The sequence below is a fragment of the Propioniciclava sinopodophylli genome, assembly GCF_004324755.1.
Classification (GTDB): Bacteria; Actinomycetota; Actinomycetes; order Propionibacteriales; family Propionibacteriaceae; genus Propioniciclava; species Propioniciclava sinopodophylli.
The window spans coordinates 1-57,671 of sequence record NZ_SDMQ01000014.1 but is presented as its reverse complement, the minus strand read 5'-3'; the positions used below and the strand labels follow the sequence as shown (position 1 = coordinate 57,671).

The following is a 57,671-nucleotide window of genomic DNA, read 5'->3' as shown; positions in this document are numbered from 1 at the left end:
CGTGTCGACCAGAGCGCTGCGGAGTTGCTCGGCCGCCTCAGGTGGCAGCGACTGGGCGACGGCGTCCCATCCGCCGGCGTTGATGATGCCGGCGATCACCATGTTGTTCACGTTCGCCGTCCCCACCAGCAGCACCGCCTCGATGCCGCCGTGGCCCAGGCCGAACGAGACGCCGTCGATCCAGCGGTGGAGGGCCTTCATCAACCACAGCATGAGCAGAAGGCGTCCGGTCTCCTCGAACAGGCCTGCCAAGTAGCTCGCCCCCGGACCCGACAGCAGAATGCCTGACCACGGCTCGGGCAACTGCGGCACGACGAGGGTCATCAGCGGCAGGCGGGTGAGCACCTGCGCGATGACGAAGGCGAGGGCGCCAGCCCAGAACGAACGCCACACGTGCGGCCAGCGCTGGGAGCCCTCGGGGGTGCGCCGGGACCAGATCCACAGCATTCCGCCCAGCGGGACGGCCAGGCAGATGAACGTGGTGAGGGCCATGAAGGCCAGGGAAGCGGGGGAGACCATGCGACCATCTTAGTATGTATCGCAAGGTAGTAGGTAGGGCCAGCAAGATGCGAGGTCGCGGCGCGGATCATCCTGCCCGATCCCCAGCGGGCGCCGTTGACGTTGCCGGGGTTGGTGTAGTGAGTGGCAAGGTCGTCGTTCCACTGGACCTGGGCGACCGGCGACTGGTGGGCGTCCACGAAGGCGCTCGATGTTGAGGAGTTCGTCACCCGGGTACGGGTTCTTCATCGCGGTTCCTTCGGGAGTGGTCGTGTGCGGCGACCGCGCTGGGCCCATCGTTCTTCCGGGGGAGGGGGTGGGTCAAGGGGTTCGTGTGACGATCCGGCGGCGTGGTCGCTTGGGGAGCCACCGGGTGGGTTGTTAGGGTCGCCCCCATGGCGACCCGCGCGTCTTCCCCCACGCGGAGCCGATCGACCGCATCCTCGCGGTCGACGACTTCGCGTGGCGGAAGCAAGTCCAAGAACACACGTCGAACTCCCGCGAAGCAGTCCGGGGGTGGCTTCGGCGACGTCCTGGCCGCCATCGGGCGCGGCATCGTCGCGCTGTGGCGCGGGCTGGCCGGCCTGCTGGGCGGGTTGGTCCGCAGCATCGGCTCCGGTGTGCGCGACCTCGATCCCGAGCTACGCCGCGACGGCACCGGCCTGTTCCTGGTGATCATCGGCATCCTGACCGCCGCTGCCTTCTGGTTCCTGTTGCCGGGCGCGGTGGGCGACTGGCTGCGCGTCGTGTTCTCCACCGTCTTCGGCGCTGCCTCGGTCGCGCTGCCGCTGGCCGCGTTCGGCATGGCGTGGCGCACCCTGCGCGACCCCGCCGCCAACGGCCCCACCGGACGCCAGCCCGTCGGCTGGCTCATGTTCGCGCTCGGTGTGCTGGGGCTGGTCCACGTCGCCAAGGGCATCCCCAGCCCGAGCCGCCCCGAGGAGATGCGCGCCGCCGGCGGCGCCCTCGGCTTCATCCCGAGCTCGTTCCTCGCGGACCTGGTCACGGTGTGGGTCGCGGTCCCCGTGCTCGTCGTCATGGCGCTGTTCGGCGCGCTGGTCATCACCGGCATCCCGCTGTATGAGGTCGGCCCGCGCTTCACGGCCTGGCGTGACCAGTACCGACGCGAGGACGCCCCAGCCGACGACCTCCGGTACGGCGTCGACGAGGCCTACGACACCCCGCTCGTGCTCGACGAGGCCCCCAGCACCAAGCGCGGTCGCGGCAAGGGGGGCGAGTTCGTCGATTTCTACGCCGACGGGGCCGAGGATGCCCCTGCGGACGACGAGATCGACCCCTTCACCGGCGAGGTGTACGAGGAGGCCCCGCGCCAGCCCGTCACCGCCGGCAAGGCGCCGGGCGCGGTGGCGGACGCCGAGGGCATCGTCGTCGACGAGCCCAAGGACCTCCAGCCCCCGACCCACTCCAACGAGCCCCTGCGCGCCGAGCAGACAGTGCTGACCGGCGACATCCAGTACGTGCTCCCCGAGCACCAGGTCCTCAAGGCCGGCTCCGCGCCGAAGAGCCGCACCGAGGCGTCCGACGCCGTGGTGGGGCGCTTGGGCGAGGTGTTCCGCGACTTCGACATCGACGCGCAGGTCACCGGCTACACGCGCGGCCCGACGGTCACGCGCTACGAGGTCGAGCTCGGCACCGGCGTCAAGGTCGAGAAGGTCACCGCGCTCGGCAAGAACATCGCCTACGCGGTGGCGTCCGCCGACGTGCGCATCCTCAGCCCGATCCCGGGCAAGTCGGCGATCGGCGTCGAGATCCCGAACGTCGACAAGGAGATCGTGTCCCTGGGCGACGTGCTGCGCTCCAACCGCGCCCGCAACGACCACCACCCGATGACCGTCGGCCTGGGCAAGGACGTCGAGGGCGGCTACGTCGTGGCCAACATGGCCAAGATGCCGCACCTGCTCGTCGCCGGTGCGACGGGCTCGGGCAAGTCGAGCTTCGTGAACTCGATGATCACCTCGATCATGATGCGCGCCACCCCCGACGAGGTCCGCATGCTGCTGGTCGACCCCAAGCGCGTGGAGCTCACGAACTACGAGGGCATCCCGCACCTGGTCACGCCCATCATCACCAACCCCAAGAAGGCCGCCGAGGCCCTGCAGTGGGTCTGCCGCGAGATGGACACCCGTTACGACGACCTGGCCGCCTTCGGGTTCCGGCACGTCGACGACTTCAACAAGGCGGTGCGCGCGGGCCAGGTGAAGCTGCCCCCCGGGTCTGAGCGCGTGCTGGCGCCGTACCCGTACCTGCTGGTGATCGTCGACGAGCTCGCGGACCTGATGATGGTCGCGCCGCGCGACGTCGAGGACTCCATCGTCCGCATCACGCAGCTCGCTCGTGCCGCCGGTATCCACCTCGTGCTGGCGACGCAGCGGCCGTCGACCGACGTGGTCACGGGCCTGATCAAGGCGAACGTGCCCTCACGGCTGGCGTTCGCGACGTCGTCGATGACCGACTCGCGCGTCATCCTGGACCAGCCGGGTGCCGAGAAGCTCGTCGGCCAGGGCGACGGGCTGTTCCTGCCGATGGGGGCGTCCAAGCCCGTGCGCGTGCAGGGTGCGTGGGTGACCGAGGGGGAGATCCGCGAGGTCGTCAAGCACGTCACCGAGCAGCTCGCCCCGCAGTACCGCGAGGACGTCGCCGTGCCCCAGGAGTCGACGAAGGTCGCCGAAGACATCGGCGACGACCTCGAGCTGGTCCTGGAGGCCGCGCAACTGGTCGTGAACCTGCAGCTCGGCTCGACGTCGATGCTGCAGCGCAAGCTGCGCGTCGGGTTCGCCAAGGCCGGACGCCTCATGGACATCCTGGAGACCCGCGGCATCGTGGGCCCCTCGGAGGGGTCGAAGCCCCGCGAGGTGCTCGTGAAGCCCGACGACCTCGACGAGGTGCTCGTCAACCTCGCGGAGGGCTGATGCGCACCGTCCTGGTCACCGGCGGCACGCGCGGCATCGGCCGCGAGGTCGTCCGCCAGCTGTGCGAGTCCTGGCGGGTCGTCGTGGGTGGGACGTCCGAGTCAGCCGTCGCCGAGGTCGTCGACGACTGCCCGGACGCCGTGGGTTTCGTCTGCGACCTGACCGACGAGGACGCCGTGGCCGCGGCCGTCGCCTCGCTCGACGACGTGGACGCCGTGGTGCACTCGGCGGGCGTGGTCGGGTACGGCTCGGTCGAGGACACGACGCGGGCCGACTGGCGCCACGTGATGGAGGTCAACGTGGTCGCGGTGGCGGACCTCACCCGGCTGTTGCTGCCCAAGCTGCGCGCCGCGCGGGGCACGGTCGTGGTCATCAACTCCGGGTCGGGCTTCAACGCAAGCCCCAACACGGCCGTGTACGCGGCGTCCAAATTCGCGGTGCGGGCCTGGGCGGACGCCCTGCGCGCCGAGGAACGCGGGATGGTGCGGGTCTCCTCCGTCCACCCGGGACGCGTCGACACCGACATGCAGCGGGAACTCCAGGCCGCCGAGGGCCGCGACTACGACCCCTCGATCGCCCTGGAGGTGACCTCGGTCGCCAAGGCCGTCGTCTTCGCCCTGGCGGCCGACCCCGACGCGGTGGTGGAGTCCATCAGCGTCCGCCCCTCCGGCCGCCGCTGAGCGCCGAGAGCCCCGCTCTTCTGCGCCGAGAGCCCCGGTGTTGCGTGCCGAGAGCCCCGCTCTTCTGTGCCGAGAGCCCCGGTGTTGCGCGCCGAGAGCCCCGCTCTTCTGTGCCGAGAGCCCCGGTCTTCTGTGCCGAGAGCCCCGGTGTCGCGCGCCGAGAGCCCCGGCTTCTTCTGCCGACAGCTCCGTTGTGGCGTCCGGCCCTGCTCCCTTAACGTGACGCGCATGCCCAAGACGACCGCTCAGTTCACGATCGACCTCACCCCCGGCGAGCCCCTCTACGAGGGCACTGGACGTTTCGACTTCATCAAGACCTGGACGGGCGGGCTGGAAGGCACTTCCACCGGGACGATGCTCTCCGCCGGTGACCAGGCTGCGGGAATGGCCGGCTACGTCGCGATCGAGGTCTTCGCGGGCACCCTCGACGGGCGCGAGGGGACCTTCGCCCTCCAGCAATTCGGGACGATGGACGCCGACGGCATGGCTCTCCAGTACGTGGTCGTCCCCGGCTCCGGGACGGGTGAGCTGGATGGCCTCCGTGGGACCGTGCAGCTCGACGTGGTCGACGGCGTCCACCACGTGGTCGTCGAGCACAACTGACGTCAGGGCAGGGGCCCTGGGCGCACAAACCCGGGGCTTTGGGCGCACAAACCCGGGACTCTCGACGCACAAACCCGGGGCTGTCGGCACACAAACCCGGGGCTCTCGGCAGACAACACCGGGGCTGTCGGCGGAGGCCTAGGCTGGTCGCATGAGCAAGCAGCGTCGGATCGGTCAGTTCTCCGTCTCCGGGATCGGGTTGGGCGGGATGCCCTTCTCCCTCGGCGGCGACCGCCTCACACACCACGAGCAGGGGATCGCGACCGTTCATGCCGCGCTGGACGCCGGCATCACCCTCATCGACACCGCCGACATCTACGCCCCCGCGTGGGACCAGATGGGCCACAACGAACGCATCGTGGCCGAGGGCATCCGCACCTGGACCGGCGACGCGAGCAACGTCGTCGTCGCCACCAAGGGCGGCATCACCCGCCATGAGGGCAACACGTGGGGCCGCGACTCGTCCCCCGACTACCTGCGCGCGGCCGCCCACCGCTCCCGCGATCGCTTGGGCGTCGAACGCATCGACCTCTACTACCTGCACCGCCCCGACCGCACGCGCCTGTACGCCGACGCCATCGAGGTGCTGGCCGGTCTCAGGGCCGACGGTGTGATCTCCGAGATCGGCATCTCGAACGCCAACGTCGAGGAGGTCCGGATCGCCCTCGACGTCCTCGGCGAGGGAGGGCTTGCGGCCGTCCAGAACGAGTTCTCGCCGAAGTTCAACCACACCTCCTACCCCGAGCTGCTCTTCTGCGGCGAGCGCGGCATCGCGTTCGTGCCCTGGTCGCCCCTGGGCGGTGTCGGCGGCGGACACGATGTGGGTGACCGCTTCCCGGTGCTGGCCGAGGTGGCGGACGCCCACGGCGTCAGTCCGCAGGTGGTCACGCTCGCCTGGGAGCTCTCGCTCGGCGACCATGTCGTCCCGATCCCCGGCGCGAGTCGGCCGGCGTCCATCACCGACTCCGCCAAAGCACTCGACCTCGAGCTCACCCCCGAGGAGTTGGAGCGCATCAGCGCCACGCTCCTGCAGCGCTGAAGTTCGAACGGGGCTCTCGGCGCGCAACACCGGGGCTCTCGGCGCGCAACACCGGGGCTCTCGGCGCACAACGCCGGGGCTCTCGGCGGATGCGGATAGCCTGAGGCGGTGACTTCCACCCGTGTGCACATCGTCTCGCTCGGCTGTGCCCGCAACGACGTCGACTCAGACGAGCTCGCCGGACGCCTCGAGGCCGGGGGGTTCTCCCTGGTCGATGAGCCGGACGATGCCGAGGCGATCGTGGTCAACACGTGCGGGTTCATCGAGTCCGCCAAGAAGGACTCCATCGACACCCTGCTCGCGGCGTCCGACCTCAAGGGCAAGGGCACGACCCAGAGGGTCGTCGCCGTGGGGTGCATGGCCGAGCGCTACGGCCGCGAGCTGGCGGACGCCCTCCCCGAGGCCGACGCGGTGCTCGGCTTCGACGACTACGCCGACATCGACTCCAAGCTGCGCCTGATCATGGCCGGTGGGCACCTCGAGGCCCACACTCCGTCCGACCGCCGCCGTCTCCTCCCCGTCGCCCCCGCCAAGCGTCAGGCGGCGGCGTCCGACATCGTCATCCCCGGCCGCGCGCCGATCCGGCGCCGCAGCAAGGGTGCCCCGAGCGCGCCGGTGAAGATCGCGTCCGGTTGTGATCGCCGCTGCGCGTTCTGCGCCATCCCGAGCTTCCGCGGCTCGTTCGTGTCGCGTCCGATCGACGACATCGTCGAGGAGGTCACCTGGCTGGCCGACCACGGCGTCCGCGAGGCGTTCCTGGTCAGCGAGAACACCTCCTCCTACGGCAAGGACCTCGGCGAACTCGGCGCGCTGGAGACCCTCCTGCGCCGCCTGGACGCCATCGAGAACCTCGACTGGATCCGCGTCAGCTACCTCCAGCCCGCCGAGATCCGGCCGGGCCTCATCGAGACCATGGCCTCGGTCGAGAAGGTCGTGCCCTACTTCGACCTGAGCTTCCAGCACGCCGCCCCCGGTGTCCTGCGCCGCATGCGCCGCTTCGGCGACCCCGACAGCTTCCTCGGCCTGCTCGACCGCGTCAGGACGCTCGAGCCGGACGCCGGCGTCCGCAGCAACGTGATCGTCGGCTTCCCCGGCGAGACGGACGCCGACGTCGAGACGCTCATCGACTTCGTCGCCGAGGCACGGCTGGACGCCCTCGGCGTGTTCGCGTACTCGGACGAGGAGGGCACCGAGGGCGCCAACCTCGACGGCCACCTCGACCAGGACGTCATCGACGAGCGCTACGAGCGCGTCAGCGAGCTGGCCACCGAACTGGTCGACCAGCGCGCCCTCGAGCGGGTGGGGCAGCGTGTCCGGGTGCTCATCGAGTCCCACGACGGCGACACCGCGGTGGGGCGCGCCGAGCATCAGGGGCCCGAGGTCGACGGCACGACCAGCTTCGCCACCGGCGCGCACCTCCGGGTCGGCGACCTCGCCTGGGGTAGGGTCGCGTCCACCGACGGGGTCGACCTGATCGCGCGCGAGGAGGGGGCCGCATGACGCAGGAGACGACGCAGGGCAAGCCGAGCAACTGGAACGTTCCCAACGTCCTGACGGCGGTCCGCATGGTGCTGGTGCCGGTCTTCGCATGGGTGCTGCTGGCACACCCGGACGACCCGACGATGCGCTGGGTCGCCACCGCGATCTTCGTCATCGCCATCGCGACGGACGCCCTCGACGGCAACATTGCCCGCAAGTACAACCTCGTCACGAACTTCGGCAAGCTGTGGGACCCGATCGCCGACAAGGCGCTCACCGGCATGGCCTTCGTCGGCCTGTCGATCCTGGGCGAGCTGGGTTGGTGGATCACGATCATCATCCTCGTCCGCGAGTGGGGCATCACGATCCTGCGCTGGGCGATCATGAAGTACGGCGTCATGGCCGCCAACCGCGGCGGCAAGCTCAAGACGGTGATGCAGTCGATCGCCCTGATCATGTTCCTGCCGGGCCTGCAGTTCATGCCGGCCCCGTGGGGCTGGGTGGCGTGGGCCGCCATGATCCTCTGCTTCGCCCTCACCGTCCTCACCGGTCTCGACTACCTGCGCGAGGCCCACAAGATGCGGACGGCCTACCTGGCCGAACACCCGGAGGAGGTCCGATGAACGAGCTCGCCGCGAAGGTCATCACCACCCTGCGGGACCGGACCCTGACGCTGGCCGTCGCCGAGTCCGTGACCGGCGGGCTCATCGGCGCCACGCTGACGACCGTGCCGGGGGCGTCCATGGTCTACCTCGGCGGCGTGGTCTCCTACGCCACGCGCCTGAAGACCGACCTGCTGGGCGTGACCCGCGAGACCATCGCCAACCACACCGTGGTCAGCGAGGAGGTCGCGATCGGGATGGCCGTCGGCCTCCAGCGCCGGACGGACGCCGACTGGGTCGTCGCCGTCACCGGCGTGGCGGGCCCCGACCCGCAGGAGGGCCACGACGCCGGCGAGGTGTGGATCTGCGTGCTGGGCCCGCGCATCCCGTCGCTCCCGCAGTTCCAGCAGGTGGAGCGGTTCGACTTCTCCGGCGACCGCGACGAGATCCGCGAACAGACCGTGGACGCGGCGTGCCGGATGCTTCTGCGCGTGGTCTCGCCCGTGTAGGTTGAGGGGAACAAATCCTCCGCGCGGCAGCGTTGGGGAGGTGCACGTTTCCAAGGGGGTGTGGCACATGGCAGTCGTGTTGATGCGCGAGATGGTGGGGGAGACCCTGCGCGAGCTCCGCGTGGGTTCGAGCAAGACGCTGCGTGAGGTGTCCGGCGCTGCCCGCGTGAGCCTGGGCTACCTCTCCGAGGTCGAGCGTGGCCACAAGGAAGCCTCTTCCGAGCTGCTCAACGCCATCTGCGGCGCGCTGGGTGTCGAGCTGTCCGAGGTGTTGCGGCTCACCAGCGCCCGCGTCGAGGCGCACGAGAACGTCACCCTGCTCCCGGTGCGGACGCCCCGGGCCGCGGTCGCCTGACCGGTGCGCGAGCAGGAACTCTGGCGGCGCATCAACGCCCACATCGGCCCCGCGCTGGCGTCGGCCTGGACCCACGACGTCGTCCTGTCCGATTTGGGCAACCGCAGCGTCCGTGAGGCCCTGGACGCCGGCGTCCCGGCCCAGCACGTCTGGCGCGCCGTGTGGTCCTACTTGGAGCTCCCTGCCTCCGAGCGCTGATCCGCCGAGAGCCCCGGTTCCGTCCGCCGAGAGCCCCGGCTTCTTCCGCCGACAGCCCCGGTTTCTTCCGCCGACAGCCCCGACGACACGCGGGGCGTGTCGCCGTGACACTTCGAACACCTGTTCGGTAAAGTTCACAGCGCCGTGAAGGTTGCGGGTCGGTTGTCCACAGGTCGCGAAAGTGCGTGACAGATTGTCGGACCCGATGCCTAACGTGATCGGTGACGGGAATCGCACCGGTTCCCACCACGTGAAACCACACGGCACCAGGCGTTCGAGAAGGAGTTCCACCATGGCGGTTGCAGATCGCGAGAAGGCGCTGGAGGCGGCGCTCGCCCAGATCGAGAAGGCCCACGGCAAGGGGTCGGTCATGCGGCTGGGCGAGGAGACGCGCCTGCCCATCGAGGTCATCCCCACCGGCTCGATCGCGCTCGACGTGGCGCTCGGCATCGGGGGCCTGCCCCGCGGCCGCGTCGTCGAGATCTACGGTCCCGAGTCCTCGGGCAAGACGACGGTCGCGCTGCACGCGATCGCCAACGCCCAAGCTGCCGGCGGCATCTGCGCGTTCATCGACGCCGAGCACGCGCTCGACCCCGACTACGCCGCCAAGCTCGGAGTGAACACCGACGCCCTGCTGGTGTCGCAGCCCGACAACGGCGAGCAGGCGCTCGAGATCGCCGACATGCTGGTCCGGTCGGGTGCACTGGCCCTCATCGTCATCGACTCCGTCGCCGCGCTCACCCCGCGAGCCGAGATCGAGGGCGAGATGGGCGACAGCCACGTCGGCCTGCAGGCACGCCTCATGAGCCAGGCGCTCCGCAAGATGACCGGCGCGCTCTCGGGCTCCGGCACCACGGCCATCTTCATCAACCAGCTGCGCGAGAAGATCGGCGTCATGTTCGGTTCGCCCGAGACCACGACGGGTGGCCGCGCGCTCAAGTTCTACTCGTCGGTCCGCCTCGACGTGCGCCGCATCGAGACGCTGAAGGACGGCACGGACGCCGTGGGCAACCGCACCCGCGTCAAGGTGGTCAAGAACAAGGTGGCCCCGCCCTTCAAGCAGGCCGAGTTCGACATCGTCTACGGCGCGGGCATCAGCCGCGAGGGCAGCCTCATCGACCTCGGCGTCGAGCACGGCATCATCCGCAAGGCGGGCGCCTGGTTCACCTACGAGGGCGACCAGCTCGGGCAGGGCAAGGAGAACGCCCGCAACTATCTCCGCAACAATCCGGAGGTCGCCAACGAGATCGAGACCCGCATCAAGAACAAGCTCGGTATCGGCGTGAAGCCGGGCGATCCCCAGCCCGGCGGTCAGGCGGGCGTGCCGGAGGAGATCGACCCGGTCACCGGTGAGGTCAAGTTCTGACCGGGTACGGATCCTCGGGGTCGCGGCGCAGGCCGCGGCCCCGACCCGGTCGTGAGGAGCCGGACGACCGCGTCGAGGAGCTCTCCCCGGCCGACCACGAGGCCGTCGCGCGCGAGATCGCGCTGCGGCTGCTTGAGTTGCGCGCCCGCTCCCGCGCAGAGCTCGCCCAGGCGATGGCGAAGAAGGCCGTCCCCGGAGCGATCATCGAGGCGGTGCTCGATCGGTTCGAGGAGGCGGGCCTCGTCGACGACGCCCAGTTCGCCGGCCTGTGGGTCGAGGGGCAGCAGCGCCGCATGAAGTCGACCCGCGCACTCAAGCAGGAGCTGCGGCTCAAGGGTGTGGACGCCGAGGTCGTCGACGAGGCGCTGGCCGAGACGGCCGACGACGCCGACTACCAGGCCGCGAGTGCGCTGGCCCGGAAGAAGGTCAGGACGATGAGCGCGCTAGAGCCCCACGTCCGGTACCGACGCCTCGCCGGCGCCCTGGCCCGCCGAGGTTTTGCCCCCGGGCTGTGCCACCGGGTGGTGTCGGAGGTCACCGAGGGCGTGGACGATGAAGGCGACCGAGAACGTCCCTGACGCCGCCGCCTGGTCGACCTCGCCAGCGATCTCGAAGCAGTCGACGGGTCGTGGCTGGAGGCGCAGCTGCGCGGTCGGTGAGGCCCCTTGCCGATTGTCGGAGCCTGCGTTTAGGCTCGGCGGACCACCCCCTGACGGGGCCACCTTCGTAGGAGCTTGCCGATGCGCACACCGTCGACCCCGATTGCAGGGCGCCTGCTGTCCCTCGTCGTCAGCCTGGCCCTCGCCCTCACCGGAGCCATCGGGCTGGGCGCCGTCGTGGCACCCACGGCTTCCGGCGCCACGACGTCGGTCACGCTGGTCGGCAGCCTGCAGTCCGAGCTGGGGTGCGCCGAGGACTGGGCGCCGGCGTGTACCGCAACGAACCTCTCCGACGCGGACGGCGACGGTGTCTGGACCGGGGACTTCACCGTCCCGGCCGGCACCTGGGAGTTCAAGGTCGCCCTCAACGGCACGTGGGACGAGGCCTACGGGGACGAGGGGGGCAACTACCCGCTGAGCCTGGCCGCGGCGACCGAGCTGACCTTCTCCTTCGACGACGCCACCGACAAGATCTCGCTCGCGGCACCCGGCCTCCCGGGCGGCTACGACGCGGCGACGGACGCCGACCTGGTCTCGGCCCCCGTCCGCGAACTGGGCGAGGGCGAGAGCTTCTACTTCGTCCTGACCGACCGGTTCGACAACGGCGACCCCGCGAACGACGACGGCGGACTGACCGGAGACCGGATGACGACCGGCTTCGACCCGACCGACAAAGGCTTCTACCACGGGGGCGACATCGCGGGCCTGAAGCGGCAGCTGGACTACATCGAGGGCCTGGGCTCCACCGCGATCTGGCTGACCCCGTCGTTCAAGAACAACCCGGTGCAGGGCACCGGCGCGGACGCGTCCGCCGGCTACCACGGCTACTGGGTGACCGACTTCACCCAGATCGACCCGCACCTGGGCACGAACGCCGAGCTGAAGGACCTCATCGCCGCCGCGCACGACCGCGGCATCAAGGTCTACTTCGACATCATCGCCAACCACACCGCCGACCTGATCGATTACGCCGAGAAGGAGTACACGTACATCGACACGGCGACCAGCCCGTACAAGGACGTGGACGGCAACATCGTCAACGTCTCCGAGCTGGCCGGGCAGGCCGACTTCCCCGACTTCCACCCCGACACCCGCTCGTTCCCGCGCACGCCCGTCCGCAGCGCCGAGAACACGGTGATGGTGCCCGAGGTGCTGAACGACGTGACCCTCTACCACAACCGCGGGGATTCAACCTGGAGCGGCGAATCGGTCACGTTCGGCGACTTCGTGGGCCTGGACGACCTGATGACCGAGGATCCGGTCGTCGTCGACACGATGATCGAGATCTACAAGACCTGGGTCGACCTGGGCATCGACGGCTACCGCATCGACACCGCCAAGCACGTCAACTTCGAGTTCTGGCAGGAGTTCACCACCGCGGTGAACGCGCACGCGGTGGCCGCCGGGAACCCGGACTTCTTCATGTTCGGAGAGGTCTACGACGCCGACGCGCGCCTGCTGTCGCCCTACGTCCGCGACACCGAAATGACCAGCGTCCTCGACTTCGCCTTCCAGTCCTCGGCGCTCACCTATGCCAAGGGCCTGCGCGCGGACGGGCTCACCAAGCTCTTCGCGGCCGACGACTACTACACGACCGACCACTCGTCGGCGTCCGCTCTGCCGACGTTCCTCGGCAACCACGACATGGGCCGCGTCGGCCGCCTGCTCCAGGGAGCGGGCTCCGAGTTGGAGCGCTCCGAGATCGCGCACTCCCTCATGTACCTCACCCGCGGCCAGCCGGTCGTCTACTACGGCGACGAGCAGGGCTTCGTGGGTGACGGCAATGACAAGGACGCCCGCGAGGACATGATGGCCTCGCAGACCGCGTCCTACCTCGACAACGTCCTCCTCGACGGTTCCGCCTACGGCGCCGGGTCGCACTTCGACACCGACGCCCCGCTGTACCGGCACATCGCCGCCCTGGCCGCCCTGCGTGACGGCAACAAGGCGCTCGACACCGGCGCCCAGGTCGAGCTGTACGCGGCCGACGGCCCGGGCGTCTATGCCTTCGCGCGCGTCGACCGCACCGAGAAGGTCGAGTACGTGGTGGCGATCAACAACACCGACGCGGCGGCCGAGGCGTCCTTCGCGACCCTCACCCCGGGGGCCACCTACGCGCCCGTGTTCGGCGGCGCGGCCTCGACCACGGCGGCCGCCGACGGCACCGTGTCCCTCACCGTGCCCGCGCTGTCCGCGGTCGTCCTGAAGGCCGACCGTCCGGTCGCGGACGCCGGCGACGCCCAGGCGATCGCGCTGGCGGCCGGCGCCATGGACGACAAGGGCCTGGTCCCGGTCACCGCCGACATCGCTGACGACCGCTGGGCCGAGACGTCCTTCGCCCACCGCGCCGTCGGCGCGGCCGACTACGTCGCGCTCGGCACCGCCGAGGACGACACCCCGCGCGTGTTCGCCGACTTCGGCGACCTCCCTCGCGGCACCGCCGTCGAGTTGCGCGCGGTCTCCGTGGACGCGGACGGCTCAGCGGTCGCCACCTCCACCCTGTACGTGGTCGGCACCGACCTCGCCGGCTTCGCGCCCGAGCCGGAGCCCGAGCCGGCCCCCACCTCCGGCCGCACCGACCTGATGGTCACCATCCCCGGCGACCTCAACAGCGAGCTGGGTTGCCCCAATGACTGGCAGCCCGACTGCACGGCCATCCAGTTGGTCCACCGCGGCAACGGCGTGTACTCGAACACCTTCACCGTCCCGGCCGGCACCTGGCAGTACAAGATTGCCATCGGCGGCAGTTGGGACGAGAACTACGGCACGGGCGGCGTCCCCGGTGGTGACAACGCCACGGTCACCCTTGAGCAGGACCAGGCGGTGACGTTCGTCTACGACGACGCCACCAAGTGGTTCACCTCCAGCGCCCAGGGCCCGCTGGTCACCCTGCCCGGCTCGTTCCAGGACGAGGTCGGCTGCCCGGGGGACTGGCAGCCCGACTGCGTGGTCACCTCCCTGCAGGACCCCGACGGGGACGGCACCTACACCTGGACGACGTCGGCGATCCCGGCCGGCTCCTACGAGGTCAAGGTCGCGCACAACCTGGGCTGGGACGAGAACTACGGCGTGGGGGGCGCGCCCGGCGGCGCGAACTACGCGTTCTCCTCGCCGGGCGGCAAGCCGATCACCTTCACCTATGACATCGCGACGCACATCCTGACCGTCGAGGTCACCGACCCGGCGTTGCCTGGCGCCGGCCAGTTCCTCGGGCACTGGATCGACGCGAACACCGTGGCGTGGCCGGCCAACCTCGCGCCCGACCCGGCCGACACCATGTGGCAGCTCTGGGGCGACGCGGACGGCGGCCTCGTCCTGGCCGACGGCAAGGTGACGGGCGGGACCAGCGAGCCGGCAACCCTGCTCGGCACCCTGGCCTACGATCCGACGGGCCTCACGGCGGCCCAGCTGGAGAATCGCAAGCACCTGTCCGGCTTCCTCGCGCTGAGGCTGAGCCTCGCCGACGGCGTGACGATCGGGGACGTGCTCACCGGCCAGGTGATGGTCCTGCAGGCCGCCAAGGCCGGAACGCCGCAGGTGTTCACCGGGCTGCAGATCCCGGGGGTCCTCGACGACCTCTACGCCGAGTCGGCCCGGCAGGCCGACCTTGGGGTGACGTTCGACGGTGACGTCCCGACCCTGCGCGTGTGGGCCCCGACGGCCCGCACCGTGGCGCTCGAGCTGTTCGACGGCCTCGACGCCTCGACCACCCCCACCACCGTCCCGATGACGCGCGCCGCCGATGGCACCTGGAGCGTCACCGGCACGGCCGGGTGGGAGAACCGCGCCTACCGCTACGCCGTCGAGGTCTACGCACCATCCACCGGGGAGGTGGTGACGAACAGCGTCACCGATCCCTACTCGGTCGGCCTGACCCTGAATTCCACGGCGTCCGTCGTGCTCGACCTGAGCGACCCGGCCTGGGCGCCGGCCCTCTGGAAGGACACCGAGTCCCCGCAGATCGACCAGTTCGTCGACCGGACGATCTACGAGCTGCACATCCGCGACTTCTCCGTTTCGGACGAGACCGTCCCGGAGAACCTGCGCGGCACGTACGCCGCCTTCGCCCTCGAGGGTACGGACGGCATCACCCGGCTGGGTGAGCTCGCCGACGCCGGCATGAACACGGTCCACCTGCTGCCGAGCTTCGACATCGCCACGATCGAGGAGGACCGGGCCGCCCAGGCGGTGCCGGCCATCCCGACCGACGCGGCGCCGGACTCCGAGTCGCAGCAGGCGGCCGTGACCGCCGTGGCGGACGCCGACGGCTTCAACTGGGGCTACGACCCGTTCCACTTCAACGCGCCGGAGGGCTCCTACGCCTCGGCCGGCAACCAGGACGGCGGGGCCCGCACGGCCGAGTTCCGTTCCATGGTGGGCGGACTGCACCGGACCGGTTACCAGGTGGTGCTGGACGAGGTCTTCAACCACACCGCCCAGTCCGGGCAGGGTGACAAGTCGGTGCTCGACCAGGTCGTGCCCGGCTACTACCACCGCCTGTCGCTGGCCGGCTCGGTCGAGACCTCGACGTGCTGCCAGAACGTGGCCACCGAACACGAGATGGCCGAGCAGCTCATGGTCGACTCCGTCGTGACGTGGGCCCGGGACTACCGCGTCGACGGCTTCCGGTTCGACCTGATGGGCCACCACTCGTTCGACAACATGGTGACCGTGCGCGCCGCCCTCGACGAGCTCACGCTGGCCGACGACGGGGTGGACGGCAAGACCATCTACCTCTACGGCGAGGGGTGGAACTTCGGCGAGGTGGCCGACAACGCCCGGTTCACCCAGGCGACGCAGGGCCAGCTGGACGGCACCCACATCGGCGCGTTCAACGACCGCCTCCGGGACGCCGTGCACGGCGGCGGGCCATTCGACGAGAACAAGTCCGAGTTCCAGGGGTTCGGCACCGGGCTGTACACCGACCCGAACGGCGTCTCGACGGCCTCGCCCGAGCAGCAGCTCGCCGACCTGCGCCACGACCAGGACCTGATCCGGCTGGGTATGGCCGGCAACCTCGCCGACTACGCCTTCGAGACGTCCGCGGGCGAGCTCCAGACGGGCGCGCAGCTTGACTACAACGGGTCCCCGGCCGGTTACGCCACCGAGCCCGACGAGTCGGTCAACTACGTGGACGCCCACGACAACGAGACGCTGTACGACCTGGGCGTGTGGAAGCTGCCGATGGACACGCCGATGGCCGACCGCGTCCGGATGAACACCGTCTCGCTCGGCACCGTCGCGCTGGGCCAGTCGCCGGCGTTCTGGCACGCGGGCACCGACCTGCTGCGCAGCAAGTCGTTGGACCGCAACTCCTACAACTCCGGTGACTGGTTCAACACCCTGGACTGGTCGATGCAGTCGAACAACTTCGGCGTGGGCCTGCCCCCCGAGCCGGACAACGGCGGCAAGTGGGCGGCCATGCGCCCGCTACTGGCGAACCCGGCCCTGAGGCCGACCCCGGCCGACATCGCCGCGTCGCACGACCAGGCGCTCGAGCTCCTGCAGTTGCGGGCGAGCAACCCGCTGCTGACGCTCGGCTCGGCCGCTCTGATCAAGGAGCGCGTGACGTTCCCCAACGCGGGCGCCGACCAGACCGCCGGCCTCATCGTGATGCACATCGCCGACCCGGCCGGAGGGGTCGACCTCGACCCGGCGTCCGACAGCGTGTTGGTCGCGCTGAATGCCTCCCCCGATGAGATCACCGAGAAGATGGACGGCCTGGCCGGCGTGGAGTACACCCTCGACCCGGTGCTGGTCGACGGCGTGCGCGACGACCCCGTCCTCGCCTCGACGAGGTGGGACGCCGTCACGGGCACCCTGACCATCCCGGCTCGGTCGGTGGTCGTGCTGGACGAGGTGGCCACGCAGCTCACGACCGTGACGCCGCAGGCGCCGACCTTCAGCGACGTCAACGGGTGGAAGCACGACCGTGTGGTCATCCCAGCCGTCGAGGGCGTGGAGTACCTGGTCGACGGCCAGGTCGTCGCCGCGGGCTCGCACCCGGTCGCGAAGGGCGCCAAGGTCACCGTCGATGCCCGGCCACTGGAGGGTTACGCACTCGCCGACGGGGCGCAGGCCTCGTGGACGTACGCGTTCGGCAACACCGCGGCGTGGAAGAAGGTGCCCCGCTAGCGGCATGACGGTCCAGGAGCCAGGTCGCGCCAGCCGAGCGAGCGTCGTCACGGTGCTCGCCACCTACGCCGCCGCGCTGGTGCTCGGCGGCCTGTTCGGGGCGATCGGGTCGGTGATCCCGTGCTCGGGCTTCCTCTGTTCGATCGGCAACGCCGTCCTCGGTGCTGGCGTGGGCGTGCTGGCGTCGGCGCTCATCGCTGCCGTAGTCGCCCGCCGTCACGGCGTTCGCTGGTGGTACACACCCATCGCCTACGGCCTCCCGGTGCTGGCTGTCGCCGGCCTGTCGTGGCTCGACGGTGTGACCGGCGATGGCCTCGGGACGGCGCTGTGGGTCCTGGGGATCGGTGCGCCGGTGCTGGCGCTGGCCGCGGCCGCGCCGATGCGGGTCTGGGTGCGGGTGCTGCTGGTGGTCCTCCTCGCCGTCGCCGTGGTGGTCGTGCCGGTGCTCAACGAGGCGGCCGACGCCCGCGATCGTGACCGACAGCGTCGCACCGTCGTCGCCACGTGGCGCAACCTCGACGTGCCGGTCTACGCGCCCGTCGGTCGGGCCGACATCACCGTGAACGCGCTGGGGTTCTCGACCCGGCTGGGCGCCGTACAGGAGGCCTGGTACGACATGGCCCAACCCGGGCTGGCCGGCGAGGCGCGGGTGTTGCTGGAGACCGGACCCGGCGCCACGTCCCGGTGCGACGGGGCCCACGCACCCCACAACCTCGGCGAGGGAGTCGTGGTGCTGGGAGACCCAGCTGACCCGACCACCATCTGCCGCTCGATGGGGGGCGCGAAGCTCACCCTGTGGCAGGACGGATCCCAGGGCGACTGGACCGGGGCGCGCCTGATCGGCCTGGCCCGCGACCTCGAGGCCACCGACACCCAGTGGCTCGAGCAGCACCTGCGGGGTCGCTGAATGGGCGACCGCACCCCGCTGACGTAGACTCAACCCTCGCCATGACTACGCACGCCGCACCACGCACCTACCAGGTCATCACCTACGGGTGCCAGATGAACGTCCACGACTCCGAGCGCATCTCCGGGTTGCTCGAGGAGGCGGGGCACGTCCGCGCCCCCGAGGGGCAGCGCGGTGACATCATCGTGTTCAACACGTGCGCGGTCCGCGAGAACGCCGACAACCGCCTCTACGGCAACCTCGGCCACCTCGCGCCGGAGAAGGCCAAGAACCCGAACATGCAGATCGCCGTCGGCGGCTGCATGGCCCAGAAGGACCGCGACACGGTCGTCAGGAAGGCCCCGTGGGTCGACGTGGTGTTCGGCACCCACAACATCGGCTCGCTGCCGGTCCTGCTCGAGCGAGCGCGCGTCGAGGAGGCGTCCCAGGTCGAGATCGAGGAGGCGCTCACCCGTTTCCCGTCCACCCTGCCGACCCGCCGCGAGTCGCCGTACGCCGCGTGGGTCTCGATCTCGGTGGGCTGCAACAACACGTGCACGTTCTGCATCGTCCCCGCCTTGCGCGGCAAGGAGCAGGACCGCCGCCCCGGCGACATCCTCGCCGAGGTGCGCGCACTGGTCGACCAGGGCGTCCAGGAGATCACCCTGCTGGGCCAGAACGTGAACAGCTACGGCGTCGAGTTCGGCGACCGGCTCGCGTTCGGCAAGCTGCTGCGCGCCTGCGGCGAGGTCGACGGGCTGGAGCGCGTCCGCTTCACCAGCCCCCACCCGGCTGCCTTCACCGACGACGTCATCGCCGCCATGGCCGAGACGCACAACGTCATGCCGAGCCTGCACATGCCGCTGCAGTCGGGGTCGGACGCCGTCCTGCGGGCCATGCGCCGCTCCTACCGGAGCGAGAAGTTCCTCGGCATCCTCGACCGCGTGCGCGCAGCCATGCCCGAGGCCGCCATCACCACCGACATCATCGTCGGCTTCCCCGGCGAGACCGAGGAGGACTTCCAGGGCACCTTGGACGTCGTCCGCGCCTCGCGCTTCAGCGCCGCCTTCACCTTCCAGTACTCCATCCGTCCGGGGACGCCGGCAGCGACCATGCCGAACCAAGTCCCCAAGTCCGTCGTGCAGGAACGGTACGAGCGCCTCGTTGACCTCGTGGGCGAGGTTGCCTGGGAGGAGAACAAGCGCTTCGTCGGCGAACAGGTCGAGGTGATGTTCGCCACCGGCGAGGGCCGCAAGGACGACGCGACCCACCGCGTGTCGGGGCGAGCCCGGGACAACCGGCTCGTGCACGTCGCCATCCCCGACGGGGTCGAGCGGCCGCGACCGGGCGATCTGGCCGACGTCGAGATCACCTACGCCGCGCCACACCACCTCAACGCCGACGCGGGCCTGAGCAACGTGCGCCCCACGCGTGGCGGCGACGCCTGGCAGCGCTGGAACGACGAGCCCGAGGCGCGACCGTCCGTGACGCTGGGGCTGCCGCTGCGGCGTCCGGAGCCGATGGCTCCTGCCGCGAGCGGTTGTTCAGCCTCCTGAGGCGCGCTCCCACGCGTGCGGGCGGGCGTCACGCCTGAGGTGCGGCGTCCTCGTTCGGCTGGTTGTCGCCGGTCCACTGCTCGCTGAACTCCTCCGCCTGAGGGTCGGCCTGCGGCTGGCCGCCGTCCTGGGAGGAACCCACCCAGTCCTTGGCGAACTCCTGCGCCCGGTCGACCTGCGCGGCGTGCGCCCCACCCGTGTGCTGCTCCACGGCGTCGCCAGCACGGTCGATGCCGGCCTCCACGGCCGCCTCGTTCGCGTCGGCGTGTCCCTTGATCTCGTCGAAGATTCCCATGTGGTTCCCTCTCGTGCGGCGTCGGCCGGGTGGGAGTCACCCGGCGCCTGCCACGCTACGTCGGCCGGGTCGGCAGCGGAAGGGGATGTCGTGGACAATGGGCAGGTGCTGCCCATCCTCGCCCTGAACGGCCCCACCGCCAGCGGCAAGTCGACGCTGGCCGTTGACGTGGCCGTGGCGCTGGCGTGGCGCGGCCAGCCGGCGGAGATCGTCAACGCCGACTCGATGCTCGTCTACCGCGGCATGGACATCGGCACGGCCAAGCCCTCGGCGGCCGAGCGCCGGGGCGTCCGGCACCACCTGCTCGACATCCTCGACGTGACGCAGACCGCGACGGTCGCCCAGTTCCAGGCGCTGGCCCGCGCCGCCATCGCCGACTGCCGCGCCCGCCGCGTCCTGCCGATCGTGGTGGGCGGTTCGGCCCTGTACATGCGGGCGATCCTCGACCACTTCGAGTTCCCCGGCACGGACGCCGACGTGCGGGCCCGCTGGGAGGCCGAGCTCCACCGCGTCGGCCCCGAGGCGCTCCACGCCGTCCTGGCCGGGCGGGCCCCCGGCACCGCCGCCGAGATCCAGCCCACCAACGGACGCCGCACGGTGCGCGCCCTCGAGGTGCTCGACCTGACCGGCGGCCACGCACCGAACCTGCCCGAGTGGACGTTCGCCCTCGACGGCGTCACCAGCATCGGCCTCGACCTCGATCGCGCCACCATGGACGCCCGCATCGTCGAGCGCGTCGACGCCATGTGGGCGGCCGGCCTGGTCGAGGAGGTGCGTCGGCTCGAGGCCCGCGGGCTGCGCGAGGGCGTCACCGCGGTGAAGGCGATCGGCTACCGGCAGGTGCTCCAGTTCGTCGACGGCGAACTCACCGAGGACGAGGCGCGCGCCGCTGTCGTGAAGGCCACCAAGCGGTTCGCGCGCCGCCAGCTGTCGTGGTTCCGCCGCGACCACCGCATCGACTGGCGGGACGCCGCCACCCCCGGCCTGGCACACGCCATCGCCGACGAGCTGGCCGGACGCGCCGCATGAGGTCACCCGCTGGGGGGTGGGTCCTCCCGGTGGTCGTCGGCGTCGTGGCCTGGTGGCTCGGCCAGCATGTTCCGGTGATCGGTGCGCCGGTGCTCGGCATCGTGTTCGGCCTGTTCATCGGGCAGTTCGCCGGCCAGCCCGCGGCGTGGGAGAGAGGCACCCAGTTCAACGCCAACCGCGTCCTGCAGGCCTCGATCGTGCTGCTCGGGGCGGGCATGTCGCTCGGTCAGATCGCCGAGATCGGTGGGGCGGGCCTGCCGGTCATGCTGGGCACCATCGTGGTCGCGGTCGCCTCCGGACTGCTCCTCATCCGCGTGCTCAGGATCGACCGGGAGACCGGCATCCTCGTCACCTACGGCACCACCATCTGCGGGGCGTCCGCCATCGTGACGATGAGCCAGGTCATCAAGGCGCGGGCCACCGCGATCGCGGTCTCCGTGGCGGTCATCGTCCTCTACAACGTGCTCGCGGCTCTGGCCTTCCCGGCCCTGGGCCTGTCCTTCGGCTTCACCCCCGAGACCTTCGGCCTGTGGGCGGGCACCGCCGTCAACGACACCTCCTCGGTGGTGGCGGCCGCGACGTCCTTCGACGCCCAGCTCATCGCCACCGGCGCCGTGGTGGGCCCGGTGGCGGCGTCCGCCTACGCCGTGGTGGTGAAGCTGACCCGCACCCTGATGCTGATCCCGCTCGCGGTTTTCCAGCAGTGGTTCGGCAACCGCAGCCTGCCCGAGGGTGAGCGCGGCACCGCCGTCTGGTGGCGGATGGTTCCCGGGTTCCTCGTCCTGTTCCTGCTGGCCGCGGCCCTGCGCACGGTCGGCGCCATCCCGGACGCCGCGGGGCCGTGGCTGAAGACGGCCGCCCACCTGGGCACGACGATCGCGATGAGCGCGGTGGGCATGTCCAGTTCGCTGCGCGCCATCCGCGCGGCCGGCTGGCGCCCGCTCGCGCTGGGCGGCATCCTCTGGGCGCTCGTCGCGCTGACCGCCCTGGGCCTGCAGGCCGCCACGGGTCAGCTGCAGTTCCTCCGCTGACTTGCCCCGCCGTGGGAGAATGGTCGCCGTGCTCGAATTCGCCAAGGGTCACGGCACCCGCAACGACTTCGTCCTGGTGACGGACGCCGACGACGCGCGCCCGCTCACCGACGAGGAGGTCCGGTTCCTCACCGACCGGCGCGCCGGCATCGGTGGGGACGGCATCCTGCGCGCCGTCCGGGGCCGACACATCCCCGAGTGGGACGGCGACCCCGACGTCTGGTTCATGGACTACCGCAACGCCGACGCCTCCATCGCGGAGATGTGCGGCAACGGCGTCCGCGTGTTCGCCCGTTACCTCGTCGAGGAGGGCCTCGTGCCCGAGGGCACCACGGAGATCCCGATCGGCACGCGCGCAGGCCTGCGGGCGGCGGCACTGCTGGACGACGGCCGCGTCCGGGTGTGGATGGGGCGTCCCGCCACCGCGGATTCCGGCACGACCGTCCAGATCGGCGACAGCAACTGGCCGGCCACCAACGTGGACGTGGGAAACCCGCACGCCGTCGTCCTGCTGGGCGAGGGGGACGAACTCGCCGAGCTCGACCTGACCCGCGCGCCCGGCTGGTTCCCGCTGGAGGCGTTCCCCAGCGGCGTCAACGTCGAGTTCGTCGACGAGCTGGCGCCCGGACACGTCCGCATGCGCGTGTTCGAGCGCGGCGTGGGGGAGACAGACTCGTGCGGCACGGGGACGGTGGCGGTGGCGTCCGCCGTTGCCCGCGCGCACGGGGAGACGGACGGTCGCTGGACCGTCGAGGTGCCCGGGGGCAAGGTCGAGGTCGACCTGGCCCAGGGCGAGGCCTGGCTGACCGGCCCGGCCGAGATCGTGGCCCGGGGCAGCGTGAGGCTGCCGGGCGAGGAGATTGATGACTGAGACCTACGACGCCGACCGCGACCCCGAGTTCGGCGACTTCGACGACAACGACTACGACGGCGACCAGCTGGACCTCGCCGAGCGCCTGAGCCTGCGCCGGGTCGCGGGCATGTCGACCCAGCTGACCGACATCAGCGAGGTCGAGTACCGCGAGCTCCAGCTCGAGCGCGTGGTGCTGGTGGGCGTGTGGACGTCCGGCACCCAGACCGACCACGACAACGCGATGGCCGAGCTGAAGTTGCTCGCCGAGACGGCCGGCTCCGAGGTACTCGATGGCCTCGTCCAGCGCCGCACCCACCCCGACCCGGCAACCTATATCGGCCGCGGCAAGGTGGACGAGGTGCGCGAGGTCGTGATCGCCACCGGAGCCGACACAGTGATCGCCGACGGCGAGCTCGAACCCGCCCAGCTGCGTAACCTGGAGGACCGCATCGGCGTCAAGGTCATCGACCGGACCGCCCTGATCCTCGACATCTTCGCCCAGCACGCCAAGTCGATCGAGGGCAAGGCCCAGGTCGAGCTCGCGCAACTCCAGTACCTGCGGCAGCGCCTGCGCGGCTGGGGCGGCAACCTGTCCCGGCAGGCGGGTGGCCGCGCGGCCGGCGGCGCCGGCATCGGCGGCCGTGGCCCGGGTGAGACGAAGATCGAGACCGACCGGCGCCGCATCCGGACGCGCATCGCGCAACTCCGCAAGCGCCTGCGCGAGATGGACGCCGTGCGTGACACCAAGCGCTCCGAGCGCAGGCGCAACCAGGTGCCCTCGGTGGCGATCGTCGGCTACACCAACGCCGGCAAGAGCTCGCTGCTGAACCGCCTGACCGGCGCCGGCGTCCTCGTCGAGAACGCGCTGTTCGCGACGCTGGACCCGACCACCCGCCGAACCCAGACGTCCGACGGGCGCGTGTTCACCCTCACCGATACCGTCGGCTTCGTCCGACACCTTCCGCACGACCTCGTCGAGGCTTTCCGCTCGACGCTGGAGGAGTCGGCCGACGCCGACCTGCTCGTGCACGTCGTGGACGCCTCCGACCCCGACCCGGCCGGCCAGATCACCGCCGTGCGGACCGTGCTGGGGGAGATCGGGGCGACGGACGTCGCCGAACAGATCGTCTTCAACAAGGTCGACCTGGTCGACGACGCGACCCTCCTCCCGCTGCGCACGCTCGCGCCGGACGCTTTGTTCGTCTCGGCGCGCACCGGCGAGGGCCTGGAGGCGCTGCGGGACCGGATCGAGGAGCGCCTGCCCCGGCCCGAGGTCGAAGTGGATGTGCTCATCCCGTATGCGCGCCACGACCTCGTGGACCGCATCCACAGGACGGGCGAGATCCTCAGCACCGAGCACACCGGCGACGGCACGCGCATCGTCGCGCGGGTGAACCCGAACCTGGCCGGGGAGTTGGCGGAGTTCCCCAGGGCGTCGGCATGACCGCTGGCGAGACCATGCCGGCCGGACGCCCCGAGGCCACGCTGCTGCCCCTGTGGCACATCGCGCACCGCGCCGACTGGGAGGCAGCCCGGGAGGTGGGCGTGTACCTGCACTCCACGCGCGGGCGCACGCTGGGTGAGGAGGGATTCATCCACTGCTCCTACCCGCACCAGGTGGGGCTGGTCGCGCGCGGGTTCTACGCCGACGACCCCGAGCCGCTCGTGATCCTCGAGGTCGACCGCGACAAGTTGGGCCCGACGAAGGTGCGCGTCGAGAGCGCGCCGGGCACCGACCAGGCGTTCCCGCACCTGTACGGACCGCTGCCGACGGCCGCCGTCACCCTCGTGCGCGCGCTGGCGTTCGACGACGACGGGGCGCTGATGCTCGGCGACCCCGAGGCGCCGGAGGGCGAGCAGCAGGGTTTTCCACAGGAGACGGCCGGCGGGGCCCTGTGGCCGCCGAAGTGAAGTAGCCTCGGGCGGGTGCCCAGCCGAACCGAGCAGATCCTCGACGTCGCCGTCGAGGCGATCGGTGGCGCGCCGCGCGAGGGCCAGGTGGCGATGGCCCGGGCCATCGACCACGCGTTCGAGGCGAACGAGCACCTGCTCGTCCAGGCCGGGACCGGCACCGGCAAGTCGCTCGGCTACCTCGCCCCGGCGCTGGCCCACCTGCACGAGCACCCCAAGGGCCGGGTCATCATCGCGACCGCCACCCTGGCCCTGCAGGCGCAGCTGGCGCACACCGACATCCCGGCCGCGATCAAGGCGGCCAAGGCGGTCACCGGCCGCGAGGCCACCCACGCGATCCTGAAGGGGCGGACGAACTACGCCTGCCTCCACCGCACCCTTGACGGGGCCGGTCTGGAACAGGAGTCCCTGCTCGACGGCGAGACCCTCGCCGAGGGCCTGCGCGGGGGCAAGGCCGACGCCACCTCCGTGCTGGGTGCCGAGGTGCTCGCCCTGCGCGAGTGGGTGCAGTCCGAACTGGACGCCGCTGGCGCGGGTGACCGCGACGACGCCCCCACGCACACCGCGGCCGCGTGGGCGCAGGTGTCGGTGCCCGTGCGCGAGTGCCTCGGCGTGACGTGCAACTTCTACAACGAGTGCTTCGTCGAGCGCTCCCGCGACACCGCGCGCAACTCCCAGCTGGTCGTCACCAACCACGCCCTGCTCGCCATCGACGCCATGCACGGCAACTCCGTGCTGCCCGAGCACGACTTCCTCGTCATCGACGAGGCCCACGAGCTGACCGCCCGCGTGACCGGGGCCGCCTCCCACGAGCTCAGCCCCCAGCAACTGGAGCGGGTCTCCCGCCGCTGCACCGCCCACCTGGACGACGACGACCTCGCCATCGAGTTCGCCGACCTCGGCGACGCGCTCACCGATGCCCTCGCCGATGCCCCGCTGGAGCGGATCGAGGATCCGGACTCGCCGGTCCTCGCCGTCGTCGGACGCGTCCGGGACGTCTCCCGCCGCGTCGTCTCGGCCCTGAAGTCGGACGACCCTGATGTGAAGCAGGCCGCGGCCGCCGCCAAGGAGGTCTTCGACGTCGCCGACGCGATGGCGGGCCTCAAGCCCACCGACGTGCTCTGGGTGAGCGAACGCGAGCGGTTCGGCCGCTGGCTGGTCGTCGCCCCCCTCGACGTGGCCGGCCTGCTGCGCGAGCGCGTCCTGTCACAGACCACCACCGTGCTCACCTCGGCGACCCTCAAGCTCGGCGGCGACTTCGAGTCCGCCGCCGCGTCGGTCGGGCTGCAGCGCGCCGAGCGCGTCCTCGACACCGAACCCGAGGACCGCAGCGGCTTGGAGTGGCGTGCCCTCGACGTCGGATCCCCGTTCGACTACGCGCGCCAGGGCATCCTTTACGTCGCCCAGCACCTGCCCAACCCGCGCCGCGACGGCATCACCCCCGAGGCGCTGGCCGAGATCGCCGAACTGGTGTGGGCCGCCGGCGGGCGGACGCTGGGGCTGTTCGCGTCCCAGCGCAACGCCGAAGCCGCCGCCCGGCACTGCCGTGCAGAGCTGCCCAGGATGACCTTCCTGTGCCAGGGCGACGCCCAGCTGTCGGAGCTGACGCGCCGGTTCATCGCCGAGCCCGAGGTGTCGCTGTTCGGCACGCTCAGCCTCTGGCAGGGCGTGGACATCCCCGGCGACACCTGCCAGCTCGTCATCATCGACAAGATCCCGTTCCCGCGCCCCGACGAGCCGCTGATGCAGGCCCGCCAGAAGGCGGTGGCGGACGCCGGGGGCAACGGCTTCATGGCCGTCGCGGCCAGCCACGCCGCGCTCCTGCTCGCGCAGGGGTCGGGACGCCTCATCCGCCGGACGAGCGACCGCGGGGTCGTGGCCGTCCTCGACCCGCGGCTGCGGACGGCGCGCTACGGCAGCTACCTCCGGGCGTCCATGCCGGGCTTCTGGTCCACCACCGACCGCGAGGTCGCGATCAACGCCCTGCGGCGCCTGGCGGAGGGCTGAGCCACTCCCCGGGCGCCAGGCGTCGCGCCCGCGGGTGGACGTGGCTCAGAGGCGACGCAGGACCGCGGTGACCTTGCCCAGGATGGTCGCCTCGTTGCCGTCGATGGGTTCGTAGGCGGGGTTGTGGGGGAGCAGCCACACCTGGCCGGGCGTCCGCTTGAACGTCTTCACGGTGGCCTCGCCGTCGATCATCGCGGCCACGATGTCGCCGTTGTTCGCCTCCGGCTGCTGGCGGACGACCACGTAGTCGCCCTCGCAGATCGCGGCGTCGATCATCGAGTCGCCCTTGACCTCGAGCAGGAACAGCGTGCCCTCGCCCACCAGGTCACGGGGGAGCGGGAGCACCTCCTCGACGCGTTCCTCGGCCAGGATCGGCCCGCCGGCGGCGATGCGGCCGACCATAGGCACGTTGACCGAGCGGGAGACGTGCACGTCGTCGCCGTAGCCGGACGCCGCGGGCGCCGCCTGGGCGGGGGCCGCGTCAGTGCTGCCGGACGCCGTGGGCAGGTGCACCATCAGGGCGCGGGGGCGCTTCGGGTCGCGGGAGAGGAATCCCTTGCCCTCGAGCACCTTGAGCTGGTGGGTGACGCTGGAGGGGGAGGCGAGGCCCACCGCGTCCCCCATCTCGCGGATGGTGGGCGGGTAACCGCGGGTTTCAATCGCCTCGCGGATCGTCTCCAGGATCAGTCGCTGGCGGATCGTGAGGCCGTGAGCGTCCTCTGGACCGTCGGGGAGCTGGCGCACCTTGCCGATGCGCGCGATCTCGTCGTCGGTGGGGCGTCCACGCCGGGTCTGCTTGGGGATCGCGGGCCGCTTAGCCGGGCTCCGCCTGTCGTCCGTTGTCGCCATGCGCCCAACGTAAGGGAATCGAACGCACTATTCAAACATGTGTTCGGGCGTGTTCGAACGCGTGTCGCCTCTTCGCCGAGAGCCCCGGGTTTGGATGTCGAGAGCTCCGGGTTTGGGTGCCGAGGGCCCCGGGTTTGGGTGTCGAGGGCCCCCGGGCTCTTCGAGGCTCGCTGCGCTCGCAACCTCAGTGACCCGGGGTGATCTTCCTTCTCCAGGAATTGTCAGAGCCGCCTGCGAGGGTTCATCACGTACCGAGGAACCGTCGAACGTCCGTGCGAATGGTGCTTGCAATAGCAGAGATGTTCGATAATACTGATAGAACAGATGTTCGAAGAAGGAGTCACGATGACCGCCCAGCTGCTGGAGTACACCTCTCCCTCCGACGTGCTCGTGCGCCGCGTCAAGGCCGCCCGCTCCGCGTCTGTGCCGACCGTCGCACCGCATCGTCCCGCGGCCGTCCGCGCCCAGGAGCGTTGGTCCGCATCGCAGGCCCGCGCGTGCGAGGTGTCGCGCCCGTCCGTCGCGCCGGCCGTCGCCCGGCGCGCCCCTCAGTCCACCCGCCTGGTGTGGACGCCGCGGGGGATGGCGGTGATGGTTATCCTGGTCGCCCTGGTGGCCGGGGTCATGCTCTCCACCATGGTCGGCGCCTTCCTCGCCGTCAGCAACGAGCCCGCCGTCGAGGTGCTGGCCCCGCTCGCCGCCGCGGGCCCCGTGACGCCCGGCCGCTGAGCCGCCGCCCGTTCCCACCGGCACGCCCAATGCCGCCAAGGCCCCGAGCCCCTAGGTTTGCGCGGGGGCCGCGTGGTCTTCCCGGTGCGACACGCCGAGGTCTCCGCCGTGGGGCGCGCCGAGAGGTTGCATTGGGGTGGGTCCACCTCCTAACCTCTACATGTAGTAGTTACACCGGTGTGTTTCGTCCACAGATTGTGGTCAGTCACACACAGGCTGTACACGGTTCATCCACACGTTCCTCCACAGAGGAGGATCGTTATGGCCTTGGCGAGGAGGTGGGTCCCCGGTGCATTGCCCCTACTGCCGGTTCACGGACTCCCGTGTCCTCGACTCCCGCGTCGCCGAGGATGGCAGCTCCATCCGTCGTCGCCGCGAGTGCCGCTCGTGTGCCAAGCGCTTCACCACCTTGGAGCAGATGCAGCTCGTGGTCGTGAAGCGGTCCGGCGTCGTGGAGCCATTCTCGCGCGAGAAGGTCGTCACCGGCGTCCGCAAGGCATGCAAGGGCCGTCCGGTCACCGAGGCTGACCTGGCCAAGCTCGGCCAGAAGGTCGAGGAGAGCCTTCGCGCCAGCGGGTGCGCCGAGATCCCCGCCGACGACGTCGGCGTCGCGATCCTCGGCCCGCTCCGCGAGCTGGACCCGATCGCCTACCTGCGCTTCGCGTCCGTGTACCGGCACTACGAGTCGGTGGAGGACTTCGAGGCCGAGATCGCCCGACTCCGCGCCGCCGGACCCACCGAGGGGGAACCGGCCGACGTGCCGGCCCCCACCGCAGACCAACTGTTCTGATATCCATCGCCGCCGGCGCGCGGTTCGCGCCGAACCATCACCTCAGGAGGAGAGAAGTGACCGAGACCAAGCAGGCACCCCGCCGGTCCACGGCCAAGCCCAACGGGCTGACCATCGACCGCGTCTACACGTCGGAGGGCGTTCACCCGTACGACGAGGTCACCTGGGAGCGGCGCGACGTCATCCAGACCAACTGGAAGACCGGCGAGAACGTGTTCGAGCAGCGGGGCGTCGAGTTCCCCGACTACTGGAGCCTCAACGCCTCCACGATCGTCACCACCAAGTATTTCCGCGGCGCCCTGGGCACCGATCAGCGCGAGAACAGCCTCCGCCAGCTCATCGACCGCGTCGTCGGCAAGTACACCGAGGCCGGCCGGGAGAACGGCTACTTCGCCACCGAGGCCGACGCCGAGGTCTTCGAGCACGAGCTGACCTGGATGCTCCTCCACCAGGTGTTCAGCTTCAACTCCCCGGTGTGGTTCAACGTCGGCACCAAGAGCCCGCAGCAGGTGAGCGCCTGCTTCATCCTCAGCGTCGACGACTCGATGGATTCGATCCTCAACTGGTACAAGGAGGAGGGCTTCATCTTCAAGGGCGGCTCCGGCGCCGGCCTCAATCTCTCCCGCATCCGGTCGAGCAAGGAGCTGCTGTCCTCCGGCGGCACCGCGTCCGGCCCGGTCTCCTTCATGCGCGGTGCGGACGCCTCGGCGGGCACCATCAAGTCCGGTGGCGCCACCCGCCGCGCGGCCAAGATGGTCGTTCTCGACGTCGACCACCCCGATATCGAGGAGTTCATCGAGACCAAGGCGCGCGAGGAGGACAAGATCCGCGCCCTCCGCGACGCCGGCTTCGACATGGACCTGGGCGGCAAGGACATCGTGTCCGTGCAGTATCAGAACGCCAACAACTCGGTCCGCGTGAACGACGAGTTCATGAAGGCCGTCGAGGACGGCACCGACTTCGGACTCCGCGCCCGCATGAGCGGCGAGGTGATCGAGAAGGTCGACGCGCGCGACCTGTTCAACAAGATGGCCAAGGCCGCATGGGAGTGCGCCGACCCGGGCATCCAGTACGACGACATGATCAACGCGTGGCACACCAACCCCGAGACGGGCCGCATCACCGCGTCCAACCCGTGCTCGGAGTACATGAGCCTCGACAACAGCTCCTGCAACCTCGCGAGCCTGAACCTGCTCAAGTTCCTCAACGACGACGACACGTTCGACGTGGAGAGGTTCGTCAAGGCGTCCGAGCTGATCATCACCGCGATGGACATCTCGATCACCTTCGCCGACTTCCCGACCGAGGCGATCACCCAGACCACCAAGGACTACCGCCAGCTCGGCATCGGCTACGCCAACCTCGGCGCCCTGCTGATGGCGATGGGCCGCGGCTACGACTCCGAGGGTGGCCGTTCGCTGGCCGCCGCCATCACTTCGCTGATGACCGGCACCGCCTACCGCCGCTCGGCCGAGCTGGCCGCGGTCGTCGGCCCGTACGCCGGCTACGCCCGCAACGCGTCCGCCCACCAGAAGGTCATGCGCAAGCACCAGGCCGCCAACGACGACCTCAAGGTCGTCGAGCAGATGGACGCCCCGGTGCACGCCGCCGCCACCCAGCAGTGGGCCCAGGTCGTCGAGCTTGGCGCCAAGAACGGCTTCCGCAACGCGCAGGCGTCCCTGCTGGCGCCGACCGGCACCATCGGCTTCATGATGGATTGCGACACCACCGGCATCGAGCCCGACTTCTCCCTGGTGAAGTTCAAGAAGCTCGTCGGAGGCGGATCGATGCAGATCGTCAACCAGACGATCCCGCGTGCGCTCAAGCGCCTGGGCTACCGCGACGAGGTCGCCGAGGCGATCGTCGCCTACATCGCCGAGCACGGCCACGTCGTGGGCGCGCCCGGCCTCAAGACCGAGCACTACGAGGTCTTCGACACCGCCATGGGTGAGCGCTCCATCAAGCCGATGGGCCACGTCCGCATGATGGCGGCCGTCCAGCCGTACCTGTCCGGCGCCATCAGCAAGACGGTCAACCTGCCCGAGACCGCCACGGTCGAGGACATCGCCGACGTCTACATGCAGGGCTGGAAGCTCGGCCTGAAGGCGCTCGCCGTCTACCGCGACAACTGCAAGGTGGGCCAGCCGCTGTCGGATGGCAAGAAGAAGGAGGAGCCGAAGGCGGAGGAGGCGCCCAAGCCGGAGGTGCGCGTCGAGTACCGTCCGCGCCGCCAGCGCCTGCCGAAGACCCGCACCTCCCGCACCACATCGTTCACCGTCGGCGGCGCCGAGGGCTACCTCACCTCCAGCCAGTACGACGACGGACGCCTCGGCGAGCTTTTCCTCAAGCTCGGCAAGCAGGGTTCGACCCTGGCTGGCGTGATGGACGCCTTCTCGATCGCGATCTCCATCGCCCTCCAGTACGGCGTGCCGCTGGAGACCTACGTCCAGAAGTTCACCAACCTCAAGTTCGAGCCCGCCGGCATGACCGACGACCCGGACCTGCGCATGTCGCAGTCGATCATCGACTACGTCTTCAAGCGCCTGGCGCTGGACTACCTCTCCTACGACGAGCGTGCCGAGCTCGGCATCTACACGGCGTCCGAGCGCGCCCGCTACGTGGAGACCGGCTCCTACATCACGGAGGAGGAGGAGGCCGAGATGATCGAGTCCGAGTCGTTGAAGAACGACGCGGTCGACGACATGCGGTTCGACGAGTCCGGCCCCAACCAGCCGACGCTGATCACGGCTGCCCCGGACCTGTCCGGCGCGCACACCACGGCCGAGCTCATGGAGCGAGTCACCGGGCACGCAGTCGACGCGCCACTGTGCTTCACCTGCGGCACGAAGATGCGCCCCTCGGGTAGCTGCTACGTCTGCGAGGGCTGCGGCTCCACCAGCGGCTGCAGCTGATCGAACGAGCGGACGCCCCCGACCCGGCTTGGGTCGGGGGCGTTCGTCGTTCCAAGGGGTTCCCGTCCGCCGCGCAGGCGCCCGCGACACCGACCTCAGGCGCTGACGATCGCCTCGAGGGCGTCCAGGATGTCCGGACGCCCCGCGAGGGTGAGTTCCCGCACCGGAGGCCCACCCCGCGCCCCGCGCACCACCAGGCCGGCCTCCTCGACGACGATCCACGCGGCCGCGTGGTCCCAGGGGTTCAGGCCGGCCTCGTAGTAGGCGTCCAGCCGGCCGGCGGCGACGGCGCACAGGTCGAGCGAGGCGGCACCGTGCCGGCGGATGTCGCGCACGAGCGGCAGCAGGCGCGCGACCGCCACCCCCTGGCGGGCCCGGACGCCCGCGTCGTAAGCGAAGCCCGTCCCCACCAAGGACCCGGCCAGGTCCACCGCGGGCGAGGCCGACAACGCCACCCGCGAGCCACCCCGCTCGAGGAACGCCCCGCCCCCTCGTTGTGCGGTGAACAGTTCGCCGTTGGACGGGTTGAACACCGCCCCGGCGACGGGCCAGAACCCCCCGTCGACGTGGGCGTCCCCGAGCACGGCGGCGACGCTGACGGCGAACTCGCCGTTGTCGTAGAGGTAGTTCACGGTGCCGTCGATCGGGTCGACGAGCCACGTGATGCCGCTGCTACCAGGGCGGTCGGCGCCCTCCTCGCCCACGATTCCGTCGTCGGGGCGCAGGTCGGTGAGGAGGCGGCGGGCGAGGTCCTCGCTGCGGCGGTCCATCTCGGTGACGATGTCGACCGGGCTGGTCTTGGTGCCGGCGACCTCGACGTGGGCGGGGCGCTCTTGTGTGACCAGTAGCCCGCACGCCCGGGCCACCTCGGTGGCGACCGCCACGAGGGCGTCCAACTCGTCGGGGGCCGGCAAACGCAGGTTCTGCATGTTTCCACCCTGCCACGGGCATGCATCGATCTGGTCACGTCTGGTGTCCGCCCGCGTGGCTGCTCTGGGCAACGGCGTTCGGTGGTGCAAGGATTCCCCATCATTTCCTTGACCCGAAAGAGGAAACTCGCGTGACCAAGTTCCGCTCCGTCGCCCTGGCCTTCGCCGCTGGCGCCACCGCCCTGTCCCTGACCGCCTGCGCCAACAACTCGGCCACGCCGGCTCCCGCCAGCACCGCCGCCGCGGGTGGCGCCGAGATCGCCCTGATCACCCCCGGCAAGCTGACCGCCTGCACCCACCTGGCCTTCAAGCCGTTCCAGTTCAAGGACGACTCCGGCAAGATCGTCGGCTACGAGGTGGACCTGATGGACCTCGTCGCCAAGGACCTCGGCGTCGAGCAGGAGATCGTCGACATCGCGTTCGACCAGATCACCTCCGGCTCCGTCTTCGCCGCCAAGAAGTGTGACGTCGGCGCCGCCGCCATCACCATCCGCGAGGAACGCGCCAAGGCCGCCACCTTCGCCGAGCCGCACTTCGACTCGACGCTCGCCCTGCTGGTCAAGACCGACTCCGGCATCACCAAGGTCGAGGACCTGAAGGACAAGCAGGTCGCCGTCCAGACCGACACCACCGGTAAGGACTGGGCTGAAGAGAACGCCGCCAAGTACGGCTACACGACCCGCGTGTTCGACGACATGCCGACCGCCACCAACTCGGTGCTCGGTGACGTCACCGCCGCGACGATCAACGACAACGGCGTGCTGTACGACTTCGCCAACGACAATCCGACCACCAAGGTCATCCAGGAGTTCGAGACCGGCGAGCAGTACGGCTTCAACGTCAGCAACGACAACAAGGCGCTGGCCACCAAGATCAACGAGGTACTCGACAAGGCTCGGGCCGACGGCACCTTCAACGAGATCTACAAGAAGTGGTTCGGGGTCGACGCGCCCGCCAAGTGACCCTGCACCCGCGGCGTCCGGTCGCCCCCGCGGGCGGCCGGAAGCCGGGGCGTGACGTCCCAGACCCGACAGGAGCACGATGACCACCACCACGCAGGCCGGAACCGTGCCGCGCAAGAAGCTCTCGCCCCGCAAGCGGGCGCAACGCATCCGCTGGATCCAGTACGCGATCCTGGCCGCGGTCGTCGTCCTCCTCATCCTCACCGTGGACGGCCGCCAGGTGCAGTCGGTGTTCTTCCGCACCGACCTCATCCAGGTCACCCTGACCTCGGGCCTCCCGCGCGCGCTGCTGAACACGGTGTTCTACACGTTCGGCGCGTTCGTCGTGGGCGTCACCCTGGGCACCCTGCTGGCGTTGATGCGCCTGTCGCAGGTCGCGCCCTACCGCTGGATCGCGTCCATCTACATCGAGTTCTTCCGCGGCGTGCCGGCCCTGATCGTCCTGCTGGCCTTCGGCCTGCTGTCGGTCGCGTTCCCCGGCCTGCGCTTCCCGCTCGACCCGTACGGCACCGTCTGGACGGCGCTGGGCATGGTGAGCGCCGCCTACATGGCAGAGACCATCCGCGCCGGCATCCTCGCGGTGCCGAAGGGGCAGGTCGAGGCCGCCCGCGCGCTGGGCATGGCCTCGGGCATGGCGATGCGCCGCATCGTGCTGCCGCAGGCGTTCCGGATCATCACGCCGCCGCTGACCAACGAGCTCATCTTGCTCACGAAGGACTCCTCGCTGGTCTACGTCCTGGGCCTGACGGCGTCCGCGTTCGAACTGACGAAGTTCGGCCGCGACATCTCCAACAGCAACGGCAACCTGACCCCGCTGGTGATAGCCGGCTTCTGCTACCTGCTCATCACCCTCCCGCTCACCTTCCTGGTGCGGCGCATGGAGGCCAAGGCCAAGAAGGCACGGTGACGGACATGACGACGACCCCGGCCCGGATCCCCACCGGCGACCGCCGCGACGAGATCCAGATCTATGACCTGCACAAGAGCTTCGGCGACGTCGAGGTGCTCAAGGGCATCTCGCTGACCGTCCACTCCGGCGAGGTGGTCTGCGTGATCGGCCCGTCCGGCTCGGGCAAGTCGACGCTGCTGCGCTGCGTCAACATGCTCGAGGAGCCCACGTCGGGACGCATCTTCATCATCAACGAGGAGATCACCGACCCGGACGCCGACGTGGACGCCATCCGCACCAAGATGGGGATGGTCTTCCAGTCCTTCAACCTGTTCCCGCACCTGACCGTCCTGCAGAACTGCACGATCGGCCCGATCGCGGTGAAGCGGGTGCCCAAGGCCGAGGCCGAGAAGCAGGCCCTCGACTACCTCGACCAGGTCGGCCTCAAGCACCGTGCGGACGCCTTCCCGGCGCAGCTGTCAGGCGGCCAGCAGCAGCGCGTCGCCATCGCCCGGGCGCTCACCATGGACGTCGAGATGGTGCTCTTCGACGAGCCCACCTCGGCGCTCGACCCCGAGCTCGTCGGTGACGTGCTCGACGTCATGCGGCGCCTCGCGGAGACCGGCATGACGATGATGGTGGTCACCCACGAGATGGCGTTCGCGCGCGAGGTCGCCGACCGCGTGATCTTCATGGACGGCGGCGTCGTCGTCGAGGAGGGCCACCCCGACCAGGTCATCGGCAACCCGCAGCACGAGCGCACGCGAACGTTCCTGGACCGGGTGCTCAACCCGACCCACGTGCACACCGGTGAGCTGGACCCCACGAGCGTCGTGGACCCCGCGGCGGGCGAGGCGGACGCCGAGGCCGAGATCCCCCAACGCACGCGGGGGCTGTTCTGATCAAGCGGTCTCCACCGCCGGTGCGGCGTCCGGACGCCGACGCTTGGCCTCACGGACGCGCCAGGTGATGAACACCACCAGCGCCGAGACGGCCAGCACGCCGAGGAAGACCGCGAGTGGGGGGTTGCGCTCCCAGACGAGGCCGAGGGCCTCGATGCCGGCGGTGCCGACGGTGCCGTAGACGAACGCCCACATCACGCACCCGATCGTCACGGCGGGCAGGTAGCGGGTGAGCGGCATGCGGGTGGCCCCTGCGGCGAGGTTCACCAGGGTCTGGAAGCCGATGGTCAGGAACGAGACCGAGACGACGGGCGGGCCCCACTGGTTGAGGCGCTGGACGGCCCGCTGGTAGCCGGGGGTCTCCATCATCCTCCGGGCGCGCGTGCGCTCCGCACCCCGGCTGATGAGGCGCCCCAACCAGTACGTGCCGTTGGCGCGCAGGAACACGATCATGAACAGCGCGCCGACGATCACGAGGTAGGGGGCGTCCCACGTCAGGGGGTTGAAGTTCACGTACATCCCTCTCGTCACAGGCCGGCTGCGGTGCGCGGGCCTACCGCCGGACCGCAGCCTGTGAGGCGTCCGCGGCCCGGACCATGAGCCAGGCCCCGACCAGCACCATCACCACGCCCAGCGTCGACCCGGGTCGGTCCCAGTGCACCACCGTACCCGTCTGCCAGACCAGGAGGGTGCCGAAGCCCAGCACGCCGAACGCAAGCACGGCCAGCGTGAGGTCCTGCCGCGGCCCCATCGGCGGGATCAGGCGCAGTTCCAACCGGCCCAGGGCGGGCACGATCAGGCCGACCGCGACCAGGGACGCCGGCGCCAGCACGGCGGGGGACAGCAGCAACGGTGCCGCCGCCGGCACCATGATGGCGACCAGCGTGAGGACCCCCCCGGCCAGCGCGATGCACGGGATGTGCCACAGGTAGACGCTGACCATCACCGCGTTCAGGACTCCGAGCGACTCGGCGGCCCGCTCCGGCACCGACCTCAGCAGCCCGGACCGTTCGACCAGGGCGAGCACGCCGCACTGGGCCAGCGCGAGGGCCGCCATCGCCAGCGTGGGCGGCTGGATGTTCGCGATCGGCAGGTCGGCGAAGCCCACCGAGGTGGGCGGGTAGCCGAACCCGAACACGAGCAGGCCCACCAGGGCCGCGCCCGCGACGACGGACGCCCACGCAGTCCACACCGGGCCCCGACGCCACCAGCCGCGCTGGTAGGCGATGCCGAACTGGTGCACCAGCGGCCAGACCAGGGCCATATTGAGGTTGCGCAGCTCCCAGCGGCCCGTGGCGAAGGACCAGGCGTCGACGGCGGCTGCCAGCACGGCCAGCACCAGCATCGGCCAGACGCCGAAGCGGTCGTGCAGCCGCACGGCTCTGGGCGCCACCACGACGATGCCCAGGTAGACCGTCACGAACCAGAGCAGCTGCATGAGCAGGCGGCTCAGCTCGGACGCCGCGTCCAGCGGGCCCGCCCACGCGGCCAGCGAGAACAGCACCGCGCAGAAGGACACGAACACGACCAGGGGGCCGACGAAGCGGCGTCCGCGGCTGGCGAGGTACTGGGCGGGGCTGTCCCCCTCACGGCGCATCCGGTCGATGGTGAGGGTGTGCGCGAAACCGCCGGCGACGAAGAACAGGGGCATGATCATGAGCACCCAGGTGAGCGGGTAGAGCCATGTGGGTGCCGCCCACGGCACCAACGTCGGCCCGGCGTCGGTCAGCTCGATGCGGTACAGCAGGGTGTGGAACACAACCACGACGAGCACCGAACACGCCCGGGCGACGTCGATCACATGGTTGCGTCCGCCCCCCGACATCACCGCGCCATGCTAGCGGTCGTCCGGTGGGCGACCTCGGACGAGCTCAGGGACCCGGGCCCGTGACACGCCCCGGCGGGCCGGACACTAGGGTGGCTGCCGTGCAGGGCGCGATCAGTGGCATCTCCACCATCTGGGTGGTCATCGCCGTGGGCTGGTTCATCGCCCACCGCGGGCTGGTCAACCAGCCGGGCCGCCGGCTCATGTCGACGCTCGCGTTCACGGTCGGCTCGCCCGCACTGCTGTTCTCCCTCCTGCTCGAGGCCGACCTGGCCCACGTGTTTTCGCGCACCGTCGTCGTGACCATCGCGGCGGTCGCGGTGGTGGGCGTCCTCTACCTGGCGGTCGCGATCCCGGCGTTCAAGCAGTCGCTGGGCGACGGTCTCATCGGCTTCATGTCGTCCTTCTACACCAACGCCGCGAACTTCGGCCTGCCCGTCGCGGTGGCGTTGCTGCAGGACGGCACGTGGGTGGCGCCCGTCATGCTGCTGCAGCTCGCGTTCATCATGCCGATCTGCCTGGCGATCCTCGACGTCGCCGCGTCGAGGCGCACGGGTAGGCGTACCAACCCGTGGAAGTACCTGCTCCTCCCGGTCCGCAACCCGATCACGATCGGCATCCTCGCCGGCCTCGCGATGAACCTGCTGGGCGTGGGCGTCCCCGACTTCGTCATGCGCCCGGTGGAGATGATCGGCGGCATCGCCCTGCCGCTCATGCTGCTGTCCTTCGGCGTGTCCATGCGGCTCGACCCCCTGCCCGGCAAGGGCCCGCACCGGGCCCCCCTGTGGGTCGCAGTGGCGCTCAAGGTCGTGGTGCACCCGCTGGCGGCGTGGGCGATCGGTTCGGCGATGGGCCTGCAGGGCACCGACCTGTACGCGGTCACGATCCTCGGCGCGCTGCCGACGGCGCAGAACGTCTACATCACCGCGAGCCGCTACGGCGAGGGTGAAATGCTCGCGCGCGACGCCGTGTTCTGGACGACCATCCTGTCCGTGGCATCGCTGCTGGTCATCGCCGCACTGCTGGGGTGAGGCTAGGTTGGGGCCGTGAGCGATGATCCCAGACTGACCTCCGACGTCTCCGACTTCGACTTCGACCGCTCGGCCCAGGAGTCCTGGCGCCGTTTCGGCGAGCGGCTGGCCGAGGTGCTGTCCGTGATGGACGCCGGCGCCACGCTCGCGATCGGCTCGCTGGCGGAGGCGGGGGAGGGGGCCCCCCACGTCCGCTTCCACTGCGCCGACGGTGGCGCCCTGACCGCGCACGCCACGACGGCCGGGCTGGGGGACGAGGCCGGGGCCGCGCTCGCGGCGTCCGGCTGGACGCCCGCGCCCAAGGAGGCCGGCACCTGGACACGGAGGGGCACCCAGGAGGAGGCCGAGGAGCTCGCCATGGCGGCCTCGGACGCCCTGCGCGACGTGCACGGCGTCCAGCACCCCGCGCTCCTGGCGCCCGACCAGCTCGCCGACATCCTCACGCCGGCGCCGACCGAGGGACAGCGCGCCGGGCAGGCGCTGGCCCATGAGCCGCAGCGGACCGAGCCGATCCTGGCCGCATCGGCCGAGGAACTGGACGCCGCCCTGCAGCGCGAGTTGACCCTGATGCTCGGCTTCGAGCCCCTGCGCGACGACGCCGGCGACCTCGCCCTGCGGGTCGGGTCGACGATGGTGCTCGTCCGCGCCGCGCCCGACGCCCAGGAGGTGCTGGTCTTCTCCCCGCTCGTGCACGACGTGGAGGGGCGCTCGCGGGCCATGGAGGTCCTCAGCGACCTCAATACCGACTCCCGGTGGGTGCGGTTCCAGCTCATCCGCGACCGGGTGTACGTCAGCATGTCGGTGCCGGCGGACCCCCTCATCCCGGCGCACCTGCACCGGGCCTTCCAGGTGGTCTCGCTGGTGAGCGACAGCATCGACGACGCGCTGGCGCAGAAGCTGCGCGGGCGGACCACGTTCGAGGGCGAGGAGCAGGATCCGGCCTAGGTACGGGCCGGTCCTCTCGCCGTGGGGATTGTTGACGTGGTGAGTATTAGTTATCACGACAATAAGTGCCAAGAGCTGCCCATTCCGCGGCCCGCCGGTTAGCGTGAGGACATGGCAGAGCTACTCCCGAAACTGGACGACTCCGAACTCGCCTCGATCGACGCCTGGTGGCGCGCGAACAACTACCTGACGGTGGGCATGATCTACCTGCAGGCGAACCCGTTGCTCCGCGAGCCCCTCCGCCCCGACCACATCAAGCCCCGCCTGCTGGGCCACTGGGGCACCTCGCCCGGCCTGGCCTTCATCTGGGCGCACGCCTCCCGCCTCATCAAGCGCACCGGCCAGAAGTGCCTCTATGTCACCGGCCCCGGCCACGGCGGCCCTTCCATCGTGGGCGCCTCCTACCTCGAGGGCACCTACACCCCGGCCTTCCCGTACGCCACACAGGACGCCGAGGGCATGCTCAAGCTGTTCCGGACGTTCTCCGCGCCCGGCGGGATCCCCTCGCACGCCTCGGTGACCACGCCCGGCTCCATCCACGAGGGCGGCGAGCTCGGCTACGCGCTGATCCACGCGTTCGGCTCCGTCTTCGACAACCCCGACCTGCTCACGATCGCCGTCGTCGGCGACGGCGAGGCCGAGACCGGCCCGCTGGAAGGCTCCTGGAAGGGCATCTCCTTCCTGAATCCCGAGCGCGACGGCGCCGTGCTGCCCGTCCTGCACCTCAACGGCGGCAAGATCGCCGCCCCGACCGTCCTGGCACGCAAGCCGCGCGAGGAGGTCACCAAGCTCTTCGAGGGCCACGGCTACGAGGTCATCGAGGTCGAGGGCGAGGACACCCCCGGCATGCACCACCGCTTCGCCGAAGCGCTGGCCACCGCCTACGCCAAGATCAAGGACATCCAGGACGCCGCCCGCACCGGTTCGTGGGACGGGACGCGCCCGGTCTGGCCGATGATCATCCTCCGCAGCCCCAAGGGCTGGACCGGCCCGAAGGAGTTCGAGGGCAAGAAGATGGAGGGCACGTGGCGCAGCCACCAAGTGCCCCTGTCCGGCGTCAAGACCGACCCCGAGCACCTCCAGCAGCTCGAGGCATGGATGCGCTCCTATAACCTCGACGAGCTCTTCAACGAGGATGGCTCGCCGACCGACCTGGTCAAGTCGGCGAACCCCGACGACCCCGACATGACCATGTCCGGGACGCCGTACGCCAACGGCGGCAAGCTCATGAGACCCCTCGAGATGCCCGACTTCCGCGCGATGGCGGTGGCGGTCGAGCAGCGGGCCACCGAGCGCGTCGAGTCGACCCGCAAGCTCGGCGAGTTCATGCGCGAGCTCTACCGGCTCAACCCAGAGACGTTCCGGCTGTTCTGTCCCGACGAGACCAACTCGAACCGGCTGGGTGCCGTGTTCGAGGCGTCCGACCGGACGTGGATGGAGGAGGTCACGGACGACGACGAGAAGCTGTCGCGCAACGGTCGGGTGATGGAGGTGCTCAGCGAGCACAACACCCACGGCTGGCTCGAGGCGTACAACCTCACCGGACGCCACGGCCTGTTCGCCACCTACGAGGCGTTCGCGATGGTGTCGGCGTCCCAGACGATCCAGCACGGAAAGTGGCTGCAGGAGGCCGGCGAGCTCGATTGGCGTGAATCCATCCCGAGCCTCAACATCCTGCTCAGCTCGACCGCGTGGCGCAACGACCACAACGGCTTCAGCCACCAGGGGCCGGGCATGCTGCAGCTCCTGCTGAACATGGGGCCGAAGGTGGCGCGGGTCTACCTGCCGCCGGACGCGAACTCCCTGCTGTGGGTGGCCGACCACTGCTTCCGGTCGACCGATTACGTCAACCTGATCGTGCAGGACAAGCAGCCCCAGCCCCAGTGGCTGACGATGGAGGAGGCCATCGACCACTGCACGCGCGGCGCCTCGGTGTGGGAGTGGGCCGGCAACGAGGACCAGTTTGGCCCTGGCCAGCCCGACATCGTGCTCGCGTGTGCCGGCGACATCATGACGATGGAGACGGTCGCGGCGGCGGAGATCATCAAGGCCAAGCTGCCGGCGATGCGGATCCGCGTGGTGAACGTGGTGAACCTGATGACGCTCCGGCGTCCCAAGGACCACCCGCAGGGCATGAGCGAGACGCTGTTCCGCGAACTGTTCACCGACACCCAGGACGTGGTGTTCGCGTTCCACGGCTACCCGGGCGGCATCCATCAGCTCATGCACGGGCGTCCGGACGCCGACCGGTTCCGCGTGCGCGGCTTCATCGAGCAGGGGACGACGACCACGCCGTTCGACATGGTCGTGAAGAACCGGGCCTCCCGCTACCACCTCGTCATCGACGCCATCAACAACGCCAAGGCGTTGCCCGCCGGCGCCGACGACCTCAAGAAGTGGTGCGAGGCACAACTGGCCCGACACGAGGAGTACATCGTCGAGCACCTCGAGGACATGCCCGAGGTGCGCGACTGGACCCTGTCGGAACTGTAAGCTCCCATCCGTGAATCCCCTTGGATACTTCGTGACCATCGACCCGGACGAGTGTCGCAGCCTGATCGGCGACGCCACCGTCGGTCGTGTGTCGTGGGTGTCGCAGTCGCGTGGCATCCAGGTGCTGCCGGTCAACTTCGTGCTGGTCGGGAACCGCATCGTCTTCCGCGTGGCAGAGGGAACCATCCTGCAGGAGCTCACCCAGCCGGTGGAGGTGGCGTTCCAGGTCGACGACCTGGACGCGTCGACCGCCACCGGCTGGGCCGTCCTTGTCCAGGGCACCACGCGTGCCTGGGACGGGGAGCTGCCCATCACCAACGCCTGGGCCCTCGGTCGCCGCGAGCTCGGCATCGCCATCGAGGCCACCGCCTGGTCGGGCCGTTCGGTCTCCGCCGACGCCGGCTGAGGGCGCCCCGGCCGGCTGAGCCTGTCGAACCCTACGGCTGGCTGACCCGCACCCCTCGGGTGTGCAGTTCGAGCTCACAGAACCATCGCCACAGCGACAGTTCCGTGAGCTCGAACTGCACACCACCCGGGCCCTCCCCATCCGTGGTCCGTAGACTCGCCCGCATGCCCTACCCGCACACGCGCCGCGACGATCTCGTCGAGAACCTCCACGGCACCCAGGTCGCCGACCCCTACCGCTGGCTCGAGGACGCCGACGACCCCGCCGCGACCGCGTGGGTTGCCGAGCAGCAGGCCCACGCCGAGGCGGCGCTGTCCGAGCTGCCGGCCCGGGCGTGGTTCACCGAGCTCATGGGCCGCATCGAGGCGGTCACACTCGTGGGCCTGACGCCCTGGGGAGAGATGACCTCCCTCCAGCGCTCCTGCGACCTCTACACGTGGCAGACGGGCCCCGACGACGGCACCACGCTGGGCTGGACGCCGGGGGACAAGGCCAAGGCCCTGCTGAGCTGAGGACGCCGGCATCAGGGATGTCAGCGGGTAGCATGGACCGGCCATGCCTGAGAACCCGCGCGCTGGCGACCTGCGCCTCGAGTTCGACCCCGCCCTGCCGATCTCGGCCGCGGTCGACGAGATCCGCGCGCTCATCGCGGCCCACCAGGTCGTGGTCGTCGCCGGAGAGACCGGCTCGGGCAAGACCACCCAGCTGCCGAAGATCGCGCTGCTCGCGGGGCGCTCCCGCATCGCCCACACCCAGCCGCGCCGCCTCGCCGCACGCACCGTCGCCACCCGCATCGCGCAGGAGATGGGCGTCGAGATCGGGGACGCGGTCGGCTACCAGGTGCGCTTCACCCGCCAGGCCACCCGGCGCACCAAGGTGAAGCTGATGACCGACGGCATCCTCCTCGCCGAGATCGGCCACGACCGCGACCTGCGCCACTACGACACGATCATCATCGACGAGGCGCACGAGCGCTCGCTCAACATCGACTTCCTGCTGGGTTACCTCAAGCAGCTGCTGCCGCGGCGTCCGGACCTCAAGGTCATCATCACCTCGGCCACCATCGACACGGCCCGCTTCGCCGAGCACTTCGGCGACGCCCCCATCGTCGAGGTGTCGGGTCGCACCTACCCGGTCGAGATCGTCTACGAGCCGCTCGAGCACGAGAACGACCTCGTCGACGGCATCGCCCGCGCCGTGACGCAACTTCACGCCCTCGGCGAGGGCGACATCCTCGTGTTCTGCTCGGGCGAGCGCGACATCCGCGACGCCGCGGACGCCATCGAGGCGCTCAAGCTGCGCAACACCGAGGTGCTGCCGCTGTTCGCCCGCCTGAGCGCAGCGGAGCAGGACCGTGTGTTCCGCCCCCACCCCGGCACGATGCGCGTCGTGCTGGCCACCAACGTCGCCGAGACGTCGCTGACGGTGCCGGGCATCCGGTACGTCGTGGACCCGGGCTTCGCCCGCATGAGCCGCTACTCGGCGCGCACCAAGGTGCAGCGCCTGCCGATCGAGCCCGTCAGCCAGGCCAGCGCCAACCAGCGCGCCGGCCGCTGCGGACGCCTCGGGCCGGGCATCGCCATCCGGCTCTACTCGGAGGATGACTTCCTCGCCCGCCCCGCGTTCACCGAGCCCGAGATCCTGCGCACCAACCTCGCCTCGGTCATCCTGCAGATGGCCGACGCGCGCCTGGGCGCCATCGAGGACTTCCCCTTCGTCGAGCCGCCTGACCGCTCGCAGGTCCGCGACGGCCTGCGGCTGCTGAAGGAGCTGGGCGCGCTGCAGGAGGATCGAGCCTCGAAGGGCCGCGAACACAAGCCCTCGGCGGAGGGGCCCCGCCTCACGAAGACCGGGCGGCTGCTGGCGCGCCTGCCGATCGACCCGCGTCTGGGCCGCATGCTCGTCGAGGCCGGACGCCGCGGCGCCGCCTGGGACGTCCTGCCGATCGTGGCCGCCCTCGCGATCCCGGACGTGCGCGAACGCCCCTCGGAGAAGCAGGCGGAGGCGGACGCCCTGCACCGCCGGTTCTGGAGCGAGGACGGCGCGGCCCACGCCGCCGCGGGCGAGGCCCACGGCGACCGCGACCCGTCCGACATCGCCGCCATCTGGCGCCTGTGGGACTACCTCCGCAGCCAGCGCAACGAGCTGTCCGGCAACGCCTTTCGCCGGATGTGTCGCGACGAGTTCCTCAACTTCCTCCGCATCCGCGAGTGGCAGGACCTGGTCTCCCAGCTGCGCGAGGTCGTCGGCGAGCTCGACCTCGACACCAACGCCCCCGACCGGGACGCCGACCATCGCCGCCGCCGCGCCAAGGAGCCACGCACGGCGTCCGGCCACACCCCCGACTGGGAGGCCGTGCACACGGCCGTCCTGTCGGGGCTGCTCTCGCACGTGGGCCTGCGTGACGAGAGCTCCACGGCGCCCAAGACCCAGCAGCGCCGCGGGCGGCGCCCGATGGCCGAGTACCTCGGCGCGCGCGGGGCGCGGTTCGCGATCCAGCCCGGCAGCGCGGCCGCCAAGGCGGAGCCGCCGCTGGTGATGGCCGTCGAGCTCGTCGAGACGAGCCGCTTGTGGGCGCGAACGGTCGCCCCGGTCACCGCCGAGCAGGTCGAGGAGGTCGGCACCCACCTGATCACCCGGCAATACTCCGAGCCCCGCTGGTCGGTCTCCGGCGGCCAGTGCGTCGCCGACGAGCGCGTCAGCCTGCTGGGCGTGCCGATCGTCGCCGGGCGCACGGTCAGCTACGGCCGCATCGACCCCGTCGTCGCCCGCCAGATGTTCATCCAGTCGGCGCTGGTCGAGGGGCAGTGGCGAACCCGGCACCACTTCTACGCGCGCAACGAGAAGGTCCGCGCCGAGGCCGAGGAGTTGGAGGAGCGCACCCGTCGCCGCGACATCGTCGTGGACGACGCCGCGATCCATGCGTTCTATGACGAGCGCATCCCGGCCGACATCACGTCGGTGGCACACTTCGACCGCTGGTGGCGCGACAAGCGCCGGGTCGAGGACGACTACCTCGACCTCGCGATGGCCGACCTCGTCGACGACACGGACGCCGTGGACGCCGATGCCTTCCCCGACACCTGGACCGTCGGCCCGACCGACCTGCCCGTCAGCTACGTGTTCGCCCCCGGCGCCCATCGCGACGGCGTCTCCGTCGACGTGGACGTCAGCGTCCTCAACCAGGTCGACCCGGCGCCGTTCACGTGGCAGGTGCCCGGCCTGCGCGACGAGCTGGCCACCGAGCTCATCCGCTCGCTGCCCAAGGCCGTCCGCACCCGGTTCGTCCCCGCGCCGGACTGGGGGCGCCGCGCGCTCACCTGGCTCGACGACCACCCCGACCGGGCGTCGCTGGCTTTCCCGGACGCCCTCGCGGCGGCCCTCGGCGCCCTCTCGGGTGAGCCGCTGGACGCCACCCTGTTCAACGAGTCGGCGCTGCCCGACCACCTCACCGTGCGCTACGTCATCACCGACGGACGCCGCGAGCTCGGCGCCGGCAAGGACTTCGAGAGCCTCCGCAAGCAGTTCGCCCCGCGGCTGAACAAGCGGCTCAACGCGGCTGCGTCCGACGTGGCGCACCCGGGCGCGAAGAAGTGGGAGTTCGGCACGATCCCCGCCACCCGCGAGGTCGACCGCGACCCGACGCCGCTGGTGGGCTATCCGGCCCTGGTCGACCAGGGCGAGACCGTGGGCGTCCGCATCGCCAACACCGCCGCCAAGGCGTCCCGTTGGCAGGCGCGCGGGCTGCGCCGCCTCGTGATGCTGGAGTCGCCCGACCCCACCCGCAGCGTGTTCATCCACCTCTCCAACGCCGAGAAGATCGCGCTGTCGGGCGGCCCGTACGCCAACCTGAACGCCCTGCTCGCCGACGTCCGGCTCAAGGCGACCGGCGACCTCATCGCCCAGCACCGCGTGGACCCCGACACGATCCGTGACGAGGCCTCCTTCCGCCGCCTGGTCGACATGGTCCGCCCGGACGCGGCCGAACGCATGCAGGCCATCACCCGCGTCGCCGCGCGCATCCTCACCCGCCACGCGGAGGTGCGCGCCGAACTGGCCCGGCGCCCCGAGGGGGAGACCAGGGACGACATCACCGCCCAGCTCGACAACCTTGTGTTCGACGGCTTCATCGCGGCCACCCCCGAGCCGCACTTCACCCGCCTGGACAAGTACCTCCACGCCGTCGACGTCCGCCTCAAGGGATGGACGGCGAATCCGGCCCGCGAGCTGCAGAACCTCTCCGTCATCGCCGAGCTCGAGGACGCCTACGCTGCGGCCGTCGCCGTCCACGAGGTCGGCGAGCTGCCCGCCGCGGCCGTCGAGGCCGGCTGGCTGCTGGAGGAGCTGCGCGTCAGCCTGTTCGCGCAGTCGCTGGGCACGGCGCAGCCGGTGTCCGCCAAGCGCGTCCGGGGCGTCCTAGCGGCGCTGTCCTGACAGGATCGGACCATGCCCGCCTCCGTCGCGCCACCGCGTGGGACGCGCCTGGCCTCGCTCGGCGCCGCGCCCTGGGTGGTGGCCGCCCTCGCCACGGCCACCTACGCGCTGTTCTCGACGCTGCAGTGGCGGCGCTTCGAGTCCCCGTCGTGGGATCTGGGCATCTTCACCCAGATCCTGCAGCGCTACGCGGCGCTCGAGGCGCCGGTCGTCCACATCAAGGGCGCCGGCTACAACATCATGGGCGACCACTTCCACCCGATCCTCGTGCTGCTGGCCCCGCTCTACGCCGCGTTCCCGTCGGCGCTCACGCTGATGGTGGCCCAGGCCGTCCTGCTGGGGGTCTCGGCGTTCTTCGTCGCCGCCGCGGCTCACCACCTCGTCGGCCGCGGGGCCGCGTGGCTCATCGGCCTGGCGTACGCCTTCAGCTGGGGCGTCCAGGAGGCGGCCGCCGTGCAGTTCCATGAGGTCGCCGTGGGCGCGCCGATCCTCGCCGTCGGCCTGTGGTGCCTCGTGCGCGAACGCTGGGTGGCCGCCACCGTGTGGCTCGGCCTGCTCGTCTTCGTCAAGGAGGACCTGGGCCCCACCGTCGCCGTGTTGGGCCTGCTCGTGGCGTGGCGCTCGCGCCGGTGGCTGCTGGGGCTGGGCCTGGCCGCGTGGGGCATCGCCTGGTTCGTGCTCGCGCTGCGCGTGATCCTGCCCGCGATGAACCTGCGCGGGCAGTACGACTACGCGGGCCACCTCGACCTGGCCGCGGTCCTGGCCGACCCCGTCGGGACGGTGGCGGAGATCCTCACCAACGAGCAGAAGATGCTCACCCTGTTCATGCTGCTGGCCTGCACCGGCCTGCTGGCGCTGCGCTCGAACCTCGCACTGGCGCTGCTGCCGACGCTGGGCTGGCGGTTCCTGTCCAGCCTGTCGGGGCACTGGGGCCCGACGTGGCACTACAGCCTCATGCTGATGCCGATCGCGTTCGTGGCCGCCGCCGAGGGGGTGCGGCTGCTGGCGGACGCGCGGAGCCCGGTGCTGCGCGGCTGGGCCCGCAGCGGCCCGGCGGTGCTCCTGATGTTCGCCCTCGCGGTGCTGCCCCAGATGCCGCTGTGGGACCTCACCAAGGGCGGGACCTGGACGGTGGATGGCCCCCGCCCGCGCGCGGCCGCCGAGCTCGTCTCCCTCGTCCCGCGGGGCGCCGTGGTGGCCTCCGACATCTCCCTGATGAACCAGTTGGTCGACCGCGCCGACGTCTACTTCATCGCCAACGAGGGCAACCCCATCCCCGACCGGATCGTCATCGACAACCGGGGCGGCGGCTGGAGCAGTCGCGTCGATGGCGCCGTGCACGGGGCCGCACTCTGGCCGGGCACCCGGTGGCGTGAGGTGCTGGCCCAGCAGGACTATCAGCTGGTCGAACGGGTCGGTTGAGCGGCCGCCGCTAGAGTGGGCGCCATGATGGACCCGGGCGCGCTGTACACGGTGGAGCAGGACGTCTGGGAGAGCCTGACGGGCACCCGCCCGGTGCTGGTGCACCTGCTGGAGGGGTACGTCGACGCCGGCCAGGTCGCACGCCAGCTGAGCGAGCACCTGCTCGAGAGCCTCGACGCGGAACTGCTGGCCACCTTCGACCACGACCAGCTGCACGACTACCGCTCGCGGCGCCCGCAGATGGTCTTCGACACCAACACGTGGACGTCGCTGACCGACTACCGCCTGGCCCTCCACAAGGTCACGGACGCCTCGGGTCGCCCCTTCCTGCTGCTGAGCGGCCCCGAGCCCGACACGCAGTGGAACAGGGCCTGCGCCGCACTCCTGCAGATCGCCGACGGCCTCGACGTGTCGCAGCTGGTGACCGCCCAGGGCGTCCCGATGGGCGTCCCGCACACGCGTCCGGTCCTGGTCACGGGCCACGCCACCGACCCCGAGCTCGTGACCGACAATCCCGTCTGGATCGACCGGGTCGTCGTGCCCGGCAGCTTCGCCTCCATGCTGGAGTACCGCTCCGGGCAGGCCGGACGCCTCGCGTGCGGCTTCGTCGCCCACGTGCCCCACTACCTGGCTCCCGGCACCTACGCGCCCGGCGCGCTGGCCGTGCTGGAGCGCATCCGCGCGGCCACCGGCCTCGACCTGCCGCCGGGGGAGCTGGCGACCCTCGCGCTGCAGACCCTCTCCCAGCTGGAGGGCGAGGTCGATTCCGACGGCGAGCTTGGACCCTTGGTGCAGGCGCTGGAGCAGCAGTACGACGAGGTACAGTCGACCGGACGCCCCAGTGTCCCCTCGGCGGACGAGATCGGCGCGGCCGTGGAGCAGTTCCTGGCCCAGCAGGAGGGCGACGACCCGGAGGGTTCGCGTGGAACACATCAGTGAGGTCCTGGACCTGCTGGACCTTGAGCGGCGCAGCGACGACGTCTTCGTCGGCGAACACCCCGTCACCGACCAGCAGCGCACCTTCGGCGGGCAGGTCATGGCCCAGGCGCTCGCGGCGATGTACCGGACGGTGTCGGACGGGCGCCTGTGCCACTCGCTCAAGTGCTACTTCCTGCGGGCCGGCTCCACGGCCTCCGGCATCGTCTACGAGGTCGACCGCTCGCGGGACGGCGGCTCCTTCACCACGCGGAGGGTGACCGCGACGCAGAACGGCCACGACATTTTCGTGATGTCGGCCTCCTTCAAGGTGCCCGAGGGGGGCCTGGAGCACGCGGCCGTCCCGTTCAAGCCGCCGGTCGCGCCCGAGGAGTGCCCCCGGCTGGCAGACGTGCTGGCCCAGCGCTCGCCCCGCACCAAGGAGGTCTGGGAGCGCGAGTGGGCGGCCCTCGACACCCGCTACGTCGGTTACAGCAACCGCGAGTCCGCACAGGGACCGCGCCTGCAGATCTGGATGCGGGCGGTGGGGGAGATGCCAGATGACCCGCGCCTGCACCAGATGGTGCTCGCGTACGCGTCCGACCTCACCCTGCTGAGCGTCTCCACGCTGCCGCACGCCGCTGCGTTCGGCTCGCCGCGCATGCAGATGGCCACGATCGACCACTCCATGTGGTTCCACCGGCCGCTGCGCGCCGACCAGTGGGTGCTCTACGACCAGTCCTCCCCGAACGCCAGCAACGCGCTCGGGCTGTCCTTCGGCAAGCTGTTCGACGCGGACGGTGTGCTCGGCGCGCACGCGGTCCAGGAGGGGCTGGTGCGGATGGCCGACGACCGGCCCCGCCGCGGCCTGGTCTGAGCCAGAGCAGTCCCGGGACGGAGACGAGCCCCCGAGCGCGCTGCTCGGGGGCTCGTCGGCGGGGTGCCGTCTTGTTGGCGTCAGGCGGCCAGGGTGGTGTCACGCAGCTTGGCGATGGCCTGGCGCTCGATCTGGCGGACGCGCTCGGCGGTGATGCCCCAGACGCTCGCGATGTCCGCGAGCTTGGCCTGGCGTCCGTCCAGGAGGCCGTAGCGGCGGCGCACCACGTCGGCGGAGCGCTCGTCGAGGCTGTCGAGGAGGTTGTCCAGGCGGGCCCGGTCCTCGGCGTCCAGCACGACCTCGTCGGGGCCGGGCGTGGTGTCGCGCGCGAGCAGGTCGCCCAGGGCGGTGTCGCCGTCCTCCTCGACCGGGGCATCCAGCGACACGTGGTCGCGCGCGAGGCGGAGCAGCTCGATGATGCGGTCCTCCTCGAGGCCGAGCTCGTCGGCGATCTCGATGACCTCGGGCTCGCGGCCGAGCTTGCGCTCGAGGTTGCGGCGCGTGGCCGAGACCTGGTTGATCTGCTCGGCAACGTGCACGGGGAGGCGAACGATGCGGCCCTGCTGGGCGATGCCGCGGCTGATCGACTGGCGCACCCACCACGTGGCGTAGGTGGAGAACTTGAAGCCCTTGGAGTAGTCGAACTTCTCCACGGCGCGGATCAGGCCCGTGTTGCCCTCCTGGACCAGGTCCAGCAGCGGCATCTGTGCGCGGCCGTACTTGCGGGCCACGGAGACCACCAGCCGCAGGTTGGCGGTCACGAAGCGCTTCATGGCGGCGCGGCCCTGCTCGGCGATCAACTCAAGCTCCTCGGTGGAGGCCTTCTTCGCCTTCCGGCCACCCCGTTCCTTGGTGGTCACGGATCCGTCGAGGATCTGTTCGGCATACAGCCCCGCCTCGATCTCCCGGGCGAGCTGCACCTCCTCCTCGGCCGTCAGGAGCGGCGTCTTGGCGATGCCGTCCAGGTACAGCCCGACGGAGTCCTTGCCGTCGATGCCATCGGTCGAGCGGGAACGGTGCGAGGTCGAGATCATGCGTCGTCCTTTCGTCGTCGACCAGTACAACGCGAAAGACGTCCAATTTGTTCGGTGCACCCCCCGAACGAGCCCTGAGACCAACCCGCGAGGGTGAAATCAAGACCGTGGTCGTACGGGTTTTCCCTGCGTGCCGGGGATGCGAGCGCCCCGCCTGAGAGCACAGAGGCGTCCGGCACGGGAAATCCTCAGGTGTTGGCGCCGGCCTGGTCGACGAGCCACGCCAGCTCGAACGCCCGCTCCCGCCAGGCCTTGTAGCGGCCGGACACGCCGCCGTGGCCGGCCACCATCTCGGTCTTGAGCAGGATCGGGCGGTCGGGGCCGTTGGTCACCATGTCGCGAAGCCGGGCGACCCACTTGGCGGGCTCGGTGACCTCCACGCGGGTGTCGTTCAGGCTGGTCGTCGCGAGGATCGCCGGGTAGGTGGTGGGTCGCACGTTCTCGTAGGGGGAGTAGGCCTTCATGCAGGCGTAGACGGCGGGGTCCTCGACCGGGTTGCCCCACTCCTCCCACTCCATGACCGTGAGCGGCAGGTCGGGGTTGAGGATCGTGGTGAGCGGGTCGACGAACGGGACCGCCGCATGAACCGCACGGAAAAGCCCGGGGTCGAGGTTGACCGCGGCGCCGATGAGCAGCCCACCGGCGGAGCCGCCCTCGGCGAGCAGGCGGTCGGGGGCGACGCGCCCCTCGTCGACGAGCACCCGCCCGCAGGCGACGAAGTCGGAGAAGGTGTTCGGCTTGTCCAGCAGCTTGCCGCCGTCGTACCACGGGCGTCCGAGCTCGCCGCCACCGCGCACGTGGGCGATCGCGAACACGAAACCGCGGTCGAGCAGGCTGATCCGGCTCATCGCGAAGTAGGGCATGGTCGCCGATTCGTACGCGCCGTAGCCGTACAGCAGGCCGGGGGCCGTCCCGTTGGTCGGGGTGTCGCGGTGGCGGACCAGGGAGATCGGCACGCGTGTCCCGTCCTCGGCGGTGGCCCACAACCGCTCGCTCACATACGCGGTCGGGTCGTACGCGCCATGGGTCGGGTGGTCGAGGACGGGCGTCTGCTTGAGCAGCCGGCGCGCGCCGGTGTCCAGTCGGTACTCCCACACGCTGGTCGGGGTCACCAGCGACTCGTAGCCGAACCGGATGCGGTCGGTGTCGAAGTCGGGGGCCTCCTCGGCGCCGACGTCGTAGAGGGCCTCGTCGAACGTGAGCTCGGTGAGGACGCCGAGCGCGCCGTCCTCGCCGCGCGGCAGGACGCTGATGCCCGCCAGGCCGTTGGTGCGGTGGTCGATGACGACGGCCGAGGCGTACACGCTGACGTCGAGGAGGCGCGTCTCGGGGCGCTCCTCGATGACGGTCTCCCAGTGCTCGATGCCGGGGGTGGCCAGCGGCGCGCGGCTCAGCTTGAACTGGGGCGCGTCGTCGTTGTGGAGGATCCAGAGGGCGTCCGGCGCGAGCTCGACGGAGTACTCCAGGCCCGGACGCCGCGGCTGCACCACGGTGGGCTCCCCGGTCGGGTCCGAGGACGGGAGCAGCCGCGTCTCGGTGGTCGTCTTGGACGCCACCTCGACGAACACCCAGGCGTGGTCGCGGGAGCTGCCCACCGCGACCCAGAACCGGTCGTCGGGCTCGGAGAACACGAGGGCGTCCGCGGCCGGGTCCGTGCCGACCCGGTGGCGCCACACCTCGTGGGGGCGCCACGCGGCGTCCACGCGCGTGTAGAACAGCCAGTCCGGCCCGGCCCACGTGCCGCCGCCCCCGACGCCGGGAACCGGCCCGTCGATCGTCTCGCCCGTCGCGAGGTCGACGACGAACAGGTCGTAGCGCTCGTCGCCGGTGGTGTCGACGGAATAGGCCAGCCGGCGTCCGTCGGGGGAGACGTTGGCCAGCCCGAGGGAGAAGTAGTCGTGGCCCTCGGCCAGCGCCTGGACGTCGAGGACGACCTCCTCGTCCGGGCCCGGCTCGGAGACGTCGGGGATGTCATCGCGCGAGGTGGCCGGCAGGCGGCAGGAGCGCCCGTAGTCGTGGCCCTCGGTGGTGCGGCCGTAGTACCAGTAGCTGGTGCCGTCGGTGTGGGTGACGTGCAGCGGCACCGACATGTCGGTCTGCTTGGTGCGTGCCTTCAGGTCGCCGTAGAGCTCCTCGGCGAGCGGCTCCAGGTGCGCCGTGTGCTGCTCGGTCCAGGCGTTCTCGGCCGCCAGGTACTCCAGCAGTTCGGGGTCGGTCTTGTCGGCCATCCAGTGGTAAGGGTCGTCGACGGCGTCGCCGTGGACGGTCCGGGTGAACGGACGACGGGGGGCGTCGGGCGGGCTCTGCAGGGCATCGGGCACGGCGGCCAGCGTAGCCTCGCGGCGAAGCCCCGCCATTTGGGTCAGCACCGAACGCGTGCAACAATGGCCGTTGCGCCGGACGTTGACAGGTCCCGGCCGCTGCACGCCCAGAAACCGGACGAAACGAAAGGGCCCACGTGACTCTAAGCTCCAGCGCTGCCAGCGCGTCGGACACGCCGAAGGCCACTGCGAGCCGCGCGCGCACCCGCAAGGTTGCCGCGCCAGCCGGGGCGCCGGAGACGGTCGAGGAGGCCAAGCCCGCACGCAAGGCGCCGGCACGCACCGCCGCCGCGAAGGCACCGGCCAAGGCCCCCGCGCGCTCGCGTGCCAGGGCGAAGGCCGAGCCCGAGGTGAAGCCCGAGCCCGTCGAGGACGAGGTCGTCGACCCCGAGGCCGAGGACGCACCCGAGGTGCTCGAGGACGAGGACATCGAGCTGGAGGGCGCCGAGGGTACCCCCACCGTGGCCGAGGTGCTGACCCCGGAGGCACTCAAGGAGGTCAAGTTCGAGCGCGACGGCGACGACGTCGTCCTGACCGTCGGTGGCAAGAAGCGTTCGCTGGACGAGGTGGACGAGGGCCAGTTCAACGAGGGCGAGGCTGCCAAGGAGGAGAAGAAGCTCGTCGAGGACGGCGGCTTCGTCGTCTCCGACGCCGACGACACCGACGAGCCCGAGCAGCAGGTCATGGCCGCCGGCGCCACCGCCGACCCGGTCAAGGACTACCTCAAGCAGATCGGCAAGGTGGCCCTGCTGAACGCCGAGCAGGAGGTCACCCTCGCCAAGCGCATCGAGGCCGGCCTGTTCGCCGACGAGTCGATCACCGAGGGCACCGTCAAGTCCGGTGACATGGACGACTACGAGTGGATCGTCGAGGACGGGCGCCGCGCCAAGAACCACCTGCTGGAGGCCAACCTGCGCCTGGTCGTATCGCTCGCCAAGCGCTACACCGGCCGCGGCATGCTGTTCCTGGACCTGATCCAGGAGGGCAACCTGGGCCTGATCCGCGCCGTGGAGAAGTTCGACTACTCCAAGGGCTACAAGTTCTCGACCTACGCGACGTGGTGGATCAAGCAGGCGATCACCCGCGCCATGGCCGACCAGGCCCGCACCATCCGCATCCCGGTGCACATGGTCGAGGTCATCAACAAGCTCGCACGCGTGCAGCGCCAGATGCTGCAGGACCTGGGCCGCGAGCCAACCCCCGAGGAGCTGGCAAAGGAGCTGGACATGACCGCCGAGAAGGTGGTCGAGGTCCAGAAGTACGGCCGCGAGCCCATCTCGCTCCACACCCCGCTGGGTGAGGACGGCGACTCCGAGTTCGGCGACCTGATCGAGGACTCCGAGGCCGTCGTGCCCGCCGAGGCCGTGAACTTCACGCTGCTGCAGGAGCAGCTGCACGACGTGCTCGACACGTTGAGCGAGCGTGAGGCCGGCGTCGTCTCGATGCGCTTCGGCCTGACCGACGGCCAGCCGAAGACCCTCGACGAGATCGGCAAGGTCTACGGCGTCACCCGCGAGCGGATCCGCCAGATCGAGTCCAAGACCATGAGCAAGCTGCGGCACCCATCGCGTTCGCAGGTCCTGCGGGACTACCTCGACTGATGGCGGTGCGGATCCGTCAGGCGTCCGTCCTCGAGCTGGACGCCCTGGCGGAGTGGAGGACGCCGCCTGGCGTGAGACGGGAGATCCGCATGGTGCGGAGGGCTGACCGGACGTGAGCCGGCACGAGCGGCGTGTGGTCGTCACGCTCTTCGTGCTGCTGGCGCTGGTGGGGTCGCTGACCGTCCTGCCGCGGGCGCAGGGGTGGAGCGACGCCAGCAGGATGGCAGCCGTCCAGGCCATGGTCGACCACGGCTCCCTCTCCATCGACGACACCGACTTCGCTCCGCTGACCCACGACAAGGTCTGGGTTGACGGCCATTTCTACTCCGACAAGCAGGCCACACCCGCGCTCATCGGTGCGGTCGTGTACGCCCCCCTGTCCGCCGTCGGTATCAAACTGGCTCCGGGATGGAACCCGGCCTACGCGCTGGTGACCTGGGGGACCGTCACCCTGTGGTGGTGGCTGGGCCTGGTCGCTCTCTACCGGCTGCTCGGCCTCACCGGCCTGCCCGCGGGCCGTCGCGCCTGGTTGGCCGCCGCCACCGGGCTCGGCAGCCTGCACCTGACCTGGGTGGCGACCTTCAACAACCATTCGCTCGCGGCCTCCTGGGTGTTGATCGCGCTGGCGGCCGTGGCGCACGCGCGGGCGTCCGGCGGCGGTCGGTGGCTGCTGGCGTGCGCGGGGCTGGCGTTGGGGCTGGCCGCTTCCTCGGACATGCCGACCGGAGCGTTCGCGGTTGCACTCGGGGCGGTGGTGGTGGCCGACCCCCGCCTGCGGACCCGGGTGGCGTGGCTTGTCGTGCCGTTCCTGCTCGCGGTCGCCCCCGCGCTCTGGGTCAACCACGCGATCTCGGGCAGCCTCGTCCCGCTGCAACTCGTGCCTGAGTTTTTCCTCTACCCCGGATCACCCTGGACGCGCGAGGAGCTGACCGGCAGCGGCATCGCCGCCGGGGGCGACCTGGTGGGCTACGCCGCCGGGATGCTGGTGGGCGGTCGCGGCTTCCTGCTGTACAACCCGCTCCTGTGGCTCGCGATCCCTCTGCTGGTGCGCGAAGCCTTCGCCCGTGGTCGCACGCTCGCCCCGGAGGCGCGGGCCGTCGCCGCAGCGGGGGCCGCCCTGGTGGCCTACTACCTGCTGCTCTCGACCAACTACTCGGGACAGAGCTACAGCATCCGTTGGTGGGTGCCCCTGCTGCCGGTGACCCTGGTGTTCCTCTACCCGTGGCTGGCCCGGCTCACACGGGTGCGCCTGGCCGCCTTCGGCGTCCTGTTCGTCCTGGGGCTGGGGATCGCGCTGGTCGGCAGCCTCGACCCGTGGACGAACACGCGCGTCCACCCGGTGCCGCTGGTCGCGAACATCCTGCAGCTGCCCGAGTTGCTCGCGGCGCGCCTTCCCTGAGCCACCGGGCTCAGGACGCAGCTGCGCGCTCGAAGGCGTCCAGGAGCGCGGAGGAGAACAGCACGAAGCGGACCTCCTCGACGCCGGGGGCCGGGTGGGAACGCACGGCTTCGAGCGCGATGCGCGCAACATCGCGGGCGTCCCAACCGTAGATGCCCGCGCTGATGGCCGGGAAGCTCACGGTGCGCGCGCCCTGTTCGGCCGCCACGTCGAGCGAGCGGGTGAAGCAGGACGCCAGCAGCGTCGGGTCGGTCTCGCCGGCGTGGCGGTTCGGCCCGACCGTGTGGATCACCCAGCGCGCAGGCAGGGCGAAGCCGGGCGTGGCCACGGCGTCCCCGACAGGCAGCCCGTCCCGCAATGTGGTGGCTCGCAGTGCCCGGCAGGCGGCCAGCAGCTCGGGGCCGGCGGCGCGGTGGATCGCCCCGTCCACCCCACCCCCGCCGAGCAGGGACGAGTTGGCGGCATTCACGATGGCGTCGGTGGGCTGCTCGGTGATGTCGCCCAGCAAGCAGGTGATCGTCGGCATGTCCCCATCCTGCCGGGTACGGTCGGGGCATGGCTTCCGTTCCCGTCTCCGTCCTCGACCTCGCCACCGTCCGTGCCGGGTGGTCCAGCTCGGACGCCTTCGCCGCCACCATCGAGTTCGCCCAAGCGGCGGACCGGTTGGGCGCCGAGCGGTTCTGGATCGCCGAGCACCACAACATGCCGTCGGTGGCGGCGACGACCCCGCCCGTGGTCATCGCCGCGGTCGCCGGCCGCACGGAGCGCATCCGGGTCGGGTCCGGCGGGGTCATGCTGCCCAACCACTCGCCCTACGTCGTCGCCGAGCAGTTCGCGGCGCTCGAGGCCCTGTACCCGGGCCGCATCGACCTCGGCATCGGGCGCGCACCGGGCGCCGACCAGGTCACCGCGTGGGCGCTGCGTCGCTCGCAGGAGGGCTTGGGGCACGAGGACTTCGTCGAGCACGTCGAGCTGGTGTCTGCCTGGCTGAGCCCGCACGGCGTCCGCGTCGGTAGGGGCATGACGCTCACCGCGACGCCCTCGGCGTCCGGCTACCCCGAGATCTGGCTGCTCGGGTCGTCGGACTACTCGGCACGGCTGGCGGCCAAGCTGGGCATCCGCTACTCCTACGCAGGGCACTTCGGCCAGTTCGACCCGGCGGGGGTCTTCGCGCTGTACCGCGCCGAGTTCCAGCCGAGCGAGACGCTCGCCGAGCCCTACGCGATGCTGTGCACCTCTGCACTCGTGGGCGCCACTGAGCCCTGATCCACCGGTGTCGTGGCGGGTGTGGGCGTGGCATGGGGCGAGGTGACCGTTCTGAGCAGGGAGGATGGTAATTGCTGAAGTCGCCGTCCACCGCGTCGAAGGGTCACCTCGTAAGTGAA

Annotated in this window: 47 protein-coding genes (1 of these 47 running past the window's edge); 38 read left to right on the top strand and 9 right to left on the bottom strand. The window is 70.7% G+C overall.

All coding sequences use genetic code 11. From position 1 onward, the window contains the following. Positions 1–519: the 5' portion of a YhfC family intramembrane metalloprotease gene (locus ET989_RS12490; RefSeq protein WP_131169486.1), read on the bottom strand. It extends 312 nt beyond the left edge of the window; the window shows 519 of its 831 coding nt (coding positions 1–519); the start codon lies at positions 517–519; its stop codon lies beyond the left edge, outside the window. A 374-nt stretch (positions 520–893) separates the two neighbouring features. Between ET989_RS12490 and ET989_RS12485 the strand changes: the two genes are divergently transcribed. The 14 genes from ET989_RS12485 (at position 894) to miaB (ending at position 19,495) form a co-directional block, all read left to right on the top strand. Continuing rightward, positions 894–3,428: an FtsK/SpoIIIE family DNA translocase gene (locus ET989_RS12485; protein WP_180320787.1), complete on the top strand. Its 2,535-nt coding sequence runs from the start codon at positions 894–896 to the stop codon at positions 3,426–3,428. Further along, positions 3,428–4,108, top strand: a complete 681-nt coding sequence (locus ET989_RS12480; protein ID WP_131169484.1) for an SDR family oxidoreductase — start codon at positions 3,428–3,430, stop codon at positions 4,106–4,108. The genes ET989_RS12485 and ET989_RS12480 overlap by 1 nt, the downstream gene beginning before the upstream one ends. Positions 4,109–4,336: 228 nt before the next feature. After that, on the top strand, positions 4,337–4,711 hold the full coding sequence (locus ET989_RS12475) for a DUF3224 domain-containing protein (protein WP_131169482.1): 375 nt from the start codon (positions 4,337–4,339) through the stop codon (positions 4,709–4,711). 151 nt (positions 4,712–4,862) lie between these two features. Next, positions 4,863–5,750 (top strand): aldo/keto reductase, encoded by an 888-nt coding sequence (locus ET989_RS12470; RefSeq protein ID WP_131169480.1) that lies wholly within the window; start codon positions 4,863–4,865, stop codon positions 5,748–5,750. Positions 5,751–5,858: 108 nt separating this feature from the next. Then, the gene (gene rimO, locus ET989_RS12465) at positions 5,859–7,250 is read left to right on the top strand and encodes a 30S ribosomal protein S12 methylthiotransferase RimO (RefSeq protein WP_241656343.1); all 1,392 of its coding nucleotides are present in this window, start codon (positions 5,859–5,861) and stop codon (positions 7,248–7,250) included. Beyond that, positions 7,247–7,852, top strand: coding sequence for a CDP-diacylglycerol--glycerol-3-phosphate 3-phosphatidyltransferase (gene pgsA, locus ET989_RS12460; RefSeq protein WP_131169478.1), 606 nt, complete (start codon positions 7,247–7,249; stop codon positions 7,850–7,852). Before rimO ends, pgsA begins: the two co-directional genes overlap by 4 nt. Then, complete coding sequence (locus ET989_RS12455) at positions 7,849–8,340, top strand: CinA family protein (protein WP_131169476.1); 492 nt, start codon at positions 7,849–7,851, stop codon at positions 8,338–8,340. The genes pgsA and ET989_RS12455 overlap by 4 nt, the downstream gene beginning before the upstream one ends. A gap of 67 nt (positions 8,341–8,407) precedes the next feature. Beyond that, the gene (locus tag ET989_RS12450; RefSeq protein ID WP_131169474.1) at positions 8,408–8,695 is read left to right on the top strand and encodes a helix-turn-helix domain-containing protein; all 288 of its coding nucleotides are present in this window, start codon (positions 8,408–8,410) and stop codon (positions 8,693–8,695) included. 3 nt (positions 8,696–8,698) lie between these two features. Further along, complete coding sequence (locus ET989_RS12445) at positions 8,699–8,893, top strand: DUF3046 domain-containing protein (protein ID WP_131169472.1); 195 nt, start codon at positions 8,699–8,701, stop codon at positions 8,891–8,893. A gap of 292 nt (positions 8,894–9,185) precedes the next feature. Continuing rightward, positions 9,186–10,259 carry a recombinase RecA gene (recA, locus tag ET989_RS12440; protein ID WP_131169470.1) on the top strand — a complete coding sequence of 358 codons (1,074 nt, stop codon included), beginning with the start codon at positions 9,186–9,188 and terminating at the stop codon, positions 10,257–10,259. After that, on the top strand, positions 10,256–10,837 hold the full coding sequence (locus tag ET989_RS12435; protein WP_421958226.1) for a regulatory protein RecX: 582 nt from the start codon (positions 10,256–10,258) through the stop codon (positions 10,835–10,837). The genes recA and ET989_RS12435 overlap by 4 nt, the downstream gene beginning before the upstream one ends. 162 nt (positions 10,838–10,999) lie before the next feature. Further along, positions 11,000–17,053, top strand: a complete 6,054-nt coding sequence (gene pulA, locus ET989_RS12430; RefSeq protein WP_131169465.1) for a pullulanase-type alpha-1,6-glucosidase — start codon at positions 11,000–11,002, stop codon at positions 17,051–17,053. Positions 17,054–17,057: 4 nt separating this feature from the next. Further along, the gene (locus ET989_RS12425) at positions 17,058–17,960 is read left to right on the top strand and encodes a hypothetical protein (RefSeq protein ID WP_131169463.1); all 903 of its coding nucleotides are present in this window, start codon (positions 17,058–17,060) and stop codon (positions 17,958–17,960) included. Between the two features lie 41 nt (positions 17,961–18,001). Then, entirely contained in the window at positions 18,002–19,495 is a 1,494-nt protein-coding gene (gene miaB / locus ET989_RS12420) for a tRNA (N6-isopentenyl adenosine(37)-C2)-methylthiotransferase MiaB (protein ID WP_131169461.1), read from the top strand. Between the two features lie 28 nt (positions 19,496–19,523). Here the strand turns inward: miaB and ET989_RS12415 are convergent, their stop codons facing one another. Next, positions 19,524–19,790, bottom strand: a complete 267-nt coding sequence (locus ET989_RS12415; protein WP_131169460.1) for an antitoxin — start codon at positions 19,788–19,790, stop codon at positions 19,524–19,526. A 90-nt stretch (positions 19,791–19,880) separates the two neighbouring features. Between ET989_RS12415 and miaA the strand changes: the two genes are divergently transcribed. The 6 genes from miaA (at position 19,881) to ET989_RS12385 (ending at position 26,621) form a co-directional block, all read left to right on the top strand. Continuing rightward, positions 19,881–20,819 carry a tRNA (adenosine(37)-N6)-dimethylallyltransferase MiaA gene (gene miaA, locus ET989_RS12410; protein ID WP_131169458.1) on the top strand — a complete coding sequence of 313 codons (939 nt, stop codon included), beginning with the start codon at positions 19,881–19,883 and terminating at the stop codon, positions 20,817–20,819. Further along, positions 20,816–21,850, top strand: a complete 1,035-nt coding sequence (locus ET989_RS12405; RefSeq protein ID WP_131169455.1) for a YeiH family protein — start codon at positions 20,816–20,818, stop codon at positions 21,848–21,850. The genes miaA and ET989_RS12405 overlap by 4 nt, the downstream gene beginning before the upstream one ends. Before the next feature lie 28 nt (positions 21,851–21,878). After that, positions 21,879–22,721, top strand: a complete 843-nt coding sequence (dapF, locus tag ET989_RS12400; RefSeq protein WP_180320786.1) for a diaminopimelate epimerase — start codon at positions 21,879–21,881, stop codon at positions 22,719–22,721. Further along, positions 22,714–24,147, top strand: coding sequence for a GTPase HflX (hflX, locus tag ET989_RS12395; RefSeq protein ID WP_131169451.1), 1,434 nt, complete (start codon positions 22,714–22,716; stop codon positions 24,145–24,147). Before dapF ends, hflX begins: the two co-directional genes overlap by 8 nt. Then, positions 24,144–24,614 carry a DUF952 domain-containing protein gene (locus ET989_RS12390; RefSeq protein ID WP_241656342.1) on the top strand — a complete coding sequence of 157 codons (471 nt, stop codon included), beginning with the start codon at positions 24,144–24,146 and terminating at the stop codon, positions 24,612–24,614. Before hflX ends, ET989_RS12390 begins: the two co-directional genes overlap by 4 nt. Positions 24,615–24,707: 93 nt before the next feature. After that, positions 24,708–26,621 (top strand): ATP-dependent DNA helicase, encoded by a 1,914-nt coding sequence (locus ET989_RS12385; RefSeq protein ID WP_131169525.1) that lies wholly within the window; start codon positions 24,708–24,710, stop codon positions 26,619–26,621. 45 nt (positions 26,622–26,666) lie between these two features. Here ET989_RS12385 and lexA read toward each other — a convergent pair whose 3' ends face one another. Next, complete coding sequence (gene lexA / locus ET989_RS12380; protein WP_131169450.1) at positions 26,667–27,470, bottom strand: transcriptional repressor LexA; 804 nt, start codon at positions 27,468–27,470, stop codon at positions 26,667–26,669. A gap of 345 nt (positions 27,471–27,815) precedes the next feature. Between lexA and ET989_RS12375 the strand changes: the two genes are divergently transcribed. From ET989_RS12375 to ET989_RS12365, 3 genes are all read left to right on the top strand, one after another. Continuing rightward, a complete protein-coding gene (locus ET989_RS12375; protein ID WP_131169448.1) occupies positions 27,816–28,199 on the top strand; it encodes a hypothetical protein in 384 nt (127 codons plus the stop codon). 289 nt (positions 28,200–28,488) lie between these two features. Continuing rightward, the gene (gene nrdR, locus ET989_RS12370) at positions 28,489–28,989 is read left to right on the top strand and encodes a transcriptional regulator NrdR (protein ID WP_131169446.1); all 501 of its coding nucleotides are present in this window, start codon (positions 28,489–28,491) and stop codon (positions 28,987–28,989) included. Positions 28,990–29,045: 56 nt separating this feature from the next. Next, positions 29,046–31,901, top strand: coding sequence for a vitamin B12-dependent ribonucleotide reductase (locus ET989_RS12365; protein WP_131169444.1), 2,856 nt, complete (start codon positions 29,046–29,048; stop codon positions 31,899–31,901). Positions 31,902–31,996: 95 nt separating this feature from the next. Here the strand turns inward: ET989_RS12365 and ET989_RS12360 are convergent, their stop codons facing one another. Beyond that, entirely contained in the window at positions 31,997–32,830 is an 834-nt protein-coding gene (locus ET989_RS12360; RefSeq protein WP_131169442.1) for an inositol monophosphatase family protein, read from the bottom strand. 131 nt (positions 32,831–32,961) lie between these two features. Between ET989_RS12360 and ET989_RS12355 the strand changes: the two genes are divergently transcribed. The 3 genes from ET989_RS12355 to ET989_RS12345 all read left to right on the top strand — a co-directional run bounded on the left by ET989_RS12355 (position 32,962) and on the right by ET989_RS12345 (position 35,583). Further along, entirely contained in the window at positions 32,962–33,792 is an 831-nt protein-coding gene (locus ET989_RS12355; protein WP_206662345.1) for an ABC transporter substrate-binding protein, read from the top strand. A gap of 79 nt (positions 33,793–33,871) precedes the next feature. Further along, positions 33,872–34,699 carry an amino acid ABC transporter permease gene (locus tag ET989_RS12350; RefSeq protein ID WP_131169438.1) on the top strand — a complete coding sequence of 276 codons (828 nt, stop codon included), beginning with the start codon at positions 33,872–33,874 and terminating at the stop codon, positions 34,697–34,699. A 5-nt stretch (positions 34,700–34,704) separates the two neighbouring features. After that, positions 34,705–35,583 carry an amino acid ABC transporter ATP-binding protein gene (locus ET989_RS12345; protein WP_131169436.1) on the top strand — a complete coding sequence of 293 codons (879 nt, stop codon included), beginning with the start codon at positions 34,705–34,707 and terminating at the stop codon, positions 35,581–35,583. Here ET989_RS12345 and ET989_RS12340 read toward each other — a convergent pair whose 3' ends face one another. Both ET989_RS12340 and ET989_RS12335 read right to left on the bottom strand, forming a co-directional pair. Then, entirely contained in the window at positions 35,584–36,096 is a 513-nt protein-coding gene (locus ET989_RS12340; RefSeq protein WP_241656341.1) for a DedA family protein, read from the bottom strand. A gap of 40 nt (positions 36,097–36,136) precedes the next feature. Further along, positions 36,137–37,408, bottom strand: coding sequence for an acyltransferase family protein (locus ET989_RS12335; RefSeq protein WP_241656345.1), 1,272 nt, complete (start codon positions 37,406–37,408; stop codon positions 36,137–36,139). Between the two features lie 101 nt (positions 37,409–37,509). Between ET989_RS12335 and ET989_RS12330 the strand changes: the two genes are divergently transcribed. From ET989_RS12330 to ET989_RS12290, 9 genes are all read left to right on the top strand, one after another. Next, complete coding sequence (locus ET989_RS12330) at positions 37,510–38,439, top strand: AEC family transporter (RefSeq protein ID WP_165490166.1); 930 nt, start codon at positions 37,510–37,512, stop codon at positions 38,437–38,439. Between the two features lie 15 nt (positions 38,440–38,454). After that, entirely contained in the window at positions 38,455–39,384 is a 930-nt protein-coding gene (locus ET989_RS12325) for a T3SS (YopN, CesT) and YbjN peptide-binding chaperone 1 (protein ID WP_131169429.1), read from the top strand. 111 nt (positions 39,385–39,495) lie between these two features. Further along, the gene (locus tag ET989_RS12320) at positions 39,496–41,877 is read left to right on the top strand and encodes a phosphoketolase family protein (protein WP_131169428.1); all 2,382 of its coding nucleotides are present in this window, start codon (positions 39,496–39,498) and stop codon (positions 41,875–41,877) included. A gap of 10 nt (positions 41,878–41,887) precedes the next feature. Further along, complete coding sequence (locus ET989_RS12315) at positions 41,888–42,283, top strand: pyridoxamine 5'-phosphate oxidase family protein (protein WP_131169426.1); 396 nt, start codon at positions 41,888–41,890, stop codon at positions 42,281–42,283. Between the two features lie 164 nt (positions 42,284–42,447). Continuing rightward, complete coding sequence (locus ET989_RS12310; protein WP_131169423.1) at positions 42,448–42,795, top strand: hypothetical protein; 348 nt, start codon at positions 42,448–42,450, stop codon at positions 42,793–42,795. A 43-nt stretch (positions 42,796–42,838) separates the two neighbouring features. Then, entirely contained in the window at positions 42,839–46,717 is a 3,879-nt protein-coding gene (gene hrpA, locus ET989_RS12305; protein WP_131169420.1) for an ATP-dependent RNA helicase HrpA, read from the top strand. A 12-nt stretch (positions 46,718–46,729) separates the two neighbouring features. After that, complete coding sequence (locus ET989_RS12300; RefSeq protein ID WP_131169417.1) at positions 46,730–48,139, top strand: DUF2079 domain-containing protein; 1,410 nt, start codon at positions 46,730–46,732, stop codon at positions 48,137–48,139. Positions 48,140–48,163: 24 nt separating this feature from the next. Next, a complete protein-coding gene (locus tag ET989_RS12295) occupies positions 48,164–49,078 on the top strand; it encodes a PAC2 family protein (protein ID WP_131169416.1) in 915 nt (304 codons plus the stop codon). Further along, positions 49,062–49,931, top strand: coding sequence for an acyl-CoA thioesterase (locus ET989_RS12290; RefSeq protein WP_131169414.1), 870 nt, complete (start codon positions 49,062–49,064; stop codon positions 49,929–49,931). The genes ET989_RS12295 and ET989_RS12290 overlap by 17 nt, the downstream gene beginning before the upstream one ends. An 80-nt stretch (positions 49,932–50,011) precedes the next feature. Here ET989_RS12290 and ET989_RS12285 read toward each other — a convergent pair whose 3' ends face one another. Together ET989_RS12285 and ET989_RS12280 are read right to left on the bottom strand one after the other, a co-directional pair. Next, positions 50,012–50,962: a sigma-70 family RNA polymerase sigma factor gene (locus ET989_RS12285; protein ID WP_131169523.1), complete on the bottom strand. Its 951-nt coding sequence runs from the start codon at positions 50,960–50,962 to the stop codon at positions 50,012–50,014. Positions 50,963–51,153: 191 nt separating this feature from the next. Further along, positions 51,154–53,286: a S9 family peptidase gene (locus ET989_RS12280; RefSeq protein ID WP_241656340.1), complete on the bottom strand. Its 2,133-nt coding sequence runs from the start codon at positions 53,284–53,286 to the stop codon at positions 51,154–51,156. A 137-nt stretch (positions 53,287–53,423) separates the two neighbouring features. Here ET989_RS12280 and ET989_RS12275 point away from each other — a divergent pair, with 137 nt between their 5' ends. Together ET989_RS12275 and ET989_RS12270 are read left to right on the top strand one after the other, a co-directional pair. After that, a complete protein-coding gene (locus tag ET989_RS12275; protein ID WP_131169411.1) occupies positions 53,424–54,887 on the top strand; it encodes an RNA polymerase sigma factor in 1,464 nt (487 codons plus the stop codon). 112 nt (positions 54,888–54,999) lie between these two features. Continuing rightward, a complete protein-coding gene (locus ET989_RS12270) occupies positions 55,000–56,286 on the top strand; it encodes a hypothetical protein (RefSeq protein ID WP_131169408.1) in 1,287 nt (428 codons plus the stop codon). Between the two features lie 10 nt (positions 56,287–56,296). On the opposite strand, the gene ET989_RS12265 is transcribed toward ET989_RS12270, so the two are convergent. Then, positions 56,297–56,812, bottom strand: a complete 516-nt coding sequence (locus ET989_RS12265) for an O-acetyl-ADP-ribose deacetylase (protein ID WP_131169406.1) — start codon at positions 56,810–56,812, stop codon at positions 56,297–56,299. Positions 56,813–56,841: 29 nt separating this feature from the next. On the opposite strand from ET989_RS12265, the gene ET989_RS12260 reads away from it, so the two are divergent. Further along, positions 56,842–57,552, top strand: coding sequence for an MsnO8 family LLM class oxidoreductase (locus ET989_RS12260; RefSeq protein WP_131169404.1), 711 nt, complete (start codon positions 56,842–56,844; stop codon positions 57,550–57,552). Positions 57,553–57,671 lie beyond the last annotated feature (119 nt).

What these genes read in the sequence shown, in the direction of transcription:
- ET989_RS12350 (WP_131169438.1), top strand. Translation starts at nt 33,872, where the DNA reads ATGACCACCACCACGCAGGCCGGAACCGTGCCGCGCAAGAAGCTCTCG.
- ET989_RS12385 (WP_131169525.1), top strand. Translation starts at nt 24,708, where the DNA reads ATGGCCCGGGCCATCGACCACGCGTTCGAGGCGAACGAGCACCTGCTC.
- ET989_RS12425 (WP_131169463.1), top strand. Translation starts at nt 17,058, where the DNA reads ATGACGGTCCAGGAGCCAGGTCGCGCCAGCCGAGCGAGCGTCGTCACG.
- ET989_RS12375 (WP_131169448.1), top strand. Translation starts at nt 27,816, where the DNA reads ATGACCGCCCAGCTGCTGGAGTACACCTCTCCCTCCGACGTGCTCGTG.
- recA (WP_131169470.1), top strand. Translation starts at nt 9,186, where the DNA reads ATGGCGGTTGCAGATCGCGAGAAGGCGCTGGAGGCGGCGCTCGCCCAG.
- ET989_RS12470 (WP_131169480.1), top strand. Translation starts at nt 4,863, where the DNA reads ATGAGCAAGCAGCGTCGGATCGGTCAGTTCTCCGTCTCCGGGATCGGG.
- ET989_RS12405 (WP_131169455.1), top strand. Translation starts at nt 20,816, where the DNA reads ATGAGGTCACCCGCTGGGGGGTGGGTCCTCCCGGTGGTCGTCGGCGTC.
- ET989_RS12475 (WP_131169482.1), top strand. Translation starts at nt 4,337, where the DNA reads ATGCCCAAGACGACCGCTCAGTTCACGATCGACCTCACCCCCGGCGAG.
- ET989_RS12335 (WP_241656345.1), bottom strand. Translation starts at nt 37,408, where the DNA reads ATGTCGGGGGGCGGACGCAACCATGTGATCGACGTCGCCCGGGCGTGT.
- lexA (WP_131169450.1), bottom strand. Translation starts at nt 27,470, where the DNA reads ATGGCGACAACGGACGACAGGCGGAGCCCGGCTAAGCGGCCCGCGATC.
- ET989_RS12480 (WP_131169484.1), top strand. Translation starts at nt 3,428, where the DNA reads ATGCGCACCGTCCTGGTCACCGGCGGCACGCGCGGCATCGGCCGCGAG.
- hrpA (WP_131169420.1), top strand. Translation starts at nt 42,839, where the DNA reads ATGCCTGAGAACCCGCGCGCTGGCGACCTGCGCCTCGAGTTCGACCCC.
- ET989_RS12260 (WP_131169404.1), top strand. Translation starts at nt 56,842, where the DNA reads ATGGCTTCCGTTCCCGTCTCCGTCCTCGACCTCGCCACCGTCCGTGCC.
- pgsA (WP_131169478.1), top strand. Translation starts at nt 7,247, where the DNA reads ATGACGCAGGAGACGACGCAGGGCAAGCCGAGCAACTGGAACGTTCCC.
- ET989_RS12295 (WP_131169416.1), top strand. Translation starts at nt 48,164, where the DNA reads ATGATGGACCCGGGCGCGCTGTACACGGTGGAGCAGGACGTCTGGGAG.
- ET989_RS12320 (WP_131169428.1), top strand. Translation starts at nt 39,496, where the DNA reads ATGGCAGAGCTACTCCCGAAACTGGACGACTCCGAACTCGCCTCGATC.
- ET989_RS12310 (WP_131169423.1), top strand. Translation starts at nt 42,448, where the DNA reads ATGCCCTACCCGCACACGCGCCGCGACGATCTCGTCGAGAACCTCCAC.
- ET989_RS12455 (WP_131169476.1), top strand. Translation starts at nt 7,849, where the DNA reads ATGAACGAGCTCGCCGCGAAGGTCATCACCACCCTGCGGGACCGGACC.
- ET989_RS12360 (WP_131169442.1), bottom strand. Translation starts at nt 32,830, where the DNA reads ATGCAGAACCTGCGTTTGCCGGCCCCCGACGAGTTGGACGCCCTCGTG.
- miaB (WP_131169461.1), top strand. Translation starts at nt 18,002, where the DNA reads ATGACTACGCACGCCGCACCACGCACCTACCAGGTCATCACCTACGGG.
- hflX (WP_131169451.1), top strand. Translation starts at nt 22,714, where the DNA reads ATGACTGAGACCTACGACGCCGACCGCGACCCCGAGTTCGGCGACTTC.
- ET989_RS12300 (WP_131169417.1), top strand. Translation starts at nt 46,730, where the DNA reads ATGCCCGCCTCCGTCGCGCCACCGCGTGGGACGCGCCTGGCCTCGCTC.
- ET989_RS12265 (WP_131169406.1), bottom strand. Translation starts at nt 56,812, where the DNA reads ATGCCGACGATCACCTGCTTGCTGGGCGACATCACCGAGCAGCCCACC.
- ET989_RS12450 (WP_131169474.1), top strand. Translation starts at nt 8,408, where the DNA reads ATGGCAGTCGTGTTGATGCGCGAGATGGTGGGGGAGACCCTGCGCGAG.
- ET989_RS12485 (WP_180320787.1), top strand. Translation starts at nt 894, where the DNA reads ATGGCGACCCGCGCGTCTTCCCCCACGCGGAGCCGATCGACCGCATCC.
- pulA (WP_131169465.1), top strand. Translation starts at nt 11,000, where the DNA reads ATGCGCACACCGTCGACCCCGATTGCAGGGCGCCTGCTGTCCCTCGTC.
- ET989_RS12390 (WP_241656342.1), top strand. Translation starts at nt 24,144, where the DNA reads ATGACCGCTGGCGAGACCATGCCGGCCGGACGCCCCGAGGCCACGCTG.
- ET989_RS12415 (WP_131169460.1), bottom strand. Translation starts at nt 19,790, where the DNA reads ATGGGAATCTTCGACGAGATCAAGGGACACGCCGACGCGAACGAGGCG.
- ET989_RS12345 (WP_131169436.1), top strand. Translation starts at nt 34,705, where the DNA reads ATGACGACGACCCCGGCCCGGATCCCCACCGGCGACCGCCGCGACGAG.